This window comes from uncultured Comamonas sp., from assembly GCF_964277875.1.
In the GTDB taxonomy this organism is placed as follows: Bacteria; Pseudomonadota; Gammaproteobacteria; order Burkholderiales; family Burkholderiaceae_C; genus Comamonas; species Comamonas sediminis.
Window position 1 is genome coordinate 57,672 of sequence record NZ_CAXYJV010000038.1, and the last position, 56,590, is coordinate 114,261.

At 63.1% G+C, this 56,590-nt stretch carries 53 protein-coding genes, 1 tRNA gene and 1 riboswitch (2 of these 55 only partly in view); of the genes, 13 read left to right on the forward strand and 41 right to left on the reverse strand.

The features are described from left to right. Positions 1–100, forward strand: partial view of an SIMPL domain-containing protein gene (locus ACHWUQ_RS13850; RefSeq protein ID WP_312409784.1) — the 3' end only. The gene continues 635 nt to the left of window position 1, outside the view; only the last 100 of its 735 coding nucleotides appear in the window; its start codon lies off the left edge, out of view; its stop codon occupies positions 98–100. Between the two features lie 115 nt (positions 101–215). Here the strand turns inward: ACHWUQ_RS13850 and ACHWUQ_RS13855 are convergent, their stop codons facing one another. After that, entirely contained in the window at positions 216–1,127 is a 912-nt protein-coding gene (locus ACHWUQ_RS13855) for a DMT family transporter (protein ID WP_312409785.1), read from the reverse strand. A 211-nt stretch (positions 1,128–1,338) separates the two neighbouring features. Between ACHWUQ_RS13855 and ACHWUQ_RS13860 the strand changes: the two genes are divergently transcribed. The 3 genes from ACHWUQ_RS13860 to ACHWUQ_RS13870 all read left to right on the forward strand — a co-directional run bounded on the left by ACHWUQ_RS13860 (position 1,339) and on the right by ACHWUQ_RS13870 (position 5,117). Beyond that, positions 1,339–2,421: a tartrate dehydrogenase gene (locus ACHWUQ_RS13860; RefSeq protein ID WP_312463447.1), complete on the forward strand. Its 1,083-nt coding sequence runs from the start codon at positions 1,339–1,341 to the stop codon at positions 2,419–2,421. Further along, entirely contained in the window at positions 2,402–3,691 is a 1,290-nt protein-coding gene (locus tag ACHWUQ_RS13865) for a PQQ-dependent sugar dehydrogenase (protein WP_394681493.1), read from the forward strand. The genes ACHWUQ_RS13860 and ACHWUQ_RS13865 overlap by 20 nt, the downstream gene beginning before the upstream one ends. Before the next feature lie 142 nt (positions 3,692–3,833). Then, a complete protein-coding gene (locus ACHWUQ_RS13870) occupies positions 3,834–5,117 on the forward strand; it encodes an MFS transporter (RefSeq protein ID WP_394681494.1) in 1,284 nt (427 codons plus the stop codon). 13 nt (positions 5,118–5,130) lie between these two features. On the opposite strand, the gene ACHWUQ_RS13875 is transcribed toward ACHWUQ_RS13870, so the two are convergent. The 4 genes from ACHWUQ_RS13875 to ACHWUQ_RS13890 form a co-directional block, all read right to left on the reverse strand. Further along, complete coding sequence (locus tag ACHWUQ_RS13875; protein ID WP_312525540.1) at positions 5,131–6,114, reverse strand: tripartite tricarboxylate transporter substrate binding protein; 984 nt, start codon at positions 6,112–6,114, stop codon at positions 5,131–5,133. 36 nt (positions 6,115–6,150) lie between these two features. Next, positions 6,151–7,338 (reverse strand): alpha-hydroxy acid oxidase, encoded by a 1,188-nt coding sequence (locus tag ACHWUQ_RS13880; protein WP_394681495.1) that lies wholly within the window; start codon positions 7,336–7,338, stop codon positions 6,151–6,153. Between the two features lie 99 nt (positions 7,339–7,437). Then, positions 7,438–8,343 carry a LysR substrate-binding domain-containing protein gene (locus ACHWUQ_RS13885; protein ID WP_394681496.1) on the reverse strand — a complete coding sequence of 302 codons (906 nt, stop codon included), beginning with the start codon at positions 8,341–8,343 and terminating at the stop codon, positions 7,438–7,440. A 1-nt stretch (position 8,344) separates the two neighbouring features. Continuing rightward, positions 8,345–9,274 (reverse strand): LysR family transcriptional regulator, encoded by a 930-nt coding sequence (locus ACHWUQ_RS13890; protein ID WP_394681497.1) that lies wholly within the window; start codon positions 9,272–9,274, stop codon positions 8,345–8,347. A 98-nt stretch (positions 9,275–9,372) separates the two neighbouring features. On the opposite strand from ACHWUQ_RS13890, the gene tam reads away from it, so the two are divergent. After that, positions 9,373–10,134 carry a trans-aconitate 2-methyltransferase gene (gene tam / locus ACHWUQ_RS13895; protein WP_394681498.1) on the forward strand — a complete coding sequence of 254 codons (762 nt, stop codon included), beginning with the start codon at positions 9,373–9,375 and terminating at the stop codon, positions 10,132–10,134. Between the two features lie 179 nt (positions 10,135–10,313). On the opposite strand, the gene ACHWUQ_RS13900 is transcribed toward tam, so the two are convergent. Continuing rightward, positions 10,314–11,021 (reverse strand): riboflavin synthase subunit alpha, encoded by a 708-nt coding sequence (locus ACHWUQ_RS13900; protein ID WP_394681499.1) that lies wholly within the window; start codon positions 11,019–11,021, stop codon positions 10,314–10,316. A gap of 120 nt (positions 11,022–11,141) precedes the next feature. Then, positions 11,142–12,542, reverse strand: a complete 1,401-nt coding sequence (gene pmbA / locus ACHWUQ_RS13905; protein ID WP_312409815.1) for a metalloprotease PmbA — start codon at positions 12,540–12,542, stop codon at positions 11,142–11,144. Positions 12,543–12,622: 80 nt separating this feature from the next. Here pmbA and yjgA point away from each other — a divergent pair, with 80 nt between their 5' ends. The 5 genes from yjgA (at position 12,623) to ACHWUQ_RS13930 (ending at position 17,538) form a co-directional block, all read left to right on the forward strand. Then, positions 12,623–13,309 carry a ribosome biogenesis factor YjgA gene (yjgA, locus tag ACHWUQ_RS13910; protein WP_394681500.1) on the forward strand — a complete coding sequence of 229 codons (687 nt, stop codon included), beginning with the start codon at positions 12,623–12,625 and terminating at the stop codon, positions 13,307–13,309. Between the two features lie 22 nt (positions 13,310–13,331). Then, positions 13,332–13,928: a molybdopterin adenylyltransferase gene (mog, locus tag ACHWUQ_RS13915; protein WP_373448643.1), complete on the forward strand. Its 597-nt coding sequence runs from the start codon at positions 13,332–13,334 to the stop codon at positions 13,926–13,928. Between the two features lie 295 nt (positions 13,929–14,223). Further along, positions 14,224–15,432, forward strand: a complete 1,209-nt coding sequence (locus tag ACHWUQ_RS13920; protein ID WP_394681501.1) for a multidrug effflux MFS transporter — start codon at positions 14,224–14,226, stop codon at positions 15,430–15,432. A gap of 89 nt (positions 15,433–15,521) precedes the next feature. Next, positions 15,522–16,721 carry an RpiR family transcriptional regulator gene (locus ACHWUQ_RS13925; RefSeq protein WP_394681502.1) on the forward strand — a complete coding sequence of 400 codons (1,200 nt, stop codon included), beginning with the start codon at positions 15,522–15,524 and terminating at the stop codon, positions 16,719–16,721. A 4-nt stretch (positions 16,722–16,725) separates the two neighbouring features. Further along, positions 16,726–17,538 (forward strand): GSU2403 family nucleotidyltransferase fold protein, encoded by an 813-nt coding sequence (locus ACHWUQ_RS13930; RefSeq protein WP_394681503.1) that lies wholly within the window; start codon positions 16,726–16,728, stop codon positions 17,536–17,538. Positions 17,539–17,642: 104 nt separating this feature from the next. On the opposite strand, the gene ACHWUQ_RS13935 is transcribed toward ACHWUQ_RS13930, so the two are convergent. Continuing rightward, the gene (locus ACHWUQ_RS13935) at positions 17,643–20,825 is read right to left on the reverse strand and encodes an IPTL-CTERM sorting domain-containing protein (RefSeq protein ID WP_394681504.1); all 3,183 of its coding nucleotides are present in this window, start codon (positions 20,823–20,825) and stop codon (positions 17,643–17,645) included. Positions 20,826–21,114: 289 nt separating this feature from the next. Here ACHWUQ_RS13935 and ACHWUQ_RS13940 point away from each other — a divergent pair, with 289 nt between their 5' ends. Next, complete coding sequence (locus ACHWUQ_RS13940) at positions 21,115–22,335, forward strand: ABC transporter substrate-binding protein (protein WP_394681505.1); 1,221 nt, start codon at positions 21,115–21,117, stop codon at positions 22,333–22,335. 163 nt (positions 22,336–22,498) lie between these two features. Continuing rightward, on the forward strand, positions 22,499–23,182 hold the full coding sequence (locus tag ACHWUQ_RS13945) for a YitT family protein (protein ID WP_394681506.1): 684 nt from the start codon (positions 22,499–22,501) through the stop codon (positions 23,180–23,182). A gap of 18 nt (positions 23,183–23,200) precedes the next feature. Here the strand turns inward: ACHWUQ_RS13945 and ACHWUQ_RS13950 are convergent, their stop codons facing one another. Both ACHWUQ_RS13950 and thiC read right to left on the reverse strand, forming a co-directional pair. Beyond that, positions 23,201–23,866: a nitroreductase gene (locus ACHWUQ_RS13950; protein WP_239811304.1), complete on the reverse strand. Its 666-nt coding sequence runs from the start codon at positions 23,864–23,866 to the stop codon at positions 23,201–23,203. A gap of 140 nt (positions 23,867–24,006) precedes the next feature. Further along, positions 24,007–25,941, reverse strand: a complete 1,935-nt coding sequence (thiC, locus tag ACHWUQ_RS13955; protein WP_394681507.1) for a phosphomethylpyrimidine synthase ThiC — start codon at positions 25,939–25,941, stop codon at positions 24,007–24,009. A gap of 298 nt (positions 25,942–26,239) precedes the next feature. Further along, a riboswitch (TPP riboswitch) is annotated at positions 26,240–26,361 on the reverse strand. Between the two features lie 187 nt (positions 26,362–26,548). Here thiC and ACHWUQ_RS13960 point away from each other — a divergent pair. Next, the gene (locus ACHWUQ_RS13960; protein ID WP_239812660.1) at positions 26,549–27,772 is read left to right on the forward strand and encodes an ABC transporter substrate-binding protein; all 1,224 of its coding nucleotides are present in this window, start codon (positions 26,549–26,551) and stop codon (positions 27,770–27,772) included. A 75-nt stretch (positions 27,773–27,847) separates the two neighbouring features. On the opposite strand, the gene ACHWUQ_RS13965 is transcribed toward ACHWUQ_RS13960, so the two are convergent. From ACHWUQ_RS13965 to ACHWUQ_RS14115, 31 genes are all read right to left on the reverse strand, one after another. Beyond that, positions 27,848–28,831: a branched-chain amino acid ABC transporter permease gene (locus ACHWUQ_RS13965; RefSeq protein WP_312409845.1), complete on the reverse strand. Its 984-nt coding sequence runs from the start codon at positions 28,829–28,831 to the stop codon at positions 27,848–27,850. A 9-nt stretch (positions 28,832–28,840) separates the two neighbouring features. Then, entirely contained in the window at positions 28,841–29,725 is an 885-nt protein-coding gene (locus ACHWUQ_RS13970) for a branched-chain amino acid ABC transporter permease (protein WP_239811301.1), read from the reverse strand. Positions 29,726–29,858: 133 nt separating this feature from the next. Continuing rightward, positions 29,859–31,055: an ABC transporter substrate-binding protein gene (locus tag ACHWUQ_RS13975; protein WP_230771658.1), complete on the reverse strand. Its 1,197-nt coding sequence runs from the start codon at positions 31,053–31,055 to the stop codon at positions 29,859–29,861. Between the two features lie 76 nt (positions 31,056–31,131). After that, entirely contained in the window at positions 31,132–31,854 is a 723-nt protein-coding gene (locus tag ACHWUQ_RS13980; RefSeq protein ID WP_394681508.1) for an ABC transporter ATP-binding protein, read from the reverse strand. A 1-nt stretch (position 31,855) separates the two neighbouring features. Beyond that, on the reverse strand, positions 31,856–32,626 hold the full coding sequence (locus ACHWUQ_RS13985; RefSeq protein WP_021028573.1) for an ABC transporter ATP-binding protein: 771 nt from the start codon (positions 32,624–32,626) through the stop codon (positions 31,856–31,858). A gap of 329 nt (positions 32,627–32,955) precedes the next feature. Next, positions 32,956–33,471 (reverse strand): DUF1178 family protein, encoded by a 516-nt coding sequence (locus ACHWUQ_RS13990; protein WP_394681509.1) that lies wholly within the window; start codon positions 33,469–33,471, stop codon positions 32,956–32,958. Positions 33,472–33,475: 4 nt separating this feature from the next. After that, a complete protein-coding gene (locus ACHWUQ_RS13995; protein WP_312409867.1) occupies positions 33,476–33,802 on the reverse strand; it encodes a DUF2818 family protein in 327 nt (108 codons plus the stop codon). 31 nt (positions 33,803–33,833) lie between these two features. Beyond that, positions 33,834–35,327, reverse strand: a complete 1,494-nt coding sequence (gene nuoN, locus ACHWUQ_RS14000; protein ID WP_239811297.1) for an NADH-quinone oxidoreductase subunit NuoN — start codon at positions 35,325–35,327, stop codon at positions 33,834–33,836. 27 nt (positions 35,328–35,354) lie between these two features. Continuing rightward, positions 35,355–36,824 (reverse strand): NADH-quinone oxidoreductase subunit M, encoded by a 1,470-nt coding sequence (locus tag ACHWUQ_RS14005; RefSeq protein WP_239811296.1) that lies wholly within the window; start codon positions 36,822–36,824, stop codon positions 35,355–35,357. A gap of 12 nt (positions 36,825–36,836) precedes the next feature. Beyond that, on the reverse strand, positions 36,837–38,864 hold the full coding sequence (gene nuoL, locus ACHWUQ_RS14010) for an NADH-quinone oxidoreductase subunit L (RefSeq protein ID WP_394681510.1): 2,028 nt from the start codon (positions 38,862–38,864) through the stop codon (positions 36,837–36,839). A gap of 28 nt (positions 38,865–38,892) precedes the next feature. Then, entirely contained in the window at positions 38,893–39,201 is a 309-nt protein-coding gene (nuoK, locus tag ACHWUQ_RS14015) for an NADH-quinone oxidoreductase subunit NuoK (protein ID WP_021028567.1), read from the reverse strand. Continuing rightward, positions 39,198–39,863 carry an NADH-quinone oxidoreductase subunit J gene (locus ACHWUQ_RS14020; protein WP_239811294.1) on the reverse strand — a complete coding sequence of 222 codons (666 nt, stop codon included), beginning with the start codon at positions 39,861–39,863 and terminating at the stop codon, positions 39,198–39,200. The genes nuoK and ACHWUQ_RS14020 overlap by 4 nt, the downstream gene beginning before the upstream one ends. 35 nt (positions 39,864–39,898) lie before the next feature. Continuing rightward, positions 39,899–40,411 (reverse strand): NADH-quinone oxidoreductase subunit NuoI, encoded by a 513-nt coding sequence (nuoI, locus tag ACHWUQ_RS14025; protein WP_021028565.1) that lies wholly within the window; start codon positions 40,409–40,411, stop codon positions 39,899–39,901. A 15-nt stretch (positions 40,412–40,426) separates the two neighbouring features. After that, complete coding sequence (nuoH, locus tag ACHWUQ_RS14030) at positions 40,427–41,503, reverse strand: NADH-quinone oxidoreductase subunit NuoH (RefSeq protein ID WP_239811293.1); 1,077 nt, start codon at positions 41,501–41,503, stop codon at positions 40,427–40,429. Next, complete coding sequence (gene nuoG, locus ACHWUQ_RS14035) at positions 41,500–43,614, reverse strand: NADH-quinone oxidoreductase subunit NuoG (protein WP_239811292.1); 2,115 nt, start codon at positions 43,612–43,614, stop codon at positions 41,500–41,502. Before nuoG ends, nuoH begins: the two co-directional genes overlap by 4 nt. A gap of 14 nt (positions 43,615–43,628) precedes the next feature. Next, on the reverse strand, positions 43,629–44,984 hold the full coding sequence (nuoF, locus tag ACHWUQ_RS14040; RefSeq protein ID WP_239811291.1) for an NADH-quinone oxidoreductase subunit NuoF: 1,356 nt from the start codon (positions 44,982–44,984) through the stop codon (positions 43,629–43,631). Next, positions 44,981–45,472, reverse strand: a complete 492-nt coding sequence (gene nuoE, locus ACHWUQ_RS14045) for an NADH-quinone oxidoreductase subunit NuoE (RefSeq protein WP_230771676.1) — start codon at positions 45,470–45,472, stop codon at positions 44,981–44,983. Before nuoE ends, nuoF begins: the two co-directional genes overlap by 4 nt. Further along, complete coding sequence (locus tag ACHWUQ_RS14050; RefSeq protein WP_239811290.1) at positions 45,469–46,722, reverse strand: NADH-quinone oxidoreductase subunit D; 1,254 nt, start codon at positions 46,720–46,722, stop codon at positions 45,469–45,471. Before ACHWUQ_RS14050 ends, nuoE begins: the two co-directional genes overlap by 4 nt. Before the next feature lie 27 nt (positions 46,723–46,749). Next, positions 46,750–47,358, reverse strand: a complete 609-nt coding sequence (locus ACHWUQ_RS14055; protein ID WP_239811289.1) for an NADH-quinone oxidoreductase subunit C — start codon at positions 47,356–47,358, stop codon at positions 46,750–46,752. 8 nt (positions 47,359–47,366) lie between these two features. Then, on the reverse strand, positions 47,367–47,846 hold the full coding sequence (locus tag ACHWUQ_RS14060; protein WP_021028558.1) for an NADH-quinone oxidoreductase subunit B family protein: 480 nt from the start codon (positions 47,844–47,846) through the stop codon (positions 47,367–47,369). A gap of 22 nt (positions 47,847–47,868) precedes the next feature. Continuing rightward, on the reverse strand, positions 47,869–48,228 hold the full coding sequence (locus tag ACHWUQ_RS14065) for an NADH-quinone oxidoreductase subunit A (RefSeq protein WP_021028557.1): 360 nt from the start codon (positions 48,226–48,228) through the stop codon (positions 47,869–47,871). Between the two features lie 73 nt (positions 48,229–48,301). Continuing rightward, positions 48,302–48,386: transfer RNA gene (locus ACHWUQ_RS14070), tRNA-Leu, on the reverse strand. 116 nt (positions 48,387–48,502) lie between these two features. Then, entirely contained in the window at positions 48,503–48,994 is a 492-nt protein-coding gene (gene secG / locus ACHWUQ_RS14075; protein WP_312807374.1) for a preprotein translocase subunit SecG, read from the reverse strand. Between the two features lie 45 nt (positions 48,995–49,039). Next, a complete protein-coding gene (gene tpiA / locus ACHWUQ_RS14080; RefSeq protein ID WP_256460979.1) occupies positions 49,040–49,783 on the reverse strand; it encodes a triose-phosphate isomerase in 744 nt (247 codons plus the stop codon). Then, positions 49,777–50,772 carry an NAD(P)H-quinone oxidoreductase gene (locus tag ACHWUQ_RS14085; protein WP_394681582.1) on the reverse strand — a complete coding sequence of 332 codons (996 nt, stop codon included), beginning with the start codon at positions 50,770–50,772 and terminating at the stop codon, positions 49,777–49,779. The genes tpiA and ACHWUQ_RS14085 overlap by 7 nt, the downstream gene beginning before the upstream one ends. A gap of 99 nt (positions 50,773–50,871) precedes the next feature. Then, positions 50,872–53,115 (reverse strand): polyribonucleotide nucleotidyltransferase, encoded by a 2,244-nt coding sequence (gene pnp / locus ACHWUQ_RS14090; RefSeq protein WP_239811287.1) that lies wholly within the window; start codon positions 53,113–53,115, stop codon positions 50,872–50,874. A 209-nt stretch (positions 53,116–53,324) separates the two neighbouring features. After that, positions 53,325–53,591: a 30S ribosomal protein S15 gene (gene rpsO / locus ACHWUQ_RS14095; protein ID WP_116925902.1), complete on the reverse strand. Its 267-nt coding sequence runs from the start codon at positions 53,589–53,591 to the stop codon at positions 53,325–53,327. Positions 53,592–53,723: 132 nt separating this feature from the next. Then, complete coding sequence (locus ACHWUQ_RS14100) at positions 53,724–54,053, reverse strand: AzlD domain-containing protein (RefSeq protein ID WP_339558682.1); 330 nt, start codon at positions 54,051–54,053, stop codon at positions 53,724–53,726. Continuing rightward, the gene (locus ACHWUQ_RS14105) at positions 54,050–54,772 is read right to left on the reverse strand and encodes an AzlC family ABC transporter permease (protein WP_373448652.1); all 723 of its coding nucleotides are present in this window, start codon (positions 54,770–54,772) and stop codon (positions 54,050–54,052) included. Before ACHWUQ_RS14105 ends, ACHWUQ_RS14100 begins: the two co-directional genes overlap by 4 nt. A 123-nt stretch (positions 54,773–54,895) precedes the next feature. Beyond that, complete coding sequence (locus ACHWUQ_RS14110) at positions 54,896–55,432, reverse strand: GAF domain-containing protein (protein ID WP_312834281.1); 537 nt, start codon at positions 55,430–55,432, stop codon at positions 54,896–54,898. Further along, a protein-coding gene (locus ACHWUQ_RS14115; RefSeq protein ID WP_239811283.1) for an MFS transporter crosses the window boundary here: on the reverse strand, positions 55,429–56,590 show its 3' portion. The gene runs 197 nt beyond the window's last position; only the last 1,162 of its 1,359 coding nucleotides appear in the window; its start codon lies off the right edge, out of view; the stop codon is at positions 55,429–55,431. The genes ACHWUQ_RS14110 and ACHWUQ_RS14115 overlap by 4 nt, the downstream gene beginning before the upstream one ends.

Consider the following 56,590-nt stretch of genomic DNA (forward strand, 5'->3'; position numbering starts at 1 on the left):
GATGAGCAAGATGGAGGACAGCAGCGCCCCCGTGGGCCTGGAGCCCGGCTACACCACGGTGTCGGTCAGCATGTCCGGCGCGGTGCGTTTGATCAAGTAAGCCGCGCCTGTTGGAACGCAGTGGCATAGCGGATCAGCGCTGAGCCACACCCGAGCCAGGGAATGCCTTGCATCCCCTGGCTTTTTCACGCCCATGCTCTGGGCTGTCGCCCGGCTCAGCTCAGCCGCGCCAGAATCAGCACCACGCCGGCAACCGTGAGCAAGGCACCGGCCATCGCGCCCAAGGTGGGCGGTACCTTGGTCTTCCACCACAGCAGCGGCAGCAGCAGAATGGGCGAGACAGAGGACAGCATGCCCACCAGCCCGGCACTGCCGTACTTGAGGGCGGCCAGGATCAGGGTCATGCCCATGGCCATCGACAAAAAAGCACTGCCCGCCAACAGCTGCCAGTCGCGCGGCTCCATCACGGCGGTCAGGCGTGCCGGTTTCCAGCCCACCAGCAGCAGCACCGCATGAAAGCCAAAGCCCGCCGCCATGCGCACGGCCGATGCGGCCACCGGGTCCACATCGGGGCCCATCACCGGCTTGACCACCAAGGTGCCCAGGGCCTGGCCCAAGGCGGCTATCAGCCCCAGGCTCACGCCCACTGCGAGCCGGCCCCGCGTGGCCTCCAGGCTGGATTCGCTGCCAGCGCGCTTGCCAAACGCAATGGCGCACATCACGCCGCTCAGCACCAATGCGCAGCCCAGCATCGCCACTGCGCCCATGCGTTCACCCAAAAAGAGCGCCGCCAACACGGCTGACATCATCGAATGCGTGGCAAACAAAATGCCCGATCGGCGTGGACCCAGCCGGTTCATGCAGGCAAACAGCACCGTGTCGCCAATGAAGATGCCGATAAAGCCCGACAGCACCAGCACGCTCACGAGCGCCAGGTTCAGACTGCCCCAGGTGCCCGCCACGGTGGCCCAGCCGCCCAGCATCACGGTGGCAAACACCATGCGCCAGCGGGTGAAGGCAAAGGCGCCCATCTTGCGCGCCACCGGGGCGGAAAACAGCGCGGCCAGCGCCCAGCAGGCGGCGGCCAATACGGCCAGGGACTCAGGGGGAAAAGGAAAAGGCGACACGGCAGGCGGCAAAATGAGGCGCCAGCGGTGCAAGCTGTCTCGCACCATGCTGCGCAGCTGCCCCAACAGCGCTAGGATGCCCATCCAGACACCCCAGCCCCGGCACCAGGTGCGAGGACGAGCGATTGTAGAGCCCAGCAATGGCCTTTGCGAGCGCTGCCAGTCACCCGGGCGGCCACCCTCCCCTTTTGACCAGACATTCAGGACCAGCATGAGCAAGAAACTACGTATCGCGGTATTGGCCGGCGACGGCATCGGCAAGGAAGTGATGCCCGAAGGCATCCGCGTGCTGGAGGCCGCTGCCAAGCGCTTTGACCTGCCGCTGGAGATGCAGCACTTTGACTGGGCACATTGCGACTACTTTGCCGCGCACGGCCAGATGATGCCCGACGACTGGAAGTCACAGTTGCAAGGCTTTGACGCCATCCTGTTCGGCGCCGTCGGCTGGCCGGCCACCGTGCCCGACCATGTCTCGCTCTGGGGCTCGCTGCTCAAGTTCCGCCGCGAGTTCGACCAGTACATCAACCTGCGCCCGGTGCGCCTGTTTGACGGCGTGCCCTGCCCGCTGGCCGGCCGCAAGCCCGGCGATATCGACTACTACGTGGTGCGTGAGAACACCGAGGGCGAATACACCGCGCTGGGCGGCATCATGTTCGAAGGCACGGACCGAGAGATGGTGCTGCAAGAGGCGGTGTTCACCCGCAAGGGCGCCGACCGCCTGCTCAAGTTCGCCTTTGACCTGGCCCAGAGCCGCAGCAAGAAGCATGTGACCCTGGCCACCAAATCCAACGGCATTGCGATCAGCATGCCCTGGTGGGACAAATGTGCCGAAGCCATGGCCCAGAACTACCCCGACGTGGTGCTGGACAAGCAGCACATCGACATCCTGACTGCCCGCTTTGTGCTGCAGCCCGGCCGCTTCGATGTGGTCGCGGCGACCAACCTGTTTGGCGACATCCTGAGCGACCTGGGCCCGGCCACCACCGGCACCATCGGGCTGGCACCTTCGGCCAACCTGAACCCCGAGCGCAACTTTCCCTCGCTGTTCGAGCCGGTGCATGGTTCGGCGCCCGACATCTATGGCCAGAACATTGCCAACCCGATCGCGATGATCTGGTCGGTGGCGCTGATGCTGGACTTCCTGGGCAACGGCCAGGGTGCCTGGCGCAGCGCACACGATGCCATCGTCGATGCCATCAGCCAGACCATTCTGAGCGGCCCGCGCACGCCCGACCTGGGCGGCCAGGCCAAGACCCCGGACGTGGGCAAGGCAATTGCACAAGTGCTGGCCTGAACGCCTGCCGCCTCAGGCAGCGCTTGCAGCGCTGGCCAGCGCCTTGCTGGCCTGGGCGCCGCTGGCGCACGCGCGGGGCTATACGCCGCAGGGCCGCTGCGGCGGCTATGAAAAGGTCAGCATAGCCAGCCCGGCCGGCACCTGCGTAGCCCTGGTGGCTGATGAGCGCGAAGGCCTGCGTGCGCCCCGCCGGGTGCTGGAGATCAGCCCCGGACGCCTGTGGATCATCGACATGGGCAGCTGGATGCCGCGCCAGGGCCGGCTGCTGGAGCTGAGCCTGCCGGCGCAGCCGTCTGCCAACTCCGCACAGCGCCCCCAGGTCCAGGTGCTAGCCGACAAACTCGACCGCCCGCTAGCCCTGGTGCGCGGGCCCGATGCCCTGATCTACATTGGCGAGGCCAGCCGTATCTGGCGCACGCACGTGCCCGCTGCAGGCCAGCCGATCCAGGCGCAAGCGGTGCTGGGCCAGCTGCCCGACGACGGCGCGCACCCGCTCAAGGAAATCACGTTCGGGCCCGATGGCAGCCTTTACGTCAATATCGGCTCGCTCACAGACCGCTGCCAGGACGCGCAAGGCGCGCTGCCCCATCCCTGTCCCGAGCGCGGAGCGATGCAGTTCCGGGGTGCGGTGTGGCGTGCGGTACTGCGCAGTCCTGCGGCCGCCGGCCAGCCCCCGCAAGCGCCTGTGCAGCAGTTCGCGCCGTTTGCGCTGGGTCTGCGCAACTCCGTGGCCCTGGCCACCCTGCCCGACGGCCCCGCCAAAGGCAGCCTCTGGCAGGCCGAGAACAACATCGACTACCGCGACAGGAACGAGCCCCCCGAAGAGCTCAACGAGCTGGTGGAAGGTGCCGACTACGGCTGGCCCTATTGCGTGGGCGCACAGCGCCCAGCGCGCGGCTACGAGCAACGCGCGCGCTGCGCCGCCACCAAGCCGCCCCATATGCTCTGGCCCGCGCACACGGCGCCGCTGCAGCTGCTGGCCACCCCACAGGCCAGCCCCTTCCAGGGCCAGTTGCTGGCCGCCTGGCATGGGCCGCAAGGCCACCGCGTGGTGGGCTTTGCACGCCAGAAGGATGGCAAACCCGGCGGCAAGCCGATCGAGTGGATGGGCAACTGGACGGCAGATGGCAAGACCCGGCCCCTGGGCCGCCCCACCGGCCTGGCACTGAACCATGCCGGCCAGCTGATGGTGGTGGAAGACTACAACCGCACACTGCTGATGCTGCTGCCAGATACCGCCAGCGCCAGTGCCACCGCCGCGCAGCGCTGACCCACGCGCTGGCCCGCCTGCCGCCAGCGCGACATCCAGCCGCGCGCCCCGCTTGCCCTTCCTGCGCCCCGGCCTATCATCGGCCCTACTACATCCCCATGTTGCGCAGGCCTTTTGACGAGCGCCTCGCGGCCACCGCGTCATGACAGCGCTCCCCACCTCTCTGCCTCCGGGCCCCACCCCACCGTCCGGCCTGTATTTCGGCTGGGTGATCGTCGCCGCTTCCACCATCCTCACCTTGCTGACGGTGGGCATGCGCATGGGGATCGGTCCCTTCATCGTGCCGCTGTCGCAGGACCTGGGTTTCAGCCGCAGCCTGCTGTCTTCCATCGTCGCGTTTGGCATGTTGTGCTACGGCCTGGGCATGCCACTGGCCGGCTGGCTCGTGGCGCGCCAGGGCACGCGGCGGGTGCTGCTGCTGGGCACCGTCATCGTGGTGCTGTCCTGCATCTGGGCCGTCAACGCCCGCACGCCATGGCTGTTTTTCTGGTCCTATGGCGTGGCGCTGTCGCTGGGCCTGGCCTTCACCAGCCCGGTGGCAGTCACGCCGATGATCAGCAGCTGGTTCACGCGCCAGCGCGGCATGGCGCTGTTCTTTCTGTCCACCGGCTCCATGGCAGGCATTGCAGTGATGACGCCGGTCTTCACCTTCACGATTGCGCGCTGGGGCTGGCAATACACGCTGCTGGGTTTTGCACTGGTATTTGCGCTGATCGTCACCGCGATGGCGCTGTGGATTGTGCGTGATGACGCGCCCGAGCACACCGACCTGACGCCCGCCGAGCAAGCCGCCCGCCGGGAGCGCCTGCGGACGATGGCGGGCCAGCCCGCTGCGCCCTCGCTGCGCTTTGCCCAGGCAGTGGCCACCGCGCCCTTCTGGCAGATCTTTCTGGGCCTGTTTGCCTGTGGCTTCAGCATGAACCTGCTGGGCACCCATGGCGTGCCCATGCTGATGGACCATGGCTTTGATGCCGGCAGCAGCGCCGGCGGCATTGGCCTGATCGGCCTGGTCGCCATCTTCAGCACCTTGGGCCTGGGCAAGCTGTCCGATATGGTGCCGCGCCGCTACATCCTGGCCGTCATCTACCTGGTGCGGGGCCTGGGCTTTGTCGGGCTGGTGGCCGTCATCCACCATTGGCAGCTCTATGCCGTGGCCGCGCTGGGCGGCATTGTCTGGGCCGGCTCGATCGCCGCATCGTCGGCCATCCTGGGCGATCTCTACGGCATCAAGCTCGTCGGCATGCTCTACGGCTGCGCCTACCTGGGCCACCAGATTGGCGCGATGATCAGCAGCTGGCTGGGCGGCTGGGCCTACGAGCAGTTCGGCACCCACTGGATCGCCTTTGGCGCCGCAGCAGCGCTGTTGGTACTGGCCGCCGGCGTATCGCTGCTGCTGCCCACGCGGCTGGCAGCCAATCCGCGTTAAGGCAGCCGGGGCCTCAGTCGATCTTCAGGCGGGTGGCCTGCGCCACCTCGCCCCAGCGCTTGATCTCGCTGTTGAAGAAGCGCTGAAAACTGGCGGGTGAATTGGGCGCTGGCGGCAGCATGAAGCCATTGCTCTGGTACTTGGCCCGCACATCGGGGTTGGTATTCAGCGCGCGGTTGATGGCCTTGTTGACGGTCTCCACCACCTGGGCAGGCGTGCCAGCTGGCGCAAACACGCCAAACCAGGCGGCGACCTCAAAGCCGGGCACCCCGGACTCGGCGACGGTCGGAATGTCCGACGCAAAATCGACGCGTTCTGCGGTCGTCACCGCCAGGCCCTTGAGTTTGCCGGCACGGATCTGCGCCAGCAGCGGCGGCAGGTTGTCCATCATCGAGTCCACCTGCCCGCCCAGCAGATCCGACACCGCCGGGCCGCTGCCCCGGTAAGGCACATGCAGGATGCTGGTGCCTGTCTTGAGCTTGAACAGCTCGCAACCCAGATGGGCCGAAGAACCACTGCCCGGCGATGCGCAGGTCAGCTTGTCCGGATGTTGCTTGCCATAGGCGATGTACTCGGCTACCGAGTTGACCGGCAGCTTGGCGCTCACAGCCAGGATATTGGGCACCACGTTGAGCTGGGCGACCGGCACCAGGTCCTTGCCGGCGTCAAAGGCCAGCTTGGTGTAGAGGCCCTGGTTGATCGCCGTCGAGATGGATCCGACAAACAGCGTGTAGCCGTCGGCGGGCGCGCGCACCACATACTCGGCACCGATATTGCTGTTGGCGCCCGGGCGGTTTTCGACGATGAAGGACTGGCCCAGGTCCTTGCCCAGCGCATCGGCGATCAGCCGCGCGCCAATGTCGGTGGCGCCGCCGGGGGCATAGCCCACGACCAGTTTCACCGGCTTGCCGGGGTAGCCCGTGCCTTGGGCCTGTGCGGCGGGCAACAGCGCCCATGCGGCAGCCACGGCCAGCGCGGCCTTGCTCAGTGTCATCATTTTTTTGTCTCCTTGATTGCAAATAGGTGAAGCGCTTTAGCGCTGACTGGGGGGCAGCGAAAAATCGCCCTGGATGCGCAGGCAGTCCGCCGTCAGCTCCTGCGGGCGGTTGACACCCAGCAGCGCCAGATTGGTCATCAGCTCCTGGCGGAACAGCTGCACGGCGTGGGCAATGCCCGCCTCGCCCGCTACCACCGCGCCAAACAGCTGCGGCCGGCCGGTAAAGACCAGGTCGGCGCCCAGCGCCATGGCCTTGAGCACATCGCTGCCCCGGCGAAAGCCGCCGTCGATGAACACCGGATAGCCGGCAGGCACGGCCTGCCGAATCTCGGGCAGCGCCTGCAGGGGCGAGATGCAGGCATCGAGCTGGCGCCCGCCATGGGTGGAGACGATGACCGCATCGGCGCCATGGGCCACGGCAAGTCGGGCGTCTTCCGGGTGCATGACGCCCTTAAGCACCAGCTTGCCCTTCCAGGCCGCGCGTATCTGGTCTATGCAGTCCCAGTCGAGCTGATCACGCTCGCCCCGAAAGCCATGGGGCGGGTCGGCGGTGATGGCCGGCCCTGCCTCATGGGCCAGGTTGGCAAAGCGGGGCACGCCCTGGCTCAACACGGTGCGCAAAAACACATCGCAGCTCCAGCGCGGGTGGCGCAGGCCGTCGAGCAACAAGGTCCAGCTGGGGCGAAACGGCACGGTAAAGCGCAGGCGCTGCAGGTTCTCGCGGTTGGCGCCCACGCAGGTGTCGATGGTGACCACCAGCACGGGGATCTGGGCACGTTCCAGGCGCTGCAGCAGCGGCAGGATGCGCGCCATATTGCCCGGCAGGTAGGCCTGGTACCAGCAGCGCTGGTCATGCGCGCTTTGCAGCTGTTCCAAAGGCACGGTCGATGCGCCGCTGATGATGAAGGGCAGCGACTGCGCCTGCGCCACCTTGGCCAGCGCCGCGTCGCAGTCCTTCATCACGATGGCGGCAAAGCCGGTGGGCGCAAAGCCCATCGGCATCGCATAAGTCTGGCCCCACAAGGTGGTGGCCGTGCTGCGCTGGGCCACATGGCGCAGGCCGCGCGGCACAAAGCCCAGGCGCGAGAAGGCCTGCAGGCTTTGCTGCAGCGAGACGCCGTCTTCCGTGCCGCCGCAGACATAGCCGCGCACACAGGCGGGCAAGCGTTTGCGGGCAGCGCGCTCCAGGTCGGCAATCGAGAGGTAGTGGTGCAGCGCGGCCATGTGCGCGGTCTCCGTGGTTATTGTTTTTCCAACCACGCATTGTTGACAGCCGCCCCGCCCGGGGCAAACGAAATTAAATGATCGGGCTATTCCAAAATTTCATGCGGATGGCGGGCTGGCATGCGCCTGTGCCAGCACCCAATCGACAAAATGGCGGATCTTGGGCAAGGCTGCGCAGGGGCTGGCATGGGCCACGTAGTAGGCGCCGTCGCTGGGCTGCACAAAGGGCCAGGGCTGCACCAGGCGGCCCTGGGCCAGCGCCTGCTCGGCAAACATGCGCGGCATGATGGCCAGGCCAATGCCCTCTTGTGCGGCCTGCAGGCACATCGAGAAGGTGTCAAAGCGCGTGCCCCGGTAGGCATCGGCCGGCACAAAGCCCTGGCAGGCAAACCAGTCGCGCCAGATCTCGGGCCGAAACGAGCACTGGACCATGGGCAACTGCTCCAGCTCAGCGAGCGAGGCCAAGCCATCGGCAGGCAAGATGTCCGGCGCACACACCACTGCCACATCGGCCTCGAACAGGCGGTGGCAGTCCGCGCCTGGCAGGCTGCCTTCGCCATAGAACAGCGAGATATCGATGCGCGACTGCATCAGGTCAAAAGGCCGGGCGTCGCCCTTGGTGACGACCTGGATGTGCGGGTAGGCCTGCAGAAACAGCCGCAGGCGAGGCACCAGCCAAGTGATGCCAAAGGTGGGCTGCACGGCAATCGTCAGCGTTTCGTCCGCCTCGCCGTAGCCCATCACATAACGGGCCGAGGCATCGACCTGGTTCAGGATGCTGCGCACTTCGCCCAGGTACATGCGCCCGGCCGGGGTGAGCGACAGCCCGCGCGCCGAGCGGTGGAACAGCGCCTGGCAGACGGTGGCTTCCAGCTGCGCAATCTGCTTGCTGATGGCGCTCTGGGTCAAGAACAAATCCTGGGCCGCCAGGGTAAAGCTCATGTGGCGCGCCACGGCCTCAAAGCACTGCAGCGCCATCATCGACGGCATGATGCGTTTTTGCATGTCAGGCGCCCCCCTTGCGCGGCCGCTGCAGCGTCAGCTGCTGGTCCAGAATGCTGCCCAGGTGCTGCAGCAGCACGCGGGCCTGGGCCTCAGGACGGCGCTGGCTGACCAGGATCAGCGGCGCCACCAGGCCGGGCGCACCGCTCAGCCGCCGGTAGGCCAGCCCATCGCTGCGCAGGCTCTGCAGGGAGGCCGGCACAATGCTCAGGCCCAGGCCGGCGGCTACCAGGCTCAACGTGGCAGTCAGGCGCGGGGCCTCTTGCACCACCTGTGGATGAAAGCCCGCGCCCACGCAGGCAGCGACGATGCCATCGTACAGGCCCGGGCCCGCTGGCCGCCGGTACAGCACCAGCGGTTGGCCCCGCAGCTGCGCCAGCGGCAAGGGGCGGCGCGACTGCATCAGTGCATGGCCCAGCGGCCCGGCCACCACCATCGGCTCGCTCAGCAGATGCCGGCTGCTGAGGCTGGGCTGCGCCTCCCAGGCCGAGCGCACCAGCGCCGCATGCAGGCGTTGCGCCAGCAGGCCGTCCAGCAGCTCGCCCGATCCCGCCTCTTCCAACGTGACCTTCACGCGCGGCCACTGCGCCCTGAAAGCCCGCAGCACCTGTGCCACCAAGGGGTGCAACGCCGCCGAGCTGGTAAAGCCAATGGCCACATGGCCACGCCCGCCCTGGGCGGCATCCTGAACCAGGCCGGCCATGGCCTCCACCCGGGCCAGCACCATGCGCGCCTCCTGCACCAGCGCCAGACCGGCGGCGGTGGGCCGCATGCCTCGGGGCAGCCGCTCCATCAACGGCGTGCCCATCTCGGCCTCCAACTGCTGCAACAGGCGCGTCAGCGGTGGCTGCTGCATACCCAGTTGCTGGGCAGCGCGGGTCAGGTTGCCACACTCGGCAATGCAGACCAGGGCCCGCAGCTGTCTCAACTCCATCAAGCAATACCTCAAAAGTATGGTTGTGGTTTTTATAGCGTATTTGTCAGCATGGGTAAAGCGCACAACAGTGCCGGGCAAGACAGAAGGAGAACCCCATGACCTGGTCCGCCCAGCAGTACAGCCAGTTTGAAGCCGAACGCACCCGCCCCGTGCGTGATCTGGTAGCCGCCATTCCAAACACCGAGGTGCAGACTGCCATTGACCTGGGCTGCGGCCCTGGCAACTCCACCGAAGTGCTGCAGGCGCGCTACTCCGATGCGGCGGTGACGGGGCTGGACAATGACGAAGACATGCTGCGCGCTGCACGCGAGCGCCTGCCGCAGACGCCGTTTGCGCTGGCCGATATTGGTAACTGGCAGGCCGCACCGGCCGTGGATGTGATTCTGGCCAATGCCAGCCTGCAGTGGCTGCCCGACCATGCCCGCCTCTACCCGCAATTGCTGCAGCAACTGCGCGCTGGCGGCAGCCTGGCGGTGCAGACACCCGACAATCTGCAAGAGCCCGCCCATGTGCTGGCGCGGGAGGTAGCCGCGCAAGGCCCCTGGGCTTCGCGCATCGGCGCGGTGCGTCACCCTGATCGGCATAACCTTGACTGGTACTACGCGCTGCTGCAGCCGCTGTGCAGCCGGGTCGATGCCTGGCGCACCACCTATATGCACCCACTGGCCAACCACGAGGCGGTGGTCGAATGGTTCAAAGGCTCGGCGCTGCGGCCGTTCCTGGCGCAGCTCGATGCACAGGAGAAGACGCAGTACCTGGCGGACTACCTGGCCGCCATCCGCCAGGCCTACCCGGCGCTGCCCAGCGGCACGGTGCTGCTGCCCTTCCCCCGGATCTTTATCGTCGCCACCCGCTAGGGATCCTCTGCACAACTCCCTGCCGTGGTCTGAACGCGGTCTCGGGCGATCCGCTGCGTTGTCTTCCTTGTCAATAGCTACCGCTATTGACCGCAAAAGACGCCTTGCGTCTCATCCCGATCCGGATCCATCCCATTGGGCGAGGGTCATGCAGAGGACCCCTGTCCACGACTTGGCCATCAAGCCTTGGGCAGTTGCGGCGGTGTAACCAGGTCTTCCAGGCTCAGGCCTTTCTCGCGCAGCAGCGCTTCGAGCAGGGGCTTGAGTTGGCCCAGCTTCTCGTCCACTGCCTCACGCACGGTGTCCACCACCACCTGGGTACTGCGCTCGATCTCGATGTTCAGGCGGTCACCGGCGCGCTTGTCGCCAAACACGGTCATGCGCAAGGTCTCGGGGATGAGCCAGACCTCGAACCAGCCTTCCTGGCGGTTGACCTCGGCAACGGTCAGGCTGGCGCCATTGATGGCGATATAGCCCTTGGCGAATACATAGCGGCGAAAGGCCTCGGGCACTGCGACCCGCATCACATGGTTGTTGTCGAACTGGCGCACCTGCACCAAGGTGCCGGTAAAGTCCACATGGCCCGACAGCGGGTGGCCGCCAATCTCGGCGCCATCCTTGGCCGCGCGCTCCACATTCACTAGCGAGCCGAGTTCCAGCCCGCCCAGGGTGGTGATGTTCAGGCTCTGCTGCATCACATCAAAGCGCGCGTGCGTGGGGTCCAGCAGCTCGGTCACCGTCAGGCATACGCCGTCGTGCGACACACTGGCCCCTATCGCCAGGTCATCGCAAAAGCCATCGGGAAAGGCCACGGTAAAGCTCCGCAGCCCCGGTTGGTCGTCAATCGCGCTGATGCGCGCCACTGCCTGAATAATGCCGGTAAACACAGCCCACTCCTTACAGTGCCGGCCCGCTTTGGCCAGCTGCTCAGTCAAAAAATAAAACCCGCCCGCCGCCCCTGGATTGGATGGCTCTGAGCGGGCTGCATGCTATTGAGCGGCGAGGGATCAGGACCCTGCCACCTTCATGCGGTTGATCAGGATACTGCCCAAGGTCTTGGAGCCGGCGTTGTAGGCATCGGCGCCCACGGCCTCGATGCCCTTGAACATGTCCTTGAGGTTGCCGGCAATCGTGATCTCTTCGACCGGAAAGGCGATCTGGCCGTTTTCCACCCAGAAACCACTGGCGCCACGCGAATAATCGCCGGTGACCGGGTTCACGCCCTGGCCCATCAGCTCGATGACGAACAGGCCCGTGCCCAGCTTTTGCAGCATGGCGTTGAGGTCGTCCGAAGGGCGGGTCTTGGTCGAGTAGAAATGCAGGTTGTGGGCGCCGCCGGCATTGCCGGTGGTGCGCATGCTCAGCTTGCGGGCCGAATAGGTGGACAGGAAATAGCCGGCCACCTTGCCGTCTTCGATCACCGAACGCTTGGACACGCGCACGCCTTCGTCGTCATAAGGCGCGCTGCCCTTGCCGCCGATGATGAAGGGATCTTCGACCAGCTGGATGTGCTTGGGGAAGACCTTCTTGCCCAGCGAATGCAGCAAAAAGGAGCTGCGGCGGTAGAGCGCGCCGCCGCTGATGGCCTGCACCAGCGAGCCCACCAGGCCGGCGGCCAGCGGGGCATCGAACAGCACCGGGCATTCGGTCGTGGCAATCTTGCGGGCACCCAGGCGCGAGAGTGCGCGCTCGGCCGCATACCGGCCTACCACGGCAGGATCGGCCAGGTCGCTGGCGCGGCGCATGCTGCTGTACCAGGCATCGCGCTGCATGTCGGCGCCTTTGCCGGCAATCGGTGCCACCGACAGGCTGTGGCGCGAGCTGGCATAACCGCCGGCGAAACCGTTGGTGTGGGCGCTGTAGAAATGGCTTTGCTGGGCCGACACACCGGCGCCTTCGCTGTTGGTGATGCGCTTGTCGGTGGCAAAGGCCGCCGCCTCGCACTGCAGGGCCAATTGGGCCGCCGCTTCGCTGTCAATGGCCCAAGGATGGAATAGCTCCAGTTCACGGTGCTCGGCTGCTGGCACAATATCGGCTGCGTCGGGCAGACCTGCGATAGGGTCCTCGGCGGTGAAGCGTGCAATGTCATAGGCCGCCTGCACGGTGCGCTGCACTGCTTCGGCAGAGAAGTCGGACGTGCTGGCATTGCCACGGCGCTTGCCCAGATACACCGTCACTCCCAGAGATTTGTCCCGGTTGCGCTCCACCGTCTCCAGCTCGCCCTTGCGCACACTCACCGATAGACCGGAGCCTTCGGAGGCATCGGCCCCGGCATCGGTCGCACCGAGTTTTTTGGCATGCGAGAGCGCCTGCTCGACGAGATCTTTGAAAAATGCGCGGCTGTAACTGAAGCCGGACTCGGCCTTGGCATCGCCTTGGCTGTTGGAGCTGGATACGGATTTATTCATACTGCCCGCTATGATACTGATAACCGCCATCGCCCAGGCACTGCGCCGGGCGATGGCCTTTTGAACAAAAGCATTTAACCATGTCACGCAAACCCAAAAAAGGCTATTTCGTTCGCGGCAAGTTCGTGGCCGAAGGCAGCGAGCTCGATATCGAACTCAAGGCCGAGCTCAAAGGCACGACCGAGTCGAGCAAGTCCGACCTGAAAAAGGAAATGGATGACCTGCAAGACCTGGGCAAGGAACTGCTGACCTTGCGCAGCGACCTCTTCAAGCGCCTGGAATTGCCTGAAATCCTGAGCAATGCGCTGGCCGAGGCCAAGCGCATCACCAATTTCGAGGGCAAGCGCCGCCAGATGCAGTACATCGGCAAGCTGATGCGCAAGCTCGAAGACAGCGAAATCGCCGCGATCAAGGCAGCCCTGTCCGAGCAAAAGGAAGGCTCCAGCCTGGAAAAGGCCCTGCTGCATGCCGCCGAGCAGTGGCGCGACCGCATGATCGTCAGCGACGATGCGGTGGCCCAGTGGATCAACGAAGCCCCCGATACCGACATCCAGCAACTGCGCTCCCTGGTGCGCCAGGCCCGCAAGGACATGCCCAGCGCCCATGAGGCCAATGTGCAGGAATCCACCGGCCAGGCACCCCGCAAGGGCCGCGCCTACCGCGAGCTGTTCCAGCTGGTGCGCGACCATGTGATGGCCGCCCACAGCGCCAGCCGCAGCAGCAGCGATACGGCTGCAGACGGCGAAGACGACGATGACCAGGCCTGATGGCAGCGCAACAGGGCAAGCGATGAGCAGCACGTACGACACCGTCAAGATAGGCCTCGTTTCGATCAGCGACCGCGCCAGCACCGGCGTCTATGAAGACAAGGGCCTGCCTGCCTTGCAGGACTGGCTGGGCCGCGCGCTGCGCAACCCGCTGCAGTACGAGACCCGGCTGATTGCCGACGACGAGGCACTGATCAGCCAGACCCTCATCGAGCTGGTGGACCTTGGCTGCGCGCTGGTGCTGACCACCGGCGGCACCGGCCCTGCACCGCGCGATGTGACGCCCGAAGCAACTCTGGCCATCGCAGACAAGGTGATGCCCGGCTTTGGCGAACAGATGCGCCAGATCAGCCTGCAGTTTGTACCGACCGCGATTCTGTCGCGCCAGGTAGCCGTCATCCGGGGCAGCAGCCTGGTCATCAACCTGCCCGGCCAGCCCAAGGCGATTGCCCAGACCCTGGAAGGCCTGAAGGACGCCGAAGGCCAGCAGCAGGTGCCCGGCATCTTTGCCGCGGTACCCTACTGCGTGGACCTGATTGGCGGCCCCTATCTGCAAACCGACGAAGCCGTTTGCAAGGCATTTCGCCCCAAGGGCGCCGAGCGGCCCAGCGCGGGCTAGGCGTTTGACACCGCTGATAACCGCCCAGAGCGCGAAATGTGTACACAGTTTCGCGCTCTTTGCATTGCGGGCAGCCAATGTCCCAGCGCGTTTTGGCGGCGCCGGCGGTTGGCACAGGCAGCGGCGTTTTTTGGTTAAATGCCTGCTTGCCGCCTTGCCTCTGCCATTTTTGTAGGGCGGTGGTTCTTCATTTCGGCGCCCTCGCCCCACCCGCTTTTTCCTCCATCCAAGCCATGGGCCCGCAGGGCCTAGCAGCGCTTGGTGATCGCGGCCCGGGCAGCGCGCCCAGCGCCCCATGCAAAAGTCACCCGTTACGCTCACCCTGCTGTTTGCCCTGTGCACCATGATTGGTCCGCTGGGCATCGATACCTACCTGCCCTCTTTCCATGCCATCGGGCAGGAGTTTGGCGCCTCACCCATTGCAGTTCAGCAAACCCTGAGCGTCTACGTGTTTGCGATGGCCAGCACCATGCTGTTCTACGGCACGCTCAGCGATACCTTCGGCCGCCGCCGCGTGTTGATGGTCTCGGCCATCGGCTACGGCATCACCTCGCTGGCAGCGGCCTTTGCCGGCTCGATTGAATCGCTGGTGCTGATGCGCCTGGTGCAGGGCCTGTGCGCCGGCTCGGGCATGGTCATCGTGCGCGCGATGGTGCAAGACCAGCACCAGGGTGCCGAGGCGCAGCGCATGATGGCGCTGGTGATGATGGTGTTTGGCCTGGCCCCTGCGCTGGCGCCCGTGCTGGGCGGCTGGCTGCAAAGCCATGGCGGCTGGCGCTACAGCTTCTATTTCCTGTCGGGCTTTGGCGTCTTGCTGGCGCTGCTGATCTGGCGCCAGTTGCCCGAAACCCTGCCGCCCGAGCGCCGCACGCCGCTGAAGCTGCGCATCATTGCCGGCAACTACCTGCAGGCACTGCGCAACCGCAAGTTCCGCACCATGCTGATCGGCCTGGCGCTGATGGCCGGTGCCAACTCGATCTACATCAGCTCAGCCGCCGAGTTTGTGATGACCATACTTGGCCTGGACGAAACCGCGTTGGGCTGGCTGTTCATCCCGCTGATCGCCGGCACCATGCTGGGCTCAGCCATCTCCAGCGTGTTTGCCCGCCGCATTCCGCCCGCCGTGCAAAAACGCATCGGCTACGCCTGCCTGCTGGTCGCCTGCGCCTGCAACCTGCTCTACAACAGCCTGACCCAGCAACCCACCGTCCCCTGGGCCGTCCTGCCGATCACGCTCTACACCTTTGGCATCTCGCAGCTGATGCCCATCCTGACGCTAGAAGCCATGGGCCAGTTCCCCCAGATGCGCGGCCTGGCTTCTTCTTTGCAGGGCTTTAGCCAGATGATGGTCTTCACCATCATCTCCGGCCTCGTGGCGCCCCAGCTCTTCCACAGCGGCCTGCTGCTGGCGCTGGGCCTGGCGGTGACGGTGCTGCTGGGGATGGCGGTGTTTGCCTGGGCATCGCGCATGCCGGATGCGCGGGGGGTGGGACAGGTGGCTTGAGGGTTCGAAACCCAAGGATGGCGCTGCAGCGACATCTGTCCAGGCTGCAACTATAGATGGTCGGGTGCCAAAAATGGCCATTTAATAACATGGCCTTGATTGACAACATGGCCATGTTAAATAAAATGGCCATGTTAGGAGCAGCCATCATGCCAAAAAACTCTTCCGTTGCCCCCACCGGATCGCGTGCTGAGCAGCATGTGGCTGAGATCTTCCAGTCTCAGGGTTGGGCGGTGGAAATGCAATCTGCAGTGTCACCCAATGCGCATTTGGTGATCGGGCTTGGCGCTGAGCGGTTCATCGTAGAAGTCAAGGCGCTGTCCGAAAGCCGCCCAGACCGCGTGTTGCCCCTGCTGTCGATGGCCATTTTGCAAGCCAGAGAGGCGGCTGAGCGCTCCAGCGGCGCTAGCCCCCTGGCGGTCATATGGGTGCCCGAGGCATCGCCATCGCTGGTCAACCATGTGCAGGCGTTTGCGCAGCGTTTCGCCAACGATACGGCGGTGGGCATTGTCTCCGCAAGGGGTGAGCGCTATTTCAGTGGGAAGGCCTTCCAGCCACTGAACCATCTGCCTGAAGAGCCCCGCAAAGGACGCTTACCCCGTCCTGCACCGACCATCAATCTGTTCTCCGATCTGAACCAGTGGATGCTAAAGCTGCTGCTGGCGTGGGAGCTGCCTGAGGGCCTGCTCAATGCCCCTAGAAGAAGGTTCAAAAGTGGCTCCGAGCTTGCAGAATGCGCCCAGGTGTCTGCCATGAGCGCATCCCGGTTCCTACAACAGCTGCGTAACGAGGGCTACCTGAGCGACTCCTCGGTGCACCTGAAGCTGGTTCGCTGTGAGGAGCTTTTCAGCCGCTGGAGCGCTGCTGCCATGCGGCCCCGTTCAGAGATTCCTTGCCGCTTTCTTCTGCGACTGCCAGCCGATCAGCAAATTCGAAGTCTGCTCAGCAAACATACAGACGACGCTTGTCTGGGGTTGTTTGCTGCAGCGGATGCACTAGACATTGGTCATGTCAGTGGCGTCCCGCCCTACATCTACGTCAACAAGGCTCCAGACCTGGAAGCTCCGGCATGGGCTGGGCTGATGGCTTTCCCCTCGGAGCGGCCAGATGTGATACTCCGGCAAACCGCTTTTCCGCAATCCACCTTCAGAGCTGCGGTGAACCAGGATGGAGTCTTGGTCGCAGATATATTCCAGGTTTGGTTGGATGTTAAAAGCCATCCCACAAGGGGTGCTGAACAAGCCCAGCTGATCTACGACAAGTACTTACGGCCACTCACGGGGAGCTGATCGAATGAATGACCTCGAAGCATTCGCCAAGTTGGTTCAAGCATTGGAGCCATGGCGGCAGCAACTGGTCATCATCGGCGGCTGGAGTCATCGTCTCCACAGGTTGGATCCCAGGGCTAATTTGCCTGACTATCAGCCGGTTTCGACAAGAGACACCGACCTGGCCTTTGCCAACAAGGCGCCTATCGAGGGCGACATCAAGCAAGCGCTTGCGCAGCAGGGGTTCAAAGAAAATTTGAGCGGTGACCATCGACCACCAGCGGCACATTACACGCTGGGTAATGAGTCCAACGGCTTTTATGCAGAGTTTCTAACGCCTCTGCAGGGCAGCGGTAAAAAACGAAACGGGGAAACCGATGCGACGATGGAGAAAGCCGGCATCTCCGCGCAGAAGATCCGCCACCTGGACATTCTGCTGATCGATCCATGGAGTATCAGTCTCCATCAGGGAAACGGATTTCCGCTGCCTCGGCGAATGGATGTACTGGTGGCCCATCCGTTGTGCTTCATGGTGCAAAAGCTCCTGATCCAAAAAAATCGCAGCGCGGGCAAACGCGCCCAGGACGTTCTGTATATCTACGACACCATCGAGCTCTTCGCCGCTCTGCTGGAAGAGTTCAATGCGCACTGGACATCTCGCATTGCGCCAGCCCTGGGCAACCAGGCGGAGGAAGTGCGGACGCTCAGCCTGCAATCGTTTGCCGAGGGCAACGACATGGTCCGCAACGCTGCCCAGATTCCGGTAGACAGAAAGCTGTCACCCGAGCAAATCCAGGCTACTTGCAGCTATGCCTTTGACCGGATACTTCGCGCCTAGCGTTGAGGCAGATAAGTTGCGTACACGGACATAGACAAAAAACTGCCAGGGCACCCCAAGGCACCACTGGCGGTCAACTACCTATCCAAGACTACAGCACTAGATCAAACCTGCCCCTCGCGCTTGCGGCGCCAGGCCAGCAGCCCCAGGCCGCCCGATAGCAGCGCGAGTGCTGCATGGCCCAAGGTAGGCACGGGGGTGGCGGTAGCGCCAGGGGTGCCAGGTGTGCCTGGGTCATCGGCCAGCACGGCCACACCGCCCGGATCGCGGATGACGCCGTTGGCCTGCAGGTCGTCATCGCCGGTCTGGCCGTCGGTCAGGGTCAGGACCACCTTGTTGCCGCTGATGCTGGCATTCGGGTAGACATACCAGTGGGGCTGGTTGTTGTCGGCGGTCTTACCGTACTTGTAGTACTTGGCGTTGGCGGGCAAGGCTTGCGGGTAGGTCATCTCCACGGTGGCGCTCTGCCCTGCCTGGCCGCCGGTCAGCTGCAGGCTGACGACGCCAAACGGAAAGCTCACGCCGCTGGGCGCCGCTGCTGCAGGGCTCACGGCCACCGCTTGCGCGGCATCGAAGGCCCAGAGACCGGTGCCGCCGCCGCGCACGGTGGCTTGCATCTCGCCTTGCTTGCCGACAGGCGCCAAGGATGCGCTGGCGGGCTTGGCTTCAAAGTCAAAGCGTAGCTGGCATTGCGCGGAGATCGTGCCAGTGGTGTAAGCCGTTTGATCGGCATTCCACTGGCCTGCCGGGCAGCTGCTGTCTGCCGCCAGGCCCACCAGCTGGTAGCCGGGTTGGGGCACGACCGCGCAGGTGCTGGTCTGGCCGGGCACCGCGCTGCTGCAGCTCACCTGGCCGGCTGCCGGGGCATTGGGGGTGCCCACCACGCCGTCGCTGCCGTCGCCCACCACCAGGGTCACCGGTTGGCCCATGATCACGTAGCTGTAGGTGGCATCCATCTGGTGGCGGTAGCCGGGCATGACGATGGCGGTGCCGGCACTGCTGAAGCTGAGCGCCCCATTGCTACCGGGTACCGCGGTCGCAGTGCCGCCCAGGTAGACCAGCTCCGTGGCAACGGCATCGCGCTGTGCGCGCAGCTGGGTGGTCAGGGTCACACCCAGGCTCAGTGGCACATTCAAAGCCAGCGCAGCAGTTTGCGGCTTGGCTGCGATCTCAACCGGGAAGTTGCTGGCCAGGTAGGCATCGTTGGTGGTGATGCCATGGGTTCCCCAGCTGTAGTACTTGTAGAAGGTGGCCGGGTCGTTCACCGTCCAGGGCCAGAAGGTCACGCCACGGTGCTTGGCCGCTTCCATCGTGCTTTGGCGAATGGCGCCGTAGCTGGGATTGAAGGTGGAGGAGTTGGCCTGTGTGGCCTCCAGCACATTGCGCACGCTGGCGGGCACATCGGCGCTGTCGGCAATGCTGTTGAGGAAGCCGCCCGTCAGCTCGGGCATCTGCTCGCCGCTGCGCTTGAGCTGGTCGGCAATGAAGGAGATGGCGACCGACTGGTCCGCCACGCCCTCTTCGGCCATTTCCTTCTTGAGCTGGGCAATGATGCGCGGGTTGCTGCTCTTGAGCTCGATCACATGGGTGATGGGATCGTTCTTGAACGCCTGGAAGTACTCACGCATCGTGGGCACCTGGTAGCCCTTGGTCTTGCTGGCAAGGGCCTTGACCTGTGCCAGGGTCATGCTCTCGATGGTGCCCGTGCCATTGGTGGTGCGGTCCACGGTGTCGTCATGCATGATGACCAGGTGGTCGTCGGTGGTGATGTAGATGTCGTTCTCCACGGCATCGGCTCCCACCGCCACCGCCGCCTTGGCGCTCTCCAGCGTGTTCTCGTCCTCGCGGCTGGGCATGCCCCGGTGGCCGATCACCAGCGGCTTGCGCAGCAAGGTGTTGGCAGGCAGCTTGCGCAGCACCTCGGCATAGGCCGCGCTGTTGGCAGAGACGACGCCGTTGACACCGCTGACCAGCACCTTCGCCGCTTGCTCAGGGGTTGCAGCCTCGGCATTGGTCCACACCGTGATCAGCAGGCGCTGCAGATGGGCCACGAACGCGCGGTCGGTCAGGCGCTCGGGCAGGATGGCGATCTTGGCGCCTGCCCGGTTGGTATCGCCCACAATGGTCAGCAGATCGGCCTTGGACGTGGTCAGATTGCGCTCGCTGAAATCCACCGCAGTGCGCAGCTTGGGCAACGCGGCACGGGCTTGCTTGAGCAGCGCCACATCACTGGACAACAAGGTCAGGTCGGCCAGATTGTGCACCTGGTCGGAGAAGGTCACCAACGCGTTCAAGGTGGCCTCGTCCTGGATGCGCAGCAGCGGGATGGTATTGCGCTTGGGCTGGGCAAAATAGGCGGCGAGCGTGCCCACGTCGGTGCCGCTGGCATCGCGCAGATGCAGGCTGCTGTCCAGCGTCCACAGTGCATTGCTGGCGCCGCTGCCGTCCAGCGATTGCAGGCCTTCTGCGGCCTGCACGAGGGTAGGTGCCATTGCAGCAGGGCTGCCAGCGTCCTGCACGATCACGGGCATGTCCAACTCGGGCAGCGGCGTGATCTGCTCGGTCACCTTGATGCTCTTGACGCGCATGATCAGGCCTGCGGTCTGCATGCCGATCCCGCCCTTGGCCAGGTCTGCGCTCAGCAGGGCATCGTGCAACAGCACGCCGTCGAGGTACTGGCGCACGCGCTTGCCATGCACCACCACGCTGGCGACGTAGGTCTTGGTGGCACTGATGGCCTCGGTATAGGGCTTGGTGCCCTGCACCGACCAGCCACCGCCACTGCGGTACGCAAACTCCGTGCCGTTGTTGGCCGTGGCGGTCTGGCGGATCGCGAACTGGTAGTAGGGCTCATGCGCCGGCGTGGCGCTGGACGGCGACGTGCGGTACATCACGCTGCCCCAACGGGCCGAGTTGTTCGGCTGCTCGAAGCTGAATGCCATGTCCACACGGTAGTTGGAGAGGTTCTCGAACTCCGCAGGCAGAAGCACGGCAGTCATCGCAGTGCTGTCCGCCTTGCCATTGATCAGCAGATTGCCGGTGCTGGCCTCGATGGAGGCCGTGCCCTTGTTCCATGCAGCGGTGCGCCAGCCCGCAGGCAGGGTGGTCGCAGCCGTGTCGTTGAAGACATGCTCGACGTAGACCTGGCCCTGGGGATCGGCAGCAGCCAGCTTGGCTTCCAGCGCCTGGCGTGCGGGGGTATGGGTGGCCTGGTCGGCCGCCAAGGTAGGGTGTGTCGTGAGGATCAGCAAAGAGGCCATGGCGGCCACAAGGGGTAAGCGTCGCATAGGGTTCCCAAAAGAAAGGCGGAAGTGTTGCAACTGCAGGTGACAGCCTGATGAAAAAACGTGACTTCCCCTCTGCATCTGAGCGTGTCTCCTGGGCCGAAATCTCTGTTTGTTATTTGGAATTTGTTTTTATTTATCTATTTATTAAATGCGCTTCGGCGCCACGGGCTCGGTAACGTGGGTGACAAACGCCGTGTGCTTGGGCGGTTTGCCCGCTGTCGCCCGGCAGCATCTGCTCTTAGCATGGGCTTTGCTGAACCCAGGCAAGCCACATAACAAAGGAGTCAACATGCCCCAGCCCTTTTCCCAGCGCCGCCGCGTACATGCTTTCAGCGCCTGCGCGCTGGCTTGCAGCGCCATTGCCGGCGTTGCCCATGCACAGGCACCCGCCCCCGTGCGCCTGGGTTTTCTGACCGATATGTCCAGCCAGTATTCGGACGGCGATGGCAAGGGCGGCGTGACCGCCATCCAGATGGCCATCGAGGACTTTGGCGGCAAACTGCTGGGCCGGCCGATCGAGCTGCTGTCGGCCGACCACCAGAACAAGGCCGATATCGCCTCGACCAAGTCGCGCGAATGGGTCGACACCCAGGATGTGCAGCTGCTGATTGCCGGCACCAACACCGCGACAGCGCTGGCCATGGGCCAGGTGGCCAATGAGAAAAAACGCGTGCTGCTGATCAACGGCGCCTACTCCTCGAACCTGACGGGCAGCCAGTGCTCGCCGTACTGGGTGCACTACAACAGCGACACCACGGCCATTGCGCGCGGCACGGGCCGGGCGGTGTCCGAGCAAGGCGCCAAGACCTGGGCGCTGCTGGTGGCCGATTACACCTTTGGCCACACCTTGGAGGCCGATGTGACCCAGGTGGTGCGGGCCCAGGGCGGCCAAATCGTCAAATCGGTGCGTGCGCCCTTCCACGCGAATGATTTTTCGTCCTACCTCGTGCAGGTACAGGCCAGCAAGGCCGAGATCCTGGGCCTGGCCAATGCGGGTGGCGACTTCATGAACTCGCTCAAGGCCGCGCGGGAGTTTGGCGTCACGCCCAAGATGAAGCCGGTCGCGCTGATGGTGTTCGCCAACGAGGTCGAGAGTCTGGGCCTCAAGCTCGCCGGCGGCCTGATGTTCACCGACAGCTGGTACTGGGACCGCTCGCCCGAGGCCCGTGCCTGGACCGACCGCTACTACGCCCGCACCAAGAAGATGCCCACCTCGCTGCAGGCCTCCGACTACTCCTCGGCGATGAGCTACTTCAAGGCTGTGGAAAAGGCGCAGAGCCTGGATGCCGACAAGGTGATGCAGACCCTCAAGTCGATGCCGCTGAACGACATGTTCGGCAAGGGCAAGATCGAGTCCAACGGCCGCTATGTGCACGACATGTACCTGCTGCAGGTCAAGACGCCCGAAGAGTCCAAGGGCAAGCATGACGTGTTCAAGCTGATCAAGGCCTTGCCGGGCGATACGCTGTTTGCCAGCAAGCAAGAGGCCCAGTGCCCGATCTGGAAGTGAGCCTCTGAACCGGGGAGGCAGCCCGCAGCCGGGCTGCGCCAATCCTTGGCAAGGTCTGAGGGATAAGGGTTAGCCCTATATTGCAGGGCTATCTCGCCTTTGCCAGGGCCTGGGGCGCATGCACGGCGCCCAAGCTGGCAGGACTCTTGCTTGCCCTTTCCCCATGACCCGATACCGCCTCTTTGCCAGCGCAGGCTTTGCGCGCGTGACCCAACTGACCTCCGGCAAATTCCGCTGGGCACTCAAGACCGGCTCCTCCGGCCATTCCTGGCTGGAGGATGGCATCGCGATGGCGGTCGGCATCTTGCTGATCTCCACCGCCTTGGTGCTGTACAAAAGCGCGGGGCTGCTGACGGGCGGCATTGCCGGTATTGCGCTGCTGGGGCACTACGCCACCGGCACGGATCTGGGCCTGCTGTTCTTCTGCCTGAACCTGCCCTTCTACTGGCTGGCGGCCAAGCGCATGGGCGCCGCCTTCGTGGTCAAGACCTTTATCGCGGTGGTGGCCACGTCCTGGCTCACCGGGCTGCTGCCGGCGCTGCTGTCCATCGCTTATGTGTCCCAGCCACTGGCGGCCATTCTCGGCGGTGTGCTGCTGGGCACGGGCTTTTTGATTCTGTTCCGCCACCGGGTCAGCCTGGGCGGCTTCGGCATTCTGGCGCTCTACCTGCAGGAGCGCCGAGGCTGGTCGGCGGGCAAGGTGCAGATGGGGCTGGACTGCACCATTGTGGCCTTTGCGCTGTGGCTGGTGCCGGCCGTGTCGGTCGCCTGGTCGATTGCCGGGGCGGTGATCCTGAACCTGATCGTGGCGATGAACCACCGCAAGGACCGCTATATCGCGGTCTGATCCCTTGGTTGAAAAGTCTTAGTCAAACCCGCGCATCTGCGCCCAGTCGCCAAAGGGCGCGCGGTCGGCACGCAGGCTGTTGATGGGCGCAGACGGGTCTTCGTACCCCAGCGCAATACCATAGGCCACCTTGTAAGGCTCAGGGGCCTTGAGCACCCGCTCCACGGTGTCACCATAGCGGCGCCAGTAGCCCTGGGCACAGGTGGCCAGGCCGCGCTCGGTGGCCAGCAGCATCAGGGACTGCAGGTAAATGCCCAGGTCCACCCACTGCGCATAGCCCATGCGCTCGTCGGCAAACACCAGCAGACCCACCGGCGCACCAAAGAAACGGCCATTCTTGGCCAGCTGCTCCAGACGCGCGGCCTTGTCCTCGCGCGGAATGTCGATGGTCTTGTACAGGTCCTCGCCATTCTTGAAGCGGCGCGTGCGGTACGGCTCCCAGAGATTGGGCGGGTAGGTGTAGTTGTTGCCGCCCTCGGGCAGCGGCTGCGCGTCCGCGATCGCATCGGTCAGCTCCTGCAAGGCATGGCCCGCCAGCGCCACCACCCGCCAGGGCTGCAGATTACCGCCCGATGCCGCCTGCGCCGCGTCGGCAATCAGGCTGTGGACTGCCTGGGCAGACGGTGCTTTGGGCAAAAAGGCGCGCACGGAGCGGCGCTCTTTCATGGCTTGCGTAACGTTCATGGCAAAGGGCTTTCTGGCGTGGAACGGGGCTGACACACTGCAGCCCGAAGTTTAGTGCAGCGCAGCAAACATCGCTGACACCGACGCGCCAATGCGGCCGCCGGGTGGCGGCCGCATTGTGCGTCAAGCGCTGCCTGCCCTTACCTGGCCGTGGTGTCGCTGGCGATCGGGATGTAGAAATCACCCCCTGCCCGGTTGAACTCCTCGGCCTTGGCCTGCATGCCCAACGCAATGCCCTGCTCCTCGGCCACGCCCTGGTGCTTGGCGAACTCGCGCACCTCCTGCGTGATCTTCATCGAGCAGAACTTGGGACCGCACATGGAGCAGAAATGCGCCACCTTGGCACTGTCCTTGGGCAGGGTTTCGTCATGGAAGGCGCGGGCCGTGTCCGGGTCCAGCCCCAGGTTGAACTGGTCCTCCCAGCGGAAATCGAAACGCGCCTGGCTCAATGCATCGTCACGCGCGCGCGCACCTGGGTGGCCCTTGGCCACATCGGCCGCATGCGCGGCAATCTTGTAGGCAATGATGCCCTGCTTGACGTCATCGCGGTCGGGCAGGCCCAGGTGCTCCTTCGGCGTCACATAGCAGAGCATGGCGGTGCCAAACCAGCCGATCATCGCTGCACCAATGGCACTGGCGATATGGTCGTAGCCCGGCGCAATGTCGATGGTCAGCGGGCCCAGGGTGTAGAACGGTGCCTCATGGCAGTGCTTGAGCTGCTCGGTCATGTTCGCCTGGATCATGTGCATCGGCACATGGCCCGGGCCTTCGATCATGGTCTGCACATCGTGCTTCCAGGCCAGCTGGGTCAGCTCGCCCAGCGTCGCCAGCTCGGCAAACTGCGCTTCGTCATTGGCGTCCGAGGCGCAGCCCGGGCGCAGGCCGTCGCCCAGCGAGAAGCTCACGTCGTACTGCTTCATGATGTCGCAGATTTCTTCGAAATGTTCGTAGAGGAAGCTCTCGCGGTGGTGGGCCATGCACCACTTGGCCATGATGGAGCCGCCGCGCGAGACAATGCCGGTGCGGCGCTGGGCCGTGAGGTGGATATAGGCCAGGCGCACGCCGGCGTGGATCGTGAAATAGTCCACGCCCTGCTCGGCCTGCTCCACCAGCGTGTCGCGGAAGATCTCCCAGGTCAGGTCCTCGGCAATGCCGCCTACCTTCTCCAGCGCCTGGTAGATCGGCACGGTGCCAATGGGCACTGGCGAATTGCGCACGATCCAGTCGCGCGTGGTGTGAATGTTTTTGCCGGTGGACAGGTCCATCACATTGTCGGCCCCCCAGCGGATGGCCCAGACCAGTTTCTCGACCTCTTCCTCGATGCTGGAGGTCACCGCCGAGTTGCCGATGTTGGCATTGATCTTGACCTTGAAGTTGCGGCCAATGGCCATCGGCTCGATCTCGGGGTGGTTGATGTTGGCCGGGATGATGGCCCGGCCCCGCGCCACCTCGTCGCGCACAAATTCCGGCGTGATGATCTTGGGGATCGCCGCGCCCAGGCTGTTGCCCGCCAGGCGGGCCTCGCGCGCGGCATCGCGCTGGTACTCGGCCATCCATTCGCGGCGGCCGTTCTCGCGCAGCGCGACGTATTCCATCTCGGGGGTGATGATGCCCTTACGTGCATAGTGCATCTGGGTCACGTTGGCGCCGCTCTTGGCGCGGCGCGGCTGGCGCTGCAGTGCGGCGGCCTCGGCACGCAGTTGGGCCACGCGCAGGTCTTCTTCGCCGCGCTTGCCGCCATCGTCGAGGGCCACACGCGGGCGCCCCACGTAGTATTCGCTGTCAGCGCGCGCGGCAATCCATTCGGCGCGCAGCGCGGGCAGGCCCTGGCGCACATCGATGGCCACGGCCGGGTCGGTGTAGGGTCCGGAGGTGTCGTAGACGCTGACCCGCTCCCCGTTGGTCAGTGCAATATCGCGCACCGGCACTTGCAGCTGCGGGTGGATGGCACCGGGCAGGTAGGATTTGGTCGACGCAGGAAAAGGCTGGCGCGATCGGGCCAGCAGTTCGCTAAAGCGGGCGGCATCGGGGGCATCACCGGTGGCGGGGATGAACAGGGACTCAGGGGCGTTCATGGCAGTCTCCTCAAAGCGGTTGATTTCATCGAACGCTCCGGGACGTGCCGGCCCTGCTCTGTTGCAACACGCCAGGCATGGCTGCCTGGCCGCAACACGCCCATCGACTGCACCCCGGCCCGGCCGTGCTGTGCGTTGCGCCAGGGCCGCTGTGGGGTGGCCATGGCGGCACCTGTTGCGCGCTGACAGGTGCCGTCCCCAAAAAAGACAAAACCCCAGTGCGCGAGGCGCCTGGGGTGTGCGTAGCGGAGGGCTGCAAGCGCGTGCCATGCAACGCTGCCTGCCTTCCACCGCTGTGCTTTCAGGGTCCCGCTCTTCTTCCGCCGGCATGAACCGGATCAAGTTCGTCGGGTTCGCTAATCAGCAGTCTTGCAACTGCCTTTCGCATCTCAGCGCTTTCGCACACCCCGGAGCTGCGAGCAGTATAGCCGGTTCGTGCCGCGCCTGCAGACGCGTTTTTGCCGCGCTCTGGTGCTTACCCCAGTAGGCGCGCGCGAAGCAGCCTGCAACCATCGGGGCGCAGCCGCCCACCGGTGCGCCGCACCTGGCCGTCACGCTGTACGCCTGTCCATTTGAACAAGGAGACCTCCCGATGCAAGTTCCTGCAATGCCCTCTTTGCGTTCTGCCCGGCCGCACCGGCGACGAGCGATTGCGGCCGCTGCCGCTGGCTGCGTGCTGGCCCTGCTCAGCCAAGGCGCGCTGGCGCAAGACAAGGTCCGGATCGGCTTCATCACCGACATGTCCAGCGTCTACGCCGATGTCGATGGCAAGGGCGGGGCCCTGGCCTTGCAGATGGCGATTGACGACTTTGGCGGCAAGCTGCTGGGCAAGCCGGTGGAGCTGATGGTGGCCGACCACCAGAACAAGGCCGACCTGGCCGCATCGAAGGCCCGCGAGTGGTTCGACCAGCGCGATATGCAGATGCTGGTGGGCGGCACCACCTCCAGCACCGGCCTGGCGATGGCCAAGGTGGCCGAGGAGAAAAAGCGCCTCATCATCGTGAACGGCTCGGGCACCTCGGCGCTGACCAACGACCAGTGCAGCCCCTACACCGTGCACTACGCCTACGACACCGTGGCACTGGCCAAGGGCACGGGCGGCGCGATCGTGGGCCTGGGCGACAAGGACTGGTTCTTTCTGACGGCCGACTACGCCTTTGGCCATGCGCTGGAGGCCGATACCACCAAGGTCATCAAGGCCGCCGGCGGGCGCGTGGTGGGCGCCGTGCGCCACCCGATCAATGCCTCGGATTTCTCATCCTTCCTGCTGCAGGCGCAGAACTCCAAGGCGCAGATTCTGGCCATGGCCAACGCGGGCGGCGACACCATCAACACCATCAAGGCTGCGCGCGAGTTTGGTGTCACCAAGACCATGAAACTGGCTGGCCTGCTGCTGTTCAGCTCGGACATCCACAGCCTGGGGCTCAAGCAGACCGAAGGCCTGATGTTCACCGACAGCTGGCATTGGGATTTGAACCCCGAGAGCCGCAAGTTCTCGGACCGCTTCTTCGAGAAATTCAAGAAGATGCCGACCTCGCTGCAGGCGGCCGATTACTCGGCGATGATGACTTACCTGAAGACAGCGGACCGCATCAAGTCGACCGATTCGGACAAGGTGATGGCTGCGCTGAAGGCCGAGCCACTGTCCGACTTTTATGCCAAGGGCGTTGTCCGCCCCGATGGCCGGTATGCGCATGAGATGTACCTGATGCAGGTAAAGACCCCGGCCGAATCCAAAGGCGCCTGGGATTATTTCAAGGTGCTCAAGACGCTCAGCCCCGATGAGGTCTGGACCACCAAGGCCGAAAGCACCTGCAAGCTCTGGAAGTAAATCCTCCCGCTGCTGCCCAAAAACAAAGGCCTGCGCAATGCAGGCCTTTGACTTGGACGGGTCTGCGACCCTCCGCTATTTCTTCTTGCGGTCCATGAAGGCGATCAACTCGCCCATGATGCCGCGGCGGAATGCCAGCACACAGATCACAAAAATCAGCCCGGTCACGATCGTCACCGACTCACCCAAGGTGTTGAACCATTCGACGCCCGTCAAGCGCGACAGCCAGGTGCCGATATCGCCGATCTTGTTCTCCAGCGCGACGATCACCGCCGAGCCGACGATCGGGCCGGACAGCAGGCCCAGGCCGCCCACCAAGGTCATCAGGATGACCTGGCCGGATGCCGTCCAGTGCACGTCCGTCAACGTGGCGAAGCCCAGCACCACCGTCTTGAGCGAGCCCGCCAGGCCCGCCAGCGCGGCCGAGATGACGAAGGCCAGCAGCTTGAAGCGGTTGACGTCGTAGCCCAGCGAGATGGCACGTGGCTCGTTTTCTTTCAGGGCCTTGAGCACCTGGCCGAAAGGCGAATGCACCGTGCGCATGATCAGCAGGAAGGCCAGCACCACGATGACCAGCGCCACGTAGTACATCGTCCAGTCGCTCTCCAGGCTCAGCAGGCCAAACAGCTTGCCGCGCGGTACCGCCTGCAGGCCGTCCTCACCACCGGTAAAGGGCATTTGCAGGCAGGCGAAGAACAGCATCTGCGCGAGCGCCAACGTGATCATCGAGAAATAAATCCCCTGGCGGCGAATGGCCAGCCAGCCGAACACCACGCCCAGCAATGCGCCGAACACCACACCGAACAATATGCCCAGCTCCGGCGTCAGGTGCCAGACCTTGATCGCATGGCCGGTGACATAGGCCGCGCCACCAAAGAAGGCGGCATGGCCAAAGGACAGCAGACCGGTGTAGCCCAGCAGCAGATTGAAGGCGCAGGCAAACAGTGCAAAGCACATCAGCTTCATCACGAACACCGGGTAGGCCCCCATGAACGGCGCCGCAATCAGGCCGAGCAGCAGCAAGCCGTATCCCAGTTTGGCAAACTTCTTGGAATTCATCCCCTCACCTCACTTCGCTTTGCCAAACAGGCCAGCCGGGCGTACCAGCAGCACGATGACCATGATCACAAACACGACGGTGGCCGAGGCCTCCGGGTAGAAGACCTTGGTCAGCCCTTCGATCACGCCCAGTGCCAGACCGGTGATGATGGCGCCCATGATGGAGCCCATGCCACCGATCACGACCACCGCGAACACAGTGATGATCAGGTTCTGTCCCATCAGCGGCGTGACCTGGTAGACCGGAGCGGCCAGCACGCCGGCGAAGGCGGCCAGGCCCACGCCAAAGGCATAGGTCAGCATGATCATCAGCGGCACGTTGACACCGAAGGCCTCGACCAGACGGGGGTTCTCGGTGCCGGCGCGCAGGTAGGCACCCAGGCGGGTCTTCTCGATCACGAACCAGGTGGCAAAGCAGACGACCAGCGAGGCCGCGACGACCCACATGCGGTAGTTGGGCAGCAGCATCACGCCGACATTGGTGGCGCCTTCGAGCAGCTCTGGCGTGTCGTAACCCAGGCCGGAGACACCATAGATCGAGCGGAACACACCTTCGATCAGCAACGACAGGCCCAGGGTCAGCAGCAGGCCGTAGAGGTGGTCGAGCTTGTAGATATGGCGCAGCAGGAAGCGCTCTATCAGCACCCCGATGATGCCCACCAGAATCGGTGACAGCAGCAGCATCACCCAGTAGTTGATCTGGAAGTAGGAGGCCGCCATCCAGGTGAACATGGCCCCCAGCATGAACAAAGCGCCGTGGGCGAAATTGATCACGTTGAGCAGGCCGAAGATCACGGCCAATCCCAGACTGAGAATGGCATAGAACGAGCCATTGACCAGACCCAGCAGCAGCTGGCTCATCAAGGCCGGTAATGAGATACCAAAGATTTCCATGAAAGGCTCACGAGTCGGTGAATGAACACAACACGCCTGGCGCCATGCCAATGCTGCTTTTGGCACCCGGCCCATCAGCGATGGACGGGTGCTGCAGCAGGCGGCAAGGACGCAGGTTACGTGTGAGCGGTGCTTACTTCCAGAGCGCGCACTTGGATTCGGCCTTGGTCGTCCAGACCTGGTCTGCAGGCAAGGTGGACAGGACCTTCAGGTAATCCCAGGGCTTCTTGGATTCGGCGGGCGACTTGGCTTCGACCAGGTACATGTCGTGCGCGTAGCGGCCATCGGGACGGATGACACCCTTGCCGTAGAAATCGTTCAGTGGCGTGCTCTTGAGGTACGCCATGACCTTGTCGGCATCGGTGGTCTTGACGGCTTCAACGGCCTTCAGGTAGTTCATCGTGGCCGAGTAGTCCGCCGCATGCAGATCGGTCGGCATGCGCTTGGTCTTGGCAAAGAACTTGTCGGCGAACTTGCGTGTCTCGTCGTTCAGGTCCCAGTACCAGCTGGTGGTGTGCAGCAGGCCTTCGGTGTTCTTCAGGCCCATGCTGTGGATGTCGGACAGGAAGACCAGCAAGCCAGCGGTCTTCATGCTCTTGTTGATGCCGAATTCACGTGCAGCCTTGATGGCATTGATGGTGTCGCCCCCGGCATTGGCCAGACCCAGGATCTGGGCCTTGGAGCTTTGCGCCTGCAGCAGGAAGGACGAAAAGTCGGAAGCGTTGAGCGGATGGCGCACCGAGCCGACGACCTGTCCGCCCTTGGCCTTGATGACGGCCGTGGTATCTGCCTCCAGCGAGTGGCCGAATGCGTAGTCGGCCGTCAGGAAGAACCAGGACTTGCCACCACGGTCCACCACGGCGCCGCCGGTGCCCTTGGCCAGGGCCACGGTGTCATAGGCGTAGTGCACGGTGTAGGGGCTGCATTGCTCATTGGTCAGCGCCGACGAGCCTGCGCCGCTGTTGAAGTAGACGCGCTTTTTCTCCTGGGCCACCTTCGCAGCGGCCAGCGCCGTGCCGGAGTTGGTGCCGCCAAACAGCATCGTCACGCCGGCGGTGTCGATCCACTCGCGCGCCTTGGAGGCGGCAATGTCGGCCTTGTTCTGGTGGTCGGCCGAGACCATCTCGATAGGCTGGCCCAGCACCTTGCCACCGAAGTCGTCGATGGCCATCTGGATGGCGACAGCGCCGTTCTTGCCTTCCACGTCGGCGTAGAGGCTGGACATGTCCGTGATGAAGCCGATCTTCACCTTCTCCTGTGCCTGGGCAGCGCCTGCGGACAGGGCGACCAAACATGCCACTTGGGCAATGGCTTTGAGCTTTGCTTTCATCTTGTCTCCTAAAAAATATCTGTTCTCAATTCATGGCGGCAGTCTGCGCTGTGCCAGCGTTGCAAAAAGTGGGAGGCTAGACCCCCAGCAAGGTGTTGAGCAAAGGCATCTTGCCTTCGAGCTCGTCGGCACTGAACTGTTCGACGATCTGGCCGTGTTCCATCACATAGAGGCGATCGGCCAGCGGCGCAGCAAAGCGGAAGTTCTGTTCGACCATCACCACGGTGTAGCCCTTGGTACGCAGGCTTATGATCATGCGGGCCAGCGCCTGCACGATGACCGGTGCCAGGCCCTCGGAGATTTCATCGAGCAGCAGCAGCTTGGCGCCGGTGCGCAGGATGCGGGCCACCGCCAGCATCTGCTGCTCGCCGCCCGACAGGCGCGTGCCCTGGCTGTGGCGGCGCTCGGCCAGGTTGGGGAACATCTCGTAGATCTCTTCGACCGACATGCCGGCCGAGCCGGTTTTCAGGTCCGGCGGCAGCATCAGGTTTTCTTCGCAGGAGAGGCTGGCAAAGATGCCGCGCTCTTCCGGGCAGTAACCCAGGCCCAGATGCGCAATCTTGTGCGTAGGCATCTGGATGGTCTCGACGCCGTTGATCTTGATCGAGCCCTTGCGCGACCCCGTCAGGCCCATGACGGCGCGCATCGTCGAGGTGCGGCCTGCGCCATTGCGGCCCAGCAGGGTCACCACCTCGCCCGGCATCACACGCATGTTCACGCCATGCAGCACATGCGATTCGCCATACCAGGCGTGCAGATCGCTGATCTCCAGGGCTGGCACTCCATTGTTCTCGTTCATGTCAGTGCGCTCCCTGCAGCTGGCCGTCGGTGGTTCCCATATATGCTTCCATCACCTGGGGGTTCTGCGACACCGTCTGGTAGTCGCCCTCGGCCAGGATGGCTCCGCGCTGCAGCACCGTGATGCGGTCCGCAATCGTCGAGATGACCTTCATGTTGTGTTCGACCATCAAGATCGTGCGGCCGGCCGACACCTTCTTGATCAGCTGGGTGACGCGCTCGACGTCCTCATGGCCCATGCCCTGGGTGGGCTCGTCAAGCAGCATCAGCTCGGGCTCCATCGCCAACGTGGTCGCGATCTCCAGCGCACGCTTTTGGCCGTAGGGCAGGTTCAGGGTGATCTCGTCGGCCAGATGGGCCAGGCCCACTTCTTCGAGCAAGGCCACCGCGCGGCCGTTGAGCTTGTCCAGCGTGCGCTCGCTGCTCCAGAAGTGGAAGGACGTGCCCAGCTTGCGCTGCAAGGCGATGCGCACGTTCTCCATCAGGCTCAGGTGCGGGAACACCGCCGAGATCTGGAACGAGCGGATCACCCCACGGCGGGCAATCTGCGCCGGCTCCTCGCTGGTGATGTCGGTGCCGTTGAAATGGATGATGCCCTTGGTGGGCGTCAGGAACTTGGTCAGCAGGTTGAAGCATGTCGTCTTGCCGGCACCATTGGGGCCGATCAGCGCATGGATCGAGCCCCGCTGCACCGACAGATTGACATTGCTGACTGCTGTGAATCCCCGAAACTCCTTGGTGAGATCTCGGGTTTGAAGAATGACATCACTCATGGGCACCGCACCGCTTCGCTGGAAAAAAGCGCGGCGCCTATTCCGGGTTGGAAATGCACGCCGCTTCGATGCTGCCAATACTAGGAAAGAATACTGCGATGCAACACTGGGGAAAGCCTGTAGGTGAGGCTGCGTACGCGTTAACCCGTGGGCTTTATGCGCTCACTTTTTGATAGTCGCCTGAGGGACAAGCGGCCGTCTTTTTGTCATCAGAATCAAAGACGGACGACAATGCAGACGCCCTGCCCTCAGCCATCGATAGGGGCTGTGCATCCTCAGTGCGGCAGCATGCAAGCCCACCCGGCTGCTGCCAAGGCGACAGAAGCGCCCTATTGCAGGCGGTGCTTGCTGGCTTCGGGCAGCAGCAGCGGCAGTACATCGATGCCGTCATCGGCCAGCGCACGCTGCTCCTCCGGGGTGGCGGTGCCCCGGATGGGCCGGACATCGACCTCACCCTCGTGCATCTGCCGGGCCAGGTCGGCAAAGTCACTGCCTACATCGTCGGTATTGGCAATGACCTGGCGCGACAGTTCCAGCCAGGCCTGTTGCAGGCGCTGGGCATCACTGAGCGGGTGGGAAGCCTGGGAAGGCGGGGTGGAGCCCGGCGCGCTGCCGGACTGTGCGGCGGCTGCGGCCGATGAGGCCGGCGTAGCGGGCGCCGCTGCGGGGATGGAATTGGATTTGCGCGCCAGATGCGGGGCGCTCAGACCTTTGACGATCTCGCGCGAATTGCACATTGGGCAACTGAGCCAGCCTTGGCTCTGCTGCTGCTCCAATGCGGCATCGGAGGCAAACCAGCCTTCAAAGACATGGCCCAACGGGCAGCGCAGGTTGAAAACCTTCACAGGCTCACCCCGCTCGGCTCACCTTGCGCAGCAGGTACTGGTAGGCAAAGCCGGGGAAAGCAAAGGTCAGGAACAAGGTGCCGGTGACGGCATAGAACTCCCAACCCTGGCTGCTGCGCTGGCCGGCACGGCCTTCGAGCAGCATCGCAAAAGCGCCGACCAGGAAATACAGTACCACCAACTCGACCAGACGAATCCACAGCGCCTTGCCAACGCTGCCACCGTCCTGGCAGACCGGCCCAGCGGCCAGAATGCGTTGGTTCAGAAACGGCAGATTGGCCGCAACAAAGCCCGCCACGATCACCAGCCAAATGGATGCGGTGATAGACATGCGGGCTTTGCAGAGTTGGAGGGCAGGCGGTTTAGCTGGCGAGCGCGCGCAGCACGGCGTCAGAGCACAGCTTCATCAGACCGCCGGGCATGATACCCAGGATCAGCACCAGCGCGCCATTGACGACCAGCACGGCACGCACGTCCAGCGGTGCATGCACCTTGGCGGCAGTGATGGGCTTGTCGAAGTACATGACCTTGACCACGCGCAGGTAGTAGAAGGCGCCGATCAGCGACATGACCACTGCGAACACGGCCAGCGCAATGTACAGGCCACTGCCCGATGCCACCAGCGCTTGCAGCACGGCCAGCTTCGAGTAGAAGCCCACCAGCGGAGGAATACCAGCCATCGAGAACAGGCAGATCGCCATCACGCCGGCGTACAGCGGGCTGCGCTGGTTCAGACCGGCGAAGTCAGCGATCTCCTCGCTCTCGAAGCCTTCGCGGGCCAGCAGCAGCACCACACCGAAGGTGGCCAACGTGGTCAGCACATAGCTCACCACGTAGAACATCGATGCGCTGTAGGCGTTGCCAGCCGTTGCGGCTTCCACATTGCCATTGACCACGCCAGACATCAGACCCAGCAGCACAAAGCCCATTTGCGAAATGGTCGAGTAGGCCAGCATGCGTTTGATATTGGTCTGTGCAATAGCGGCCAGGTTACCGATCAGCAGCGACAGGATGGCCAGCACGGCCAGCATCTGTTGCCAGTCGATGGCCAGCGGCAGCAGGCCGTCGACCAGCAGGCGGATCACGATCGCGAAAGCTGCCAGCTTGGGTGCGCCGCCGACGATCATCGTGATGGCGGTTGGTGCGCCCTGGTAGACGTCAGGCACCCACATGTGGAAAGGCACCACACCCAGCTTGAACGCGAGGCCCGCAACCACAAACACCAGACCAAACACCAGCACCTGGTGGCGGATCAGGCCGGAGTTGACCGCCTTGAACACTTCACCAATGTCCAGCGAGCCAGTGGCACCGTAGATCATCGACAGACCGTACAGCAGGAAACCCGACGCCATCGCGCCCAGCACGAAGTACTTCATGCCCGCTTCCACCGCAGCAGTGTTGTCACGGCGCAGGCAGACCAGCGCGTAGCTCGACAGGGTCAGCAGCTCCAGGCCCAGGTAGATGATCAGAAAGTTGTTGCCCGCGATCATCACGTTCATGCCCAGCAGTGCCAGCAGCGACAGGATGAAGTACTCGCCGCCCTTGAGCATGCCACGGTCACGCGAGTAGCCACGGCCATACACCAAGGTGACGGCCATGGCGATAGCCGCCGCGCACTTGAGCCAGTTGCCCATGGCGTCGGAGACGACCATGTTGCCGAAGGCGTAGAAGGTATTGCCATTGCTGGCGTAGATACCGGTGATCACCGCCACGACCACCAGGGTCAGCAGCGACAGAATGTAGGTGAGCGTGCGCCCTGCGCTCTTGACGCCCAGGTCCACGAGGGTGATGACGCAAGCCATCACCAACAGCACGATTTCAGGATAGATAGCCAGCCAGCTGATGTTATCAATCATCTCAAGTCTCTCAATTCTGTCCGACCATCACAGCTTGGACGCAGCGACATGCTTGAGCAGGTCGGCCACCGAGGCACCCATCACATCGGTGAACGGTGCGGGGTAGACACCCATGATCAGCACGGCAGCAGCCAAGATGCCCAGGATTAGGAATTCGCGGCAACCGATGTCCTTGAGCTCACGCACATGGTCATTGGTCACGGGGCCGAAGTACACGCGCTTGTACATCCACAGCGTGTAGGCCGCACCCAGAATCAGCGCGGTGGCCGACAGCACACCAATCCAGAAGTTGAACTTCGTGGCGCCCAGGATCACCATCCACTCGCCGATGAAACCGGCGGTGCCTGGCAGGCCGCAGTTGGCCATCGCAAACAGCAGTGCAAAGGCAGCAAACTTGGGCATGGTGTTGACCACACCGCCGTAGGCGGCGATGTCACGCGAATGCACGCGGTCATACAGCACGCCGATGCACAGGAACATCGCGCCCGAGACGAAGCCGTGGGCAATCATCTGCACCAGGCCACCCATGACACCGATGTCATTGAAGATGAAGAAGCCCAGGGTCACAAAGCCCATGTGTGCGACGGACGAGTAAGCCACCAGCTTCTTCATGTCCTTCTGCACAATCGCCACCAGACCCACATAGATCACGGCGATCAGCGACAGCGCGATGATGAGCCAGGCCCATTCATGCGACGCATCGGGAGCGATCGGCATCGAGAAACGCAGGAAACCATAGGCACCCAGCTTCAGCATGATCGCGGCCAGCACCGCAGAGCCACCGGTAGGCGCTTCGACGTGCACGTCAGGCAGCCAGGTGTGGACCGGGAACATCGGCACCTTCACGGCAAACGCAGCGAAGAAGGCAAAGAAGATCAAGGTCTGCTCGGTCATCGTCAGCGGCAGCTGGTGCCAGGCCAGAATCTCGAAGCTGCCCGACTTGCTGTACAGGTACAGCAGCGCGATCAAGGTCAGCAGCGAACCCATCAGCGTGTACAGGAAGAACTTGAACGCTGCGTAGATGCGGTTCGGGCCACCCCAGATACCGATGATCAGGTACATCGGAATCAGGGTTGCTTCAAAGAACACGTAGAACAGCAGGCCGTCCAGTGCGGAGAACACGCCGATCATCAGACCCGACAGGATCAGGAACGCGCCCATGTACTGGTTCACGCGCTCGGTGATCGACTCCCAGGAAGCCAGCACCACGATCACCGTGATGAAGGCGGTCAGCGGCACGAACCAGAAGGAGATGCCATCGACACCCAGGTAGTAGTTGATACCGAAGCGTGGAATCCAGGACGCCTTCTCGACGAACTGCATCGCCGACGTACCCAGCTGGAAGCCGGTGTACAGCGGCAAGGTGACCAGGAGGCCTATCAGCGCACCGACCAGTGCGATCCAGCGCACCATCTTGGCTTGCTCCTGCTTGCCAAAGGCCAGCAGAACCGTACCAAAGACGATGGGCGTCCAAATTGCAAGACTCAACAATCCCATTTTTCTTCTTCCTTACTTGTTGAGCAGCACGAAGTACGTCATGGCCAGGAAGATACCCAGAATCATGACCAATGCGTAGTGGTACACATAACCCGTCTGCAGCCAGCGCACCAGCGCGGAGATGCGGCCAACCACCTTCCAGGAACCATTGACGATCAGACCGTCGATCAGGCCTTGGTCGCCCACCTTCCAGAACAGGCTGCCCAGCACGCGCGAGCCGCGGGCGAAGATGTTTTCATAGACCCAATCCACACCGTACTTGCCCTCCAGCACCTGGTACAGGCCGACCTTTTCGCTGACGCGCTTGATCGCAGCAGGAATTTCGGGCTTGAGCATGTAGAACACGTAGGAGGTCACCACGCCGGCCAGGGCCAGCCAGAACGGCGCAGCGGTGAAGCCGTGCAGTGCCATCGGAATCCAGCCGTGGATCTTCTCGGCCAGCTCGGCCATCGCGCCGTGCTTGCTGCCATCGACATAGATGACGCCCTTGAAGAAGTCACCGAACAGCATCGGCATCAGCGCAATCGCACCGATCACCACCGAAGGAATGGCCAGCAGCACCAGCGGCAGGGTCACCACCCATGGCGACTCATGCGGCTTGGCATCGTGGCCATGGCCGTGGTGGTCGTCGTGAGCATGGTGGTCGTCGTGGTTCTGGTCGTAGCGCTCTTTACCGTGGAACACGATGAAGTACAGGCGGAACGAGTAGAACGCGGTGATGAACACACCCGCCAGCACGGCAAAGTTGGCAAAGCCGGCGGCAGGCAGGTTCGAGGCGTGCACCGCTTCGATGATCGCATCCTTCGAGTAGAAGCCCGAGAAGAACGGCGTACCGATCAGCGCCAGGTTGCCCAGCAGGAAGGTGATCCAGGTGATGGGCATGTACTTGCGCACGCCACCCATCCAGCGGATGTCCTGGTTGTGGTGCATGCCCATGATGACCGAGCCCGCGCCGAGAAACAGCAGCGCCTTGAAGAACGCGTGCGTCATCAGGTGGAACACCGACACCGAGTAGGCCGACACGCCCAGCGCGATGGTCATGTAACCGAGCTGCGACAACGTGGAGTACGCGATCACGCGCTTGATGTCGTTCTGGATGATGCCCAGGATACCCATGAACAGCGCGGTGATCGAGCCAATCACGAGGATGAAGTTCAGCGCTGCGTCGGACAGCTCATAGAGCGGCGACATGCGTGAGACCATGAAGATACCGGCGGTCACCATGGTAGCCGCGTGGATCAGTGCCGAGATGGGGGTAGGACCTTCCATCGAATCGGGCAGCCAGGCGTGCAGCGGGAACTGGGCCGACTTGCCCATCGCACCGATGAACAGGCAGATGCAGATCACCGTCATCAGCGACCAGGTCGAGCCTGGCAGGGTCATGCCGCTCAGCTCCTGGGTCTTGGCGAAGATTTCGGTGTAGTTCAAGGTGCCGGTGTAAGCGGCGATCAGGCCGATACCCAGGATGAAGCCGAAGTCACCGACACGGTTGACCACGAAGGCCTTCATGTTGGCGAAGATCGCGGTTTCCTTCTTGAAGTAGAAACCGATCAGCAGGTACGACACCAGGCCCACCGCTTCCCAGCCGAAGAACAGCTGCAGCAGGTTGTTGCTCATCACCAGCATCAGCATCGAGAAGGTGAACAGCGAGATGTACGAGAAGAAACGGTCATAGCCGTCGTCTTCCGCCATGTAGCCGATGGTGTAGATGTGCACCATCAGCGACACGAAGGTCACCACGCACATCATCATCGCGGTGATGGAGTCGATCATGAAACCGATCTCCATCTTCAGCGACCCGACGGTCATCCAGGTGTAGAGCGTCTGGTTGAAGGTCGCGCCTTCAAACACCACGCTCTGGAACGTCATCGCAGAGATGACGAAGGCAATGAACACACCCAGGATGGTGAGCGTGCGGCTGCCAACGCGGCCGATGCGGTTGCCGCCCAGGGCGGTACCGAAAATGCCTGCCAGCAAAGATCCTGCCAGGGGCGCCAGAGGCACCGCCAACAGTGTTGAAGCAGAAAGGGTTTGACTCATTCTTCTTAACCTTGCAAGTATTGGTCCCTCAACCCTTCAGGGAGTTGAGATCTTCCGCATCGATGGTGGACTTGTTACGGAACAGCAACACCAGGATTGCCAGACCAATGGCCGACTCTGCCGCAGCGACGGTCAGGATGAAGAACACGAAAATCTGGCCGTGCATGTCTCCCAGGTAATGGGAGAACGCGACAAAGTTCGTGTTCACTGCCAGCAGCATCAACTCGATGGCCATCAGCAGCACAATCAGATTGCGGCGGTTCAAGAAGATCCCGACCACGGACAGGGCGAACAGCATCGCGCCCAACGTCAGAAAATGACCCAGAGTGAGCGTCATACCTTCTTCTCCTCAGCAGCAGCCGGTGGCACCACAGGTGCGGGGGGCTTGCTGGCCTCGACTTTGACCAATTGCAGGCGATCCGAAGCACGCACGCGCACTTGCAGGGATGCATCGATGGCCTTGGAATCCTTGCGCTGGCGCAGGGTCAGGGCAATCGCGGCAATCATCGCCACCAGCAAGATGACCGCAGCCACTTGCACAGGGAACAGATACTCGGTGTAGAGCATGGTGCCCAGCGCCTTGACGTTGCTGTAGGGCACTACCTTACCGGCCGCATCCACCACCGCCGGGATGGCCTTGGGCGCATCGATGGCGCTGAAGCCGCCGATCAGAACGACACCCATCTCGAATGCAACGATGGCAAAAATCACCGCAGCGAGCGGGAAGTTCTTCCAGAAGCTCTTGCGCAGCTGGTCGATGCGGATATCCAGCATCATCACCACGAAGAGGAACAGCACCATCACGGCGCCCAGGTAGACCATCACCAGCACGATGGCCAGGAACTCAGCCTTGAGCAGCAACCAGATACCGGCTGCCTGAGAAAACGCCAACATCAGGTGCAGCACTGCGTGCACCGGATTTGGAGCAGTAACCACTCGGAATGCCGCATACAGCAGCACTACCGAGAACAGATAGAAAAAACCAGTTGTGACATCCATGTGGGGCTCTTTTCGATCAGTCTCCAAGTGCCGCGTTAGCGGTACTTTGCGTCCGCAGCCTTGGCTGCAGCAATTTCAGGTTCGTAACGGTCGCCCACGGCCAGCAGCATTTCCTTGGTGAAGTACAGGTCGCCGCGCTTTTCCCCGTGGTATTCCAGAATCTGGGTTTCCACGATGGAATCAACCGGGCAGCTTTCTTCACAGAAGCCACAGAAAATGCACTTGGTCAGATCGATGTCGTAACGGGTGGTGCGGCGCGAGCCGTCATCACGCACATCGGACTCGATCGTGATCGCCATGGCGGGGCAGACGGCTTCGCAGAGCTTGCAGGCAATGCAACGCTCTTCGCCGTTTTCGTAGCGGCGCAGCGCGTGCAGGCCACGGAAACGGGGCGACAGCGGTGTCTTCTCTTCGGGGAACTGGACCGTGATCTTGCGCGCAAACGTGTAGCGGCCGGTCAGGGCCATGCCCTTCATCAATTCCCAGAGCATGAAGCTCTTGAAGAAATCCTTCACCGAGAAAGAGCGGGGAGAAACTGCAGTAGTCATGTTGTATTCCTCCGCTTATTTCCAGATGTTCCATGGCGACAGCAGCCAGCCGCCGACAAAGACCAGGTACACCAGAGTCACGGGGATGAAGATCTTCCAGCCCAGACGCATGATCTGGTCATAGCGGAAACGTGGGAAAGTAGCGCGAATCCAGATGAACATCGACACCACCAGGAAGGTCTTGGCTGCCAGCCAGATCCAGCCCGGGATGAAGGACAGGAAATCGAATGGTGGCAACCAGCCGCCCATGAACATGATCACGGCCAGGATGGACACCAGCCACATGCTCGCGTACTCGGCCAGGAAGAACACGGCAAAGCCCATGCCCGAATACTCCACCATGTGACCGGCCACGATTTCCGCTTCGCCTTCGACGACGTCGAAGGGGTGGCGGTTGGTCTCGGCCACGGCAGAGATCAGGTAGACGATGAACATCGGCAGCAGTGGCAGCCAGTTCCACGACAGGATGCTGGCACCCGACGATGCCATCATGCCCTTGCCCTGGGCCAGCACGATCTCGGTCAGGTTCATGCTGCCGGTGACCATGATCACCACCAGGAAGCAGAAGCCCATCGCGATTTCATAGCTCACCATCTGGGCCGATGCGCGCAGCGCGCCCAGGAAGGCGTACTTGGAGTTCGATGCCCAGCCGGCGATGATCACACCATAGACTTCGATCGACGTGATGGCCATCACCAGCAGCAGGCCGACGTTCACGTTTGCCAGCGCCACATCGGGGCCGAAGGGGATGACCACCCAGGCTGCCAGCGCAGGCATGATGGCCATGATCGGGCCCAGGCGGTAGAGGCCCGAGCTCGCCGCCGTCGGCGTGATGATTTCCTTGGTCATCAGCTTGAGGCCGTCGGCCAGAGGCTGGAGCAGACCGAAGGGGCCGACCCGGTTGGGGCCGTAACGCACTTGCATGAAGCCCAGGAGCTTGCGCTCCCACAGGGTCAGGTAAGCCACCGCGCCCATCAGAGGCAGAACGATGCACAGGATCTTGATCAGGTTCCAGATCACCGGCCAGACCAGGGTCGCCCACCAGTCGGCTGCGATCAGGGTCAGACCGCCGTTGTAGATTGCGTCGATCATGCTGCAACCACCTCCGAGGATTGGCGGGCATCCGCCGTCATTTGCAACGAAGGCGCGCGACGCACGATGCCATCGAGTTGGTAGATGCTGGCCACCACCGGCTCCTGGCTTGCAGGCGCCGACACAGCCATGTTGGTCTTGGTGCTGTTGGACAGCAGCTCGGCAGGCACCTGGCCTTGCGAGCCCGTGGCCACGGCCAGCACATCCTGCGAGGAGTCAAAGGCCATGCCTGGCACATCCAGCAGGTTGCCCAGCACGCGCAGCACCTTCCAGCCCGGACGGGTATCGCCCAGTGGCTTGACCACGGCGTGGAAGCTCTGCACACGGCCTTCGGCATTCACGAACGAGCCCGAGGTCTCGGTGAACGGCGCGATCGGCAGCAGCACATCGGCGATGTCCATGTTGGCCTTGAACGGGCTCAGGCTCACCACCATCTCGCAGCCTTGCAGCGCCTGGCTGCCAGCGGCCGTGTCGAATGCGGGTTCGCAGTTGAGCAAGATGGCAGCCTTGACGCCACCGGCGAGCATCTCGCCAGCGTGCATGCCATGGGCCTGGGGCACAGCGCCCACCCATTGCGCGCCCACGGTGTTGGCCGCTTCGGTCAGGAAGCCCACGGTCGCACCGGTCTGCGCGCCAATCCAGTTGGCGATCGACAGCAAGGTGCTCGCTTGTGCATGGTGCGCCACGGCATTGCCCAGCAGGATCGCCTTTTGCTCGCCGTTTTGCAGCGCGCGGGCAATCTCGATGGACTCAGGCGTCACCGTACCGGCATTGTTGGGCGCTTCCACACCCTTGGACTGGGCGATGGCCGCTGCCACGGAGGACAGCGTATAGGCCCACTGCGCAGCAGGTGCGATCAGCTGGTGGGCCAGCGGAATCGCCAGATCAAACGCCTTGGACTGGATGGCCGTCACCACCGCGCCCTTGCGGGCGGCCTGGCGGATACGCTGGGCAAACAGCGGATGCTCCTTGCGCACGTTCGAGCCGACGATCAAAGCGGTGTTCAGGTCCGACAGCGAGGCGATCGAGCGGCCCAGCCAGCGCACACCTTCTGCCTTGGCAAAATCGGCATTGCGCAGGCGGTAGTCCACGTTCTGGCTGCCCAGCGAGCGCACCAGTTCGCCAGCCAGGAACAGCTCCTCAAGGGTGCTGTGCGGGCTGACCAGCGCACCGACGGCGCTGGCGCCGTGGTCGCGTTGCACGCTCTTGATGCCATTGGCCACGTATTCCAGCGCAGCTTGCCAGCTCACTTCGAGCCACTGGCCGCCTTGCTTGATCATCGGCGCGGTCAGGCGCTCTTCGCCGTTGAGCGCTTCGTAGGAGAAGCGGTCGCGGTCGGCAATCCAGCATTCGTTGACAGCCTCGTTCTCGAAAGGCACAACGCGCATCACCTTGTTGTTCTTGACCTGAACGATCAAGTTGGCACCGGTGGAGTCATGCGGCGAGACCGACTTGCGGCGCGACAGCTCCCAGGTGCGGGCGCTGTAGCGGAAAGGCTTGCTTGTCAATGCGCCCACGGGGCAGATGTCGATCATGTTGCCCGACAGTTCCGAGTCCACCGTATCGCCCACGACCGTGGTGATTTCGGCGTGCTCGCCGCGGTTGACCATGCCCAGCTCCATGATGCCCGAGACTTCTTGACCGAAGCGCACGCAACGGGTGCAGTGGATGCAACGGCTCATCTCTTCCATCGAGATCAGCGGGCCCACGTTCTTGTGGAAGACTACGCGCTTTTCTTCTTCGTAGCGCGAGCTGCTGGCACCGTAGCCCACAGCCAGGTCCTGCAACTGGCATTCACCGCCCTGGTCGCAGATCGGGCAATCCAGCGGGTGGTTGATGAGCAGGAACTCCATCACCGATTGCTGGGCCTTGACCGCCTTGTCCGAGGTGGTGCGCACAATCATGCCTTGGGTCACCGGCGTGGCGCAGGCGGGCATCGCCTTGGGCGCCTTCTCGACATCCACCAGGCACATACGGCAGTTCGCCGCGATCGACAGTTTCTTGTGGTAGCAGAAGTGAGGGATGTACTTGCCCGCCGCATCGGCCGCGTGCATGACCATGCTGCCTTCCGCGACCTCGACCTTCTGACCGTCTATTTCAATTTCAACCATATGCTCACTCGCGATCAGGATGAAGCAGCGGTCTGCTTTTCAGCAGCGTTGATCTTTGCTTCGAATTCATGGCGGAAATGCTTGATCATCGCGCGCACCGGCATCGCTGCCGCATCGCCCAATGCGCAAATCGTGCGCCCCATGATGTTGCCGGCTACCGAGTCCAGCTTGTCCAGATCCTCGGCGCGGCCATGGCCGTGCTGGATGCGGTCAACCATGCGCCACAGCCAGCCCGTGCCTTCGCGGCAAGGGGTGCACTGTCCGCAGGACTCGTGCTGGTAGAAGTAGGACAGGCGCAGCAGGCTCTCGACCATGTCGCGCGAGTCGTCCATCACGATGACGGCACCCGAGCCCAGCATCGAGCCGGCCTTGGAGATGGAGTCATAGTCCATCGTGCAGGCCATCATGATGTCGGCAGGCAGCACAGGGGCCGACGATCCGCCAGGGATCACGGCCTTGAGCTTGCGGCCGGTGCGCACACCGCCCGCCAGCTCCAGCAACGTGGAGAACGGCGTACCCATCGGCACTTCGTAGTTGCCGGGCTTGTTCACATCACCGCTGACCGAGAAGATCTTGGTGCCGCCGTTGTTGGGCTTGCCGCATTCCAGATATGCCTGGCCACCGTTGCGGATGATCCAGGGAACGGCCGCAAAGGTTTCGGTGTTATTGATCGTCGTGGGCTTGCCATACAGACCAAAGCTGGCCGGGAATGGCGGCTTGAAGCGGGGCTGGCCCTTCTTGCCTTCGAGCGATTCGAGCAAGGCGGTTTCCTCGCCGCAGATGTAGGCGCCAAAACCATGGTGGGCATGCAGCTGGAAGCTGAAGTTGCTGCCCATGATGTTGTCACCCAGGTAGCCCGCAGCACGCGCCTCTTCCAGCGCTGCCTCGAAGCGTTCGTAGACCTGGAAGATTTCGCCGTGGATGTAGTTGTAACCCAGCGAGATGCCCATCGCATATGCGGCGATGGCCATGCCTTCGATCACGATGTGCGGGTTGAACATCAGGATGTCGCGGTCCTTGCAGGTGCCAGGCTCGCCCTCGTCCGAATTGCACACCAGGTGCTTTTGGCCGGGGAAGTTGCGGGGCATGAAGCTCCACTTCAGACCGGTGGGGAAGCCGGCGCCGCCACGGCCGCGCAGGCCCGATTCCTTCATCGTGGCAATGACCTGGTCCTGGGTCAGACCCTCGCCACCGTCCTTGCCCAGCAGCTTGCGCAGGGCCTGGTAGCCACCGCGAGCCTCGTAGTCCTTGATCGACCAGTTCGTGCCATCCAGACCTGCATAGATCTGGGGCTCGATGTGGCGGTCGTGGAAGCAGGTTTCCACGCCGGTGGCCTGGAACTGCGACAGAATTTGAGCGGCTGTAGTCACTTGGTGTCCTCCGCTGCGCGCAAGCCGGTCACCAGTTGGTCCAGCTTTTCGTTGTCCATGAAGCTGCACATGTGGCGGTCATTGACCAGCAGCACAGGTGCATCGGCGCAGGCACCCAGGCATTCCGATTGCTCGATGGTGAACACGCCATCGGCGGTGGTATCACCCATCTTGATGCCCAGCTTGTCTTCCAGGTGCTTGAGCGCCTCGCGGCCACGGCGCAGCTGGCAAGGCAGGTTGGTGCACACGCTCAACTTGTACTTGCCCACCGGATGCTGGTTGTACATGTTGTAGAAGGTGGTCACTTCATGCACGGCGATCTCGGGCATCTCCAGGTACTCGGCGATCACCGCCTCGCTCTCCTGGCTCACCCAGCCCTGCTCCTGCTGCACGATAGACAGGCAAGCCATCACGGCCGACTGCTTCTGCTCTGCCGGATACTTGGCAACTTCGCGGGCAAAGCGTGCTTTTGTTGCTTCGGTAATCATCGGTCAACGTCTCCAAACACGATGTCCAAGGTGCTCAGCACCATCACGGCATCGGCCAGCATGTGGCCACGGCTCATTTCATCGAGCGCCGAGAGATGCACAAAACCTGGTGGACGAATCTTCAGGCGGTACGGCTTGTTGGCACCATCGCTGATCAGGTAGATGCCGAACTCGCCCTTGGGGTGCTCCACCGATGCGTAAGCCTCGCCCTCGGGCACTTTGAAGCCTTCGGTGAACAGCTTGAAGTGGTGGATCAGCTCTTCCATGTTGGACTTCATGGCTTCGCGATCGGGAGGTGCCACCTTGTGGTTGTCGGTGATGACAGGACCGGGGTTGGCACGCAGCCAGTCCACGCATTGCTTGATGATGCGGTTGGACTGGCGCATCTCGGCAATGCGCACCAGGTAGCGGTCATAGCAATCGCCGGTCTTGCCCACGGGAATGTCGAAATCCATGCGGTCATAGACTTCGTAGGGCTGCGACTTGCGCATGTCCCAGGCCAGACCGGAGCCGCGCAGCATCGGGCCCGTCAGGCCCAGGTTCATCGCACGGTCGATATCGACCACGCCGATACCCACGTTGCGCTGCTTCCAGATGCGGTTGTCCGTCAGCAGGGTTTCGTATTCGTCCACGCACTTGGGGAAGCGTGCGGTGAAGTCATCGATGAAGTCGATGAGCGAACCTTGGCGGTTGCGATTCATCTGCTCGATGGCCTTGGCATTGCGCACCTTGCTGGCCTTGTACTGCGGCATGGTTTCGGGCAGGTCGCGGTACACGCCGCCAGGACGGAAGTACGCCGCGTGCATGCGCGCGCCGGAGACGGCTTCGTACATGTCCATCAGGTCTTCACGCTCGCGGAAGCTGTAGATCAGAATGGTCGAGCTGCCGCCGTCATTGCCCGACGAGCCCAGCCACATCAGGTGGTTCATGATGCGGGTGATCTCCGAATACATCACACGGATGTATTGCGCGCGGATCGGCACTTCCAGGCCCAGCAGCTTTTCGATAGCCAGGCAGTAGGCGTGCTCGTTGCTCATCATCGAGCAGTAGTCCAGCCGATCCATATAGGGCAGCGACTGGATGAAGGTCTTGCTCTCCGCCAGCTTCTCGGTGGCGCGGTGCAGCAGGCCGATATGCGGGTCTGCACGTTGCACCACTTCGCCATCGAGCTCCAGCACCAAACGCAGCACGCCGTGTGCTGCAGGATGCTGGGGACCGAAGTTGAGTGTGTAGTTTTTGATTTCAGCCATGGTTCTTCATCGTGAGGTCAGAGCGCCTCAGTGCAGGCCTCCGTAATGGTCTTCACGAATAATGCGGGGCGTGATCTCGCGCGGCTCGATCGTCACGGGCTCATAGATCACGCGTGCCTGCTCGGCGTCGTAGCGCATTTCCACATGGCCCGTCAGCGGGAAATCCTTGCGGAAGGGGTGACCGATAAAGCCATAGTCGGTCAGAATGCGGCGCAGGTCGTCATGGCCTTCAAAGACGATGCCGAACAGGTCAAATGCTTCACGCTCCAACCAGTTGGCCGAGGCCCACAGCTGGCTGAGGGTGTCGAGCACCGGGAAATCATCGTCCTGGCAGAACACGCGCACGCGCACGCGCTGGTTCAGGCTGATCGACAACAGGTGGGAGACCACGGCAAAACGTGGGCCATCGGTGCCCACGTCCTTGTATGCGGAGTAATCCACGCCGCACAGGTCCATCAGCATCTCGAACTTGCATTCGGGCGCATCGCGCAGCAGCTGCATCGCTTGCAGGTAGTTCGAGGCCGAGACTTCAACGGTCACTTCACCCAGCGCCAGGGTTACCGAGCGCGCCTTGTCGCCCAGCACGCGGGCGATCGTCTCTTGCAGCACGCTAGGCTGTATCAGTTCTACACTCATTCCAACTCCTAGGCGCGCGCGATCGTGTGGGTGCGGCGGATTTTCTGCTGCAGCTGGATGATGCCGTAGATCAGTGCTTCTGCCGTGGGCGGGCAGCCAGGCACATACACGTCCACCGGCACGATGCGGTCGCAGCCGCGCACCACCGAATAGCTGTAGTGGTAGTAACCACCACCGTTGGCGCAGGATCCCATCGAGATCACCCAACGCGGCTCAGCCATCTGGTCATACACCTTGCGCATGGCCGGGGCCATTTTGTTGCACAGGGTACCGGCCACAATCATCAAGTCAGCCTGGCGCGGGCTGGCACGAAAGACTTCGGCGCCGAAACGGCCGATGTCATAACGCGCAGCGGCTGCGTGCATCATCTCGACGGCGCAGCATGCCAAACCAAAAGTCATGGGCCAGATCGACCCGGTCTTGGCCCAGTTCACCACCGAGTCGTAGCTCGTGGTGACAAAGCCTTTCTCCAACACACCTTCAATCATCGTGTACCTTTTTGATTTCCGGTTATTCCCAGGTCAGCGCGCCCTTTTTCCATTCATAGGCGAAACCCACCACCAGAATGGCCAAGAACACGAGAACCGCGATAAAACCAGGCATTCCCACTTCATGCAGCGAAACCGCCCATGGGAAGAGGAACGCAATTTCCAAGTCGAAGAGAATGAAAAGAATGGCGACGAGGTAGTAGCGCACGTCGAACTTCATGCGCGCGTCTTCAAAGGCCTCAAAGCCGCATTCGTAAGGGGAGTTTTTCGCCGCGTTCGGGCGATTGGGTCCGAGGATGTAGCCTATGACCAGTGGGCCAAGGCCAACGCCTGCCCCCACCAGGATAAACAAAAGGACCGGGAGGTATTGTTCGAGGCTCATCTTGATGTCTACTCACCGCAGGAGCCAACCCAGGTAAGCACAAGACGCGACCCAGGCAGGCCTTTTATTGTGTTGGTGCCGTCGGCGAGACTCGAACTCGCACAGCTTTCGCCACTACCCCCTCAAGATAGCGTGTCTACCAATTTCACCACGACGGCTGATTTGACTTATCTGGCAAGCACCGATTGCTTTTACTTGCAATCTGCTCACCAGACAGACTCAGATTCTACTCTGGAAAAACCCTGCCTCCAGGGATTCCTTTCAAATAGTTGAGTTATTTGCCAGCAGGCTGCGCTGGCTCAGCAGGGGCGGCGGGAGCCGCTGCAGGCACGGACGCATCGGCAGCGGGAGCGGCAGCAGGCGCAGCAGCACCTGCGGCAGGCACCGAAGCATCAGCGCCAGCGGCGGGAGCAGCAGGGGCGGCAGCCGGTGCAGGCGTCGAAGCAGGAGGAATGGTCGCGTCCACGGGGGCACTCGACTGCGGGATCGCCGCAGCAGGGCCTTCGAGCACGCTACCGGCCGAAGTCGGGCGGGCATTGCCCAGATAGGCCAGACCCAGGGTCGTGACAAAGAACACCGCTGCCAGCACGCCAGTGCTGCGCGAGAGGAAGTTGGCGCTACCGGAAGCACCGAACAGGCTGCCAGCGCTGCTGCCGCTGCCAAAGGCAGCGCCCGCATCGGCACCCTTGCCATGCTGCACCAGCACCAGGCCAATCATGACCAGTGCTGCCAGCATTTGAATCGTCAACAGAATCGTTACCATCATCTACCCTTTTATCAAACTTGGTCGTCGCCAGCAGCCGCTTGTCTATCAAGCAGCTGCTGCAATAATTTTCAGAAAATCCTGGGCCTTCAACGAAGCGCCACCGATCAGTCCACCATCAATATCGGGCTGGGCCAGCAGCTGCTCGGCGTTGCCCGCATTCATGCTGCCACCATACAGCACCGGCACCTTCGCCGCCTGCGTACTGGCTGCCGCCAGTTGCGCGCGCAATACAGCATGTACCGATTGCGCCTGCTCGGGGCTGGCCGTCTTGCCCGTACCAATCGCCCACACAGGCTCATAGGCCACGACGATTTCCGTCACGCAGGCGCCGACCGCATGGATCACTGCAGCGAGCTGGCGCTTGACCACCGCTTCGGTCTGGCCGGCTTCCCGCTCCGCCAAGGTCTCGCCGACACAGACAATCGGCGTGATGCCGGCAGCCAGCGCCTTTTGCGCCTTCGTAGCCACCAGCGCGTCGGTTTCGCCATGGTACTGGCGGCGCTCGGAGTGGCCGACCAGCGCGTAGCGCACCCCAAAGTCACGCAGCATCGCAGCCGACACCTCACCGGTGTAGGCCCCGGCGTCGTGCGCCGACACATCCTGCGCAGCCAGCGCGATCGCCGAGCCCTGCAGCAATGCCTGCACCTGACCCACATAGACAGCAGGCACCGCCACGGCCACATCGCAGCCCGGCTGGCCCAGGCCTTGCAGCAGCTCGCCCAGCAAGGCTTCATTGGCAGCCAGGCTGCCGTTCATCTTCCAGTTTCCAGCAATCAGTTTTTTCACAATTGATCCCAGGTCAGCACGATCTTGCCGATATGTTGGTTGGATTCCATCAGTGCATGGGCCTGACTGGCGTGGGCAGCCGTGAACTGGCTGTGGATGATGGGACGCACCTTGCCCGCTGCCAGCAGCGGCCAGACCTTGGCCTGCAAAGCCTTGGCAATCGCTGCCTTGAAGGCCACCGGACGCGGACGCAGGGTCGAGCCCGTGATCTGCAGACGGCGGCGCAGCACCAGACCGGCATTGAACTCGGCCTTAATACCCCCTTGCACGGCAATGATGACCAGACGGCCATCCTCGGCCAGCGCCTCGACTTCGCGGGCCACATAGTCGCCCGCCACCATGTCCAGGATCACATCCACACCCTTGCCAGCGGTGATGCGCGCCACTTCGGCGACAAAATCCTGGCTGCGGTAGTTGATCGCCTCGTCAGCACCCAAGGCCAGGCAAGCCTGGCACTTTTCATCCGAACCTGCGGTCACGATGACCTTGGCGCCAAAGGCCTTGGCCAGCTGGATCGCCGTCACACCAATGCCGCTGCTGCCGCCCTGGATCAACAAGGTCTCACCGGCTTGCAACGCACCCCGGTCAAACACATTGCTCCAGACGGTGAAGAAGGTCTCGGGCAGGCAAGCGGCCTCAACATCCGACAAGCCCTCGGGCACCGGCAGGCACTGGGCCACCGGGGCCACGCAGTACTCGGCATAGCCACCACCGGCGACCAGCGCGCATACGCGGTCGCCCAGCTTCAGGCCCTGCTCGGCCATCGCCACGGCGTCCCCCGCCACCACCACACCAGCCACTTCCAGACCGGGCAGGTCCGAAGCACCCGGCGGCGGCGCGTAATGGCCCTTGCGCTGGATCACATCGGGGCGGTTCACGCCACTGGCGACCACACGAATGCACAACTCGCCCTGCCCCGCCTGCGGCACAGCGCGCTCTCCCAGCTTCAATACCTGCGGATCACCAAAGGCGGTGATCTCGACTGCACGCATCTTGTCCACGCTTGTTTCCTCAGCCAATCACAATCAGCACACGCTTTTCAGCAGAAAAACGCACCCAGCGCCAGACGCATGGGTGCGTCACACAGCAGATTATTGCTGTTGTTGTTGCTGCTGGTCGGCAGCACCGTCCACGCGGGGCTCGCGTGGTTCGCGGTGCTGGCGAGGCGCGCGATCGCCGCGGTCACCCCGGTCGCCGCGTGGCTCACGGAACTCGCGTGGTTCACGCTCGGGCATGCCGGCCGGACGGTCCAGCAGCGCCTTCATCGACAGCTTGACACGGCCCTTTTCGTCCGTCTCCAGCACCTTGACCTTGACGACCTGGCCTTCGCTCAGGTAGTCGGTCACCTTTTCCACGCGCTCGTGGGCGATCTGGCTGATGTGCAGCAGACCATCCTTGCCGGGCAGCAGGTTCACCAGGGCACCGAATTCCAGGATCTTGACGATCGGGCCTTCGTAGATCTTGCCGATTTCGACTTCGGCGGTGATCTCTTCGATGCGGCGCTTGGCTTCGTCCGCCTTGGCGCCATCGGTGGCGGCGATGGTGATGGTGCCATCTTCCTCGATATTGATCTGGGTGCCGGTCTCTTCGGTCAGCGCACGGATGGTGGCGCCGCCCTTGCCGATCACATCACGGATCTTCTCGGGGTTGATCTTCATCGTGTACAGCTTGGGCGCGAACGACGAGACTTCCGCCTTGGCTTCGCCCATCGCTTCTTGCATCTTGCCCAGGATGTGCATGCGCGCTTCCTTGGCTTGTGCCAGTGCCACTTGCATGATTTCCTTGGTGATGCCCTGGATCTTGATGTCCATCTGCAGCGCGGTAATACCGTTGGTGGTACCGGCTACCTTGAAGTCCATGTCACCCAGATGATCTTCGTCACCCAGGATGTCGGTCAGCACGGCAAACTTGTTGTCTTCCTTGATCAGACCCATGGCGATACCGGCCACGTGGGCCTTCATCGGCACGCCGGCGTCCATCATCGACAGGCAGCCGCCGCAGACCGAAGCCATCGACGAGGAACCGTTCGATTCGGTGATTTCCGACACCACGCGGATGGTGTAGGGGAACTCTTCCTTCGAAGGCAGACAAGCGGCCAGCGCGCGCTTGGCCAGACGGCCGTGGCCGATTTCACGGCGCTTGGTCGAGCCCATGCGGCCCACTTCGCCGGTGGCAAAGGGAGGCATGTTGTAGTGGAACAGGAAGCGGTCTTCAAACTCGCCAGCCAGGGCGTCGATACGCTGTGCATCGCGCTCGGTGCCCAGGGTGGAGATCACCAGCGCCTGGGTTTCACCACGGGTGAACAGGGCCGAGCCGTGGGTGCGTGGCAGCACCGACGAGCGGATCTCGATAGGACGCACCGTGCGGGTATCGCGGCCGTCGATACGGGGCTCACCCGCCAGAATCTGCGAGCGCACGATGCGCGCTTCGATGTCGAACAGCATGCCGTCGACCTTGACGCCGTCAAAGGCCACGCCTTGCTCGGTCAGGCCAGCCTTCACAGCGGCGTAAGCCTGGCGGCAGGCCAGCGTACGGGCTTGCTTGTTGCGCAGTTGGTAAGCGTCGCGCAGGGCGGCATCGCCCAGCTCGCCCACCTTGGCGATCAGCGCTTCGTCCTTGGCAGGAGCGGCCCAGTCCCATGCGGGCTTGCCGGCTTCGCGCACCAGTTCGTGGATGGCGTTGATCGCGATCTGGCCTTGCTCGTGGCCATAGACCACGGCGCCCAGCATCACTTCTTCAGGCAGTTGCTGGGCTTCGGATTCGACCATCAGCACAGCAGCTTCGGTGCCTGCCACCACCAGATCCATCAGCGAATCCTTGCGCTGGGTCTGACCAGGGTTGAGCACGTATTCGCCGTTGATGTAACCCACGCGGGCAGCACCGATAGGGCCGTTGAAAGGAATGCCCGAGATGGACAGTGCAGCGGACACGGCGATCATCGCAGCGATGTCGGCATCCACTTCAGGGTTCAGCGAGATGGTGTGGATGACCACATGCACGTCGTTGTAGAAACCTTCGGGGAACAGCGGACGGATCGGGCGGTCGATCAGACGGCTGGTCAGGGTTTCGAGTTCGCTGGGCTTGGCTTCGCGCTTGAAGAAGCTGCCAGGGATCTTGCCTGCAGCGTAGGTCTTCTCGATGTAGTCAACGGTCAGCGGGAAAAAGTCCTGACCGGCCTTGGCGATCTTGGAGCCCACCACCGTAGCCAGCACCACGGTGTCGTCGATGTTGACCAGCACCGCGCCGGAAGCCTGGCGGGCGATTTCACCGGTTTCCATGGTGACCGTGTGCTGGCCCCACTGGAAAGTCTTGGTGACCTTGTTGAATATGGACATAGATTGCTCCTGGTTAAACAGCCAAAAACCTGTCGGTTTTCAGCAGGAGCCGGCATGCAGAACACGATGCCATTCCAGGGAGGTTGAAGGCCTGGAACCCGGGGTTCAGCCCCCTTGGAATGACACAGCTTCGCTCTGTTTGCGCGGCGTTGAAGTAAAAAACGCCTGAGCTAGCGGACTAACTCAGGCGTCTCCATCTCACCCTGGGCTTACTTACGCAGGCCCAGCTTAGCGATCAGTGCAGTGTAACGGTCAGCGTCCTTGGACTTGAGGTAGTCCAACAGCTTACGACGACGGCTCACCATGCGCAGCAGGCCGCGGCGACCGTGGTGGTCCTTGGCGTGCGTCTTGAAGTGAGGGGTCAGTTCGTTGATGCGGGCGGTCAGCAGAGCCACTTGGACTTCTGGGCTGCCCGTATCGGTAGCGGAACGTGCGTTGGCCTTTACAACTTCGGCCTTGATAGATGCGGCGATCATGTGTTTTCCTTCATAGGAACACCGGCTTGCGCTGGCATTCTGGTTACTTGCGCCGCAGCCGGAAAAGCTTGCGACGTGCGTCTTGCACCATGCAAAACCCTGCAATTATACCCAATAACTTCTTTTAGGTTTTTAGCCCCAAAACCGCACCAAAGCCGATGCCGCCGCACCCAGCACCACCACCAGCAAAAACGGCGCGCGCAGCGCCAGCGCGATGATGGCCACCGCCAGCGCAGCCAGGCGGGCATCCAGCACCAGCTGCTGGCCGCTGACGAGGGTGTTCATGGCGGTCAGGGCCGCCAGCAGCGCAATCGTCAACGCCCCTGCTACCCGGGCCATGCGCGGGTGGCGCAGCCAGTGCGCCGGCACACTGTAGCCCAGCAGCTTGGTGCCATAGGTCACGGCGCTGGCCAGCAACACCCAGATCCACCAGTGGTTGCCCACGTCTGCCATCGCGTTCATCGTGCGGCCTCCTGCGTACTGGCGCCCTGCCCTGCGGGGCCGCTGCTGCGCGAGTGATAGCCCCAGACGGCGCCCACCACCGCTGCAATCAAGATAGGCACGCCCGGCGCCACCCAGGGCACCGCCAGCATCGCAATGCTGGCAGCCACCACCGCCAGCGCAATGGGCTCCCGGTGCGTCAGGCGCGGCCACAGCAGGCCCATGAAGGCGGCCACCGCTGCACCGTCCAGCCCCCAGCGCCCCGGGTCGCCCAGGGCATTGCCCAGCAAGGCGCCCGCAGCGGTGAACAGGTTCCACAGCAGGTAGACGCCCACGCCGGCGGTCCAGAAGCCCCGCTTCTGCTCTTCCTTGTCCGCCTGCCCCAGCGCGGTGGCAGCCGATTCATCAATCGTCAGCTGCGCCGACAGCAGGCGTGCCAGTCCGCGCGGGCCCAGCAAGGCGGCCATCTGCATGCCGTAGACCGCATTGCGCACCCCCAGCAGGCTGGCCGCGCCCAGGGCTGCAGCGCCCGCGCCGCCGCCTGCAACCACGCCGACAAACGCAAACTGCGAGCCGCCGGTAAACATCAGCAGGCTCAAGGCGCAGGTCTGCCAGACCGACAGGCCCGCCGCCACCCCCAGCGCGCCAAAGGAGATGCCATATAAACCGGTTGCCACGCTGATCGACACGCCCATGCGCACGGCAGGCGAGGACCACAACCCTGAACTGTTAGAAGCCATGGGCGGCGATTTTAGAGCGTGTTGTGTCTGGCGCGCGCCACTGCCAGTACTTTGCGGCACATAGGCGCATAAAAGCCCGCAGGGCCAGGGGCCTTGCGGGCTTCGGTACTGCCAAGCCGGCGCTCAGACGCTTTGCAGGCTGGCGCTGTCAATGCCACGCGCCGCCTCGCGGGCGCTTTCACGGGCCGAAGCCAGTGCCGGCACGCAGACGCCGGCCACCAGGTGGATCAGCGCCTCAGGCACATCGTTGTAGGCGCCGCGCGGGCCCAGGATATTGATGGAGCCCAGCACCTCACCGCCATACCAGACGGGAATGTTCAGCACCGCATGCAGGCCCCGGGCGACCAGGTCCTCGGCTTCGGAGAATACGGTGCGGATGTCGGCCTCGTCCCGCCCGATATAGGGCAGGCCCTGGTCCAGCACCCGGTCCGACCAGGGGCCCTTGCCGGTGGCCTTGAAGCCGCCCAGCGGGCTGATGGCCTCGTTGGACGAATAGATGCGGCGCATCAGCTTTTCCTGCTGCAGGTAAACCAGGCCAGTCAGCAGGCCGTAGCCAAACAGCTGCTGGCAGGTCTCGGCAATCGCGGCCCAGTGGCGCCCGGCATCGCTGCTCTGGCCCAGGGTGTGGGCCAGGCGGCCCAGGACATGGGTGGTGCTCATTGCTGAATCCCTTCCAGAGACACGCCATGGGTGTTCTTGCCGAACAGCAGGATGCCCATGCCGCCGACAAACAGCACGCCGGTCATTAGCGCAAACACGCCGCCAAAGCCCAGCACCGGATAGGCGGCTCCCACGATGGTGGGCGAGGCAATCGAGCCAACCCGCGCCAGCGCCGAGGCCGTTCCCATGCCGGTGGCACGGATGGAGGTCGGGTAGATCTCCGAGGTGTAGGTGTACTGGCCGGCGATCACGCCGTTCATGCCAAAGGACAGCAGCATGCTCAGCAGGATGATCTCCTGGTCGGCACCGGCAAAGGCCAGGCCCAGCGCCGCCAGGCAGGACACCAGCATGTAGGCCAGGATGGTGTACTTGCGGCCGATCTTGTCGTTCAGGTAGGCGGCCGAGTAGTAGCCGGGAATCTGCGCCAGGTAGATCAGGATGGTGAAGGAAAAGCTCTTGGTCACCGCAAAGCCACGCGCCACCAGCAGGCTCGGAATCCAGACCAGGAAGGCGTAGTAGCAGAACATCACCGTGATCCAGAACACCCAGACCACCAAGGTGGTTTGCAGGTACTGGGGCTTGACCAACGTGGCCAGCTTGGCCCATGCGCCTTGCACGGCGGAGTCAGCTGCTTTTGCAGCCAGGCTCATCTTCACCGGTTCGGGCAGCGGCTTGCCGCTGCTGCGTTGGACCTGCGCTTCAATGGCGGTACAGATCCGGCTGGCCTCTTCATGGCGGCCCATCTCTTCCAGCCAGCGGGGCGATTCGAACAGCGCCCGGCGCATCCACAGCAGAAACACCACCGGCACCGAGGCGATGACCATGATCCAGCGCCAGCCATCGGCACTCATCGGCACGATGAAGTAACCCAGCAGTGCCGACATCACAAACCCAAAGGAGAAAAAACCCGCCAGCGCGCCGGTGAAGCGGCCCCGGTAGCGGCTGCTGACAAACTCCGCCAGGTAGGGGGCGACGATGGCACCCTCGGCGCCCATGCCCACACCGGCAATCATGCGCAGGATGTAGAACTCATGGAAATTGGTGGCAAAGGCATTGATGAAGGTGGCCACGCAAAACAGCACCAGCGCCCACATCATCACGACCTTGCGGCCAAAGCGGTCGCCCAGCATGCCCGACAGCAGCGCCCCCACCAGAAAG

What these genes read in the sequence shown, in the direction of transcription:
- pmbA (WP_312409815.1), bottom strand. Translation starts at nt 12,542, where the DNA reads ATGAATAAATCCGTATCCAGCTCCAACAGCCAAGGCGATGCCAAGGCC.
- ACHWUQ_RS14100 (WP_339558682.1), bottom strand. Translation starts at nt 54,053, where the DNA reads ATGAACGCGATGGCAGACGTGGGCAACCACTGGTGGATCTGGGTGTTG.
- ACHWUQ_RS14065 (WP_021028557.1), bottom strand. Translation starts at nt 48,228, where the DNA reads ATGAGCCTCGAACAATACCTCCCGGTCCTTTTGTTTATCCTGGTGGGG.
- nuoE (WP_230771676.1), bottom strand. Translation starts at nt 45,472, where the DNA reads ATGATTACCGAAGCAACAAAAGCACGCTTTGCCCGCGAAGTTGCCAAG.
- thiC (WP_394681507.1), bottom strand. Translation starts at nt 25,941, where the DNA reads ATGAACGCCCCTGAGTCCCTGTTCATCCCCGCCACCGGTGATGCCCCC.
- ACHWUQ_RS14055 (WP_239811289.1), bottom strand. Translation starts at nt 47,358, where the DNA reads ATGAGTGTAGAACTGATACAGCCTAGCGTGCTGCAAGAGACGATCGCC.
- ACHWUQ_RS13940 (WP_394681505.1), top strand. Translation starts at nt 21,115, where the DNA reads ATGCCCCAGCCCTTTTCCCAGCGCCGCCGCGTACATGCTTTCAGCGCC.
- mog (WP_373448643.1), top strand. Translation starts at nt 13,332, where the DNA reads ATGAGCAGCACGTACGACACCGTCAAGATAGGCCTCGTTTCGATCAGC.
- nuoL (WP_394681510.1), bottom strand. Translation starts at nt 38,864, where the DNA reads ATGAGTCAAACCCTTTCTGCTTCAACACTGTTGGCGGTGCCTCTGGCG.
- ACHWUQ_RS13930 (WP_394681503.1), top strand. Translation starts at nt 16,726, where the DNA reads ATGAATGACCTCGAAGCATTCGCCAAGTTGGTTCAAGCATTGGAGCCA.
- ACHWUQ_RS14020 (WP_239811294.1), bottom strand. Translation starts at nt 39,863, where the DNA reads ATGGATGTCACAACTGGTTTTTTCTATCTGTTCTCGGTAGTGCTGCTG.
- secG (WP_312807374.1), bottom strand. Translation starts at nt 48,994, where the DNA reads ATGATGGTAACGATTCTGTTGACGATTCAAATGCTGGCAGCACTGGTC.
- ACHWUQ_RS13985 (WP_021028573.1), bottom strand. Translation starts at nt 32,626, where the DNA reads ATGAGTGATGTCATTCTTCAAACCCGAGATCTCACCAAGGAGTTTCGG.
- ACHWUQ_RS13890 (WP_394681497.1), bottom strand. Translation starts at nt 9,274, where the DNA reads ATGGAGTTGAGACAGCTGCGGGCCCTGGTCTGCATTGCCGAGTGTGGC.
- ACHWUQ_RS14105 (WP_373448652.1), bottom strand. Translation starts at nt 54,772, where the DNA reads ATGGCTTCTAACAGTTCAGGGTTGTGGTCCTCGCCTGCCGTGCGCATG.
- ACHWUQ_RS14085 (WP_394681582.1), bottom strand. Translation starts at nt 50,772, where the DNA reads ATGCGTGCAGTCGAGATCACCGCCTTTGGTGATCCGCAGGTATTGAAG.
- ACHWUQ_RS14060 (WP_021028558.1), bottom strand. Translation starts at nt 47,846, where the DNA reads ATGATTGAAGGTGTGTTGGAGAAAGGCTTTGTCACCACGAGCTACGAC.
- ACHWUQ_RS13875 (WP_312525540.1), bottom strand. Translation starts at nt 6,114, where the DNA reads ATGATGACACTGAGCAAGGCCGCGCTGGCCGTGGCTGCCGCATGGGCG.
- ACHWUQ_RS13945 (WP_394681506.1), top strand. Translation starts at nt 22,499, where the DNA reads ATGACCCGATACCGCCTCTTTGCCAGCGCAGGCTTTGCGCGCGTGACC.
- nuoK (WP_021028567.1), bottom strand. Translation starts at nt 39,201, where the DNA reads ATGACGCTCACTCTGGGTCATTTTCTGACGTTGGGCGCGATGCTGTTC.
- nuoH (WP_239811293.1), bottom strand. Translation starts at nt 41,503, where the DNA reads ATGATCGACGCAATCTACAACGGCGGTCTGACCCTGATCGCAGCCGAC.
- tam (WP_394681498.1), top strand. Translation starts at nt 9,373, where the DNA reads ATGACCTGGTCCGCCCAGCAGTACAGCCAGTTTGAAGCCGAACGCACC.
- ACHWUQ_RS13980 (WP_394681508.1), bottom strand. Translation starts at nt 31,854, where the DNA reads ATGAACGAGAACAATGGAGTGCCAGCCCTGGAGATCAGCGATCTGCAC.
- ACHWUQ_RS13860 (WP_312463447.1), top strand. Translation starts at nt 1,339, where the DNA reads ATGAGCAAGAAACTACGTATCGCGGTATTGGCCGGCGACGGCATCGGC.
- ACHWUQ_RS13965 (WP_312409845.1), bottom strand. Translation starts at nt 28,831, where the DNA reads ATGAATTCCAAGAAGTTTGCCAAACTGGGATACGGCTTGCTGCTGCTC.
- rpsO (WP_116925902.1), bottom strand. Translation starts at nt 53,591, where the DNA reads ATGATCGCCGCATCTATCAAGGCCGAAGTTGTAAAGGCCAACGCACGT.
- nuoI (WP_021028565.1), bottom strand. Translation starts at nt 40,411, where the DNA reads ATGACTACTGCAGTTTCTCCCCGCTCTTTCTCGGTGAAGGATTTCTTC.
- ACHWUQ_RS13880 (WP_394681495.1), bottom strand. Translation starts at nt 7,338, where the DNA reads ATGGCCGCGCTGCACCACTACCTCTCGATTGCCGACCTGGAGCGCGCT.
- ACHWUQ_RS13975 (WP_230771658.1), bottom strand. Translation starts at nt 31,055, where the DNA reads ATGAAAGCAAAGCTCAAAGCCATTGCCCAAGTGGCATGTTTGGTCGCC.
- ACHWUQ_RS13870 (WP_394681494.1), top strand. Translation starts at nt 3,834, where the DNA reads ATGACAGCGCTCCCCACCTCTCTGCCTCCGGGCCCCACCCCACCGTCC.
- nuoN (WP_239811297.1), bottom strand. Translation starts at nt 35,327, where the DNA reads ATGATTGATAACATCAGCTGGCTGGCTATCTATCCTGAAATCGTGCTG.
- ACHWUQ_RS14110 (WP_312834281.1), bottom strand. Translation starts at nt 55,432, where the DNA reads ATGAGCACCACCCATGTCCTGGGCCGCCTGGCCCACACCCTGGGCCAG.
- ACHWUQ_RS13960 (WP_239812660.1), top strand. Translation starts at nt 26,549, where the DNA reads ATGCCCTCTTTGCGTTCTGCCCGGCCGCACCGGCGACGAGCGATTGCG.
- ACHWUQ_RS13950 (WP_239811304.1), bottom strand. Translation starts at nt 23,866, where the DNA reads ATGAACGTTACGCAAGCCATGAAAGAGCGCCGCTCCGTGCGCGCCTTT.
- ACHWUQ_RS14005 (WP_239811296.1), bottom strand. Translation starts at nt 36,824, where the DNA reads ATGGGATTGTTGAGTCTTGCAATTTGGACGCCCATCGTCTTTGGTACG.
- ACHWUQ_RS13935 (WP_394681504.1), bottom strand. Translation starts at nt 20,825, where the DNA reads ATGCGACGCTTACCCCTTGTGGCCGCCATGGCCTCTTTGCTGATCCTC.
- ACHWUQ_RS14050 (WP_239811290.1), bottom strand. Translation starts at nt 46,722, where the DNA reads ATGGCTGAAATCAAAAACTACACACTCAACTTCGGTCCCCAGCATCCT.
- pnp (WP_239811287.1), bottom strand. Translation starts at nt 53,115, where the DNA reads ATGTCCATATTCAACAAGGTCACCAAGACTTTCCAGTGGGGCCAGCAC.
- ACHWUQ_RS13995 (WP_312409867.1), bottom strand. Translation starts at nt 33,802, where the DNA reads ATGTCTATCACCGCATCCATTTGGCTGGTGATCGTGGCGGGCTTTGTT.
- ACHWUQ_RS13885 (WP_394681496.1), bottom strand. Translation starts at nt 8,343, where the DNA reads ATGCAAAAACGCATCATGCCGTCGATGATGGCGCTGCAGTGCTTTGAG.
- ACHWUQ_RS13970 (WP_239811301.1), bottom strand. Translation starts at nt 29,725, where the DNA reads ATGGAAATCTTTGGTATCTCATTACCGGCCTTGATGAGCCAGCTGCTG.
- ACHWUQ_RS13925 (WP_394681502.1), top strand. Translation starts at nt 15,522, where the DNA reads ATGGCCTTGATTGACAACATGGCCATGTTAAATAAAATGGCCATGTTA.
- yjgA (WP_394681500.1), top strand. Translation starts at nt 12,623, where the DNA reads ATGTCACGCAAACCCAAAAAAGGCTATTTCGTTCGCGGCAAGTTCGTG.
- ACHWUQ_RS13920 (WP_394681501.1), top strand. Translation starts at nt 14,224, where the DNA reads ATGCAAAAGTCACCCGTTACGCTCACCCTGCTGTTTGCCCTGTGCACC.
- nuoG (WP_239811292.1), bottom strand. Translation starts at nt 43,614, where the DNA reads ATGGTTGAAATTGAAATAGACGGTCAGAAGGTCGAGGTCGCGGAAGGC.